Origin of the sequence: Actinomyces sp. zg-332 (assembly GCF_011751945.2) — a bacterium.
Lineage (GTDB): Bacteria > Actinomycetota > Actinomycetes > Actinomycetales > Actinomycetaceae > ZJ293.
The window spans coordinates 1-57,671 of sequence record NZ_CP064951.1; the positions used below are offsets into that span (position 1 = coordinate 1).

The following is a 57,671-nucleotide window of genomic DNA, read 5'->3' on the forward strand; positions in this document are numbered from 1 at the left end:
TCCACAGGAATTACAAAAATGTAGTTTTTTGAAATATCAATGTTTCCGAAATTATCCTTGAAATTACAGCAATGAAAGTATTTATCCACACCTGTTAATAAACTTGTGTATAACTTTTTTTCCAACTAATATTTGTTAGACGATAAAAACAATATGGTAGAAATTAGGAGAAGTTATGTCAGAACTGTCTTTATCTGAAATCTGGGATGAATACATTAAAATACAATCTCCTACTATCGGCCTAAAAGAAACAGGATTCCTTAACCTTTGTCGTCTAATAGGTGATATAGCCACAGAAAGCATCGTCTTACTCACACCTAATGACTATATTAAAGAACATATTGAAAAAAACTATAAAGAATCAATAATTATATTTATAACCTCAAGAATAAACTCTCAAATTTCTGTATTTTCAATACTTGTAGATAAAGCAATATCGTCTATTCCTTCTGTTCAGCCAGACTCTGAATTACATTTAGATACGCTAGACTTTGAACCAAAAGAAGAATCAAAAATATTGGAAGAAATAGATAATAATCTTGAGAATTCTCAAAGTAGTGAAGTTATTTACTATGATAAGGACTCACATTTAAATCTTAAATATACTTTTGACCATTTTATTATTGGAAATTCAAACAGATTTGCTCAAGCAGCCGCAATTGCTGTTTCGGAAGAACCAGGTAGTGCTTATAATCCCCTATTCATTTATGGAGGAAGTGGATTAGGAAAAACTCACTTATTGCATTCAATTGGAAACTCAGCACAAGCCTTGCAAGAAAGCTACGTAATTAGATATGTCAGTAGCGAAGAGTTCACAAACGAATTAATAAACTGCACAAGAGAAAAAAGAATGCACGAGTTTAAAGAAAAATATAGAAAAGTGGATATTCTTTTAATTGATGATATACAGTTTTTGAAAAATAAAGTTGAAACAATGGAAGAGTTTTTCCATACATTCAATACCTTATACAACGATCAAAAACAAGTTGTATTAACTTCTGACGTACATCCTAAAAAATTAGAAGGCATTGAAGAACGTTTACGCACACGATTTGAATGGGGATTAATCTGTGATATCCAATCTCCAGAGTTAGAAACTAGATGTGCAATTCTAAAACATAAATCACGTGTAGATAATATTGATGTTCCTGACGATGTTATAAACTTTATAGCCTCACTAATAACAAGAAACATACGTGAGCTCGAGGGCGCTTTAACACGTGTAGTTGCTTTTGCAAGTCTAACTAAACAAAATATTACTGTTGATTTAGCAAGAAATGTTCTAAAAGAATTATCGGATAATATAACAAATGAACCATTATCTTTAGAAGCTATTATTGAATTAACAGCCACATACTTTAACATCACTTTAGATGATATACATTCAAACAGTAGATCTAAAAATATTTGTTATCCGAGACAAATAGCTATGTATTTGTGTAGAACATTCACAGATTATTCTTTACCTAAAATAGGAAAAGCATTTAATAAAGATCATACAACAGTAATGCATTCTTTTGAAAAAATAGAAAAATCAGTAAAAACTGATCCAGAAATATATAACCATATACATGATTTATCTAAACAAATTAATAGACATAAAATTTAATGCATTTTAATGTGGAAAATAATAATTTTTTTGTTATTTAACTTGTGGATAACTTTCTACTATCTGTTTATAAGTTTTATACTAAATTTATAAACATTTTTATCCAAAGAATATGTAGCTTTTATAAACAAGTAAAAGTGTTTATATTTCAATGAAAAAATAAGTTATCCACAATATCAACAACCTCTACTATTACTTTTAAATTAAAAAGAGAAAATAATTTTATAAATAATCTGCAGTGGCTTTTGTCAAAAACTAAAAAAATCTTGAAAAAAATAGATAAAGTAAATAATCTTAGTTATAGAAAAATATCATCGGAGGAATAGCGTGAAATTTACAGTAGATCGTGACATATTGGCAAATTCAGTATCGTGGACTTCACATACATTACAGTCAAAAAGTACATCGCCGGTAAGAATGGGTGTGCTATTAAATGCTAAAAATGAGACATTAACCTTACAAGCAGTAGGAGATGACTCTTCCTCTAAGAGTGTAATCGAAGCAAAAGTTGATGAAGAAGGAACAATACTTGTTTCTGGAAAATTATTAGCAGATATATGTAAAGCTCTTCCTAATAAACCAGTACATGTAAGTCTTGAGGATAAAAAAGTACTTATAAAATGTGGATCATCTCGTTTCACACTAATAACAATGAATATTGATGAGTATCCTGAAATAAATCAGATGCCTCAAACATTCGGTACCGTTGATTCCCAAGAATTTTATAATGTTATAAATCAAATTAAAATAGCTGCGTCCAAAGATGATATGATTCCAGTTTTGTCTAGTATAAAAATGGATTTTATTGGTAAAAAAATCTACTTGACAGCTACAGATAGGTTCCGTTTAGCAAAAGGTGAATTAGATTGGACACCAGAGGACGAAAATATAAATGTATCTGTTTTAATCAAATCTAAGAATTTATATGATATAGCTAGATCATTAAACCACGGTGGAACTATAAGTTTAGGTTTAAATAGTACAGAAAATAGTACTTTAATCGGATTTGAATGTGTTGGATATCAAGTGACATCTTCACTAAGAGAAGGCGATTATCCAAAAGTTGATGGAATTTTCCCACAAGAAACTCCAATAACTGCTCTTGTTGAAACTAAAGAATTAATTGAGTCAATTAAACGTGTAGGCCTAGTTTTGAATCCAAATGAACCAATAAGGTTTAATTTTGATGAAGAAGGTTTGACCCTAGAAGCAGGAAAAGGAAACGACTCTCAAGCAACAGAAAGCTTATCAGCAAACCTTAACGGTGAAGATATAGTAGTTGCATTCAATCAAACTTTCTTAATTGAAGGACTAAGTGTTTTAGAAACAAAATATGTAAAGTTCTTCTTTAATCACCCAACAAAAGCTATCTTACTAAAAGGTTGGGATGATAAAAATAATGATGTAGTTGAAGAATTCAAATATCTACTAATGCCAGTAAGAGTATAAAAGTGTATATATCTGATCTTGCCCTGAATGATTATAGATCTTATAAAGAACTAGTCATATCTTTTACTAAAGGAATAAATATTTTAGTGGGAGAAAATGGGCAAGGTAAAACAAATTTAGTGGAAGCAATTGGCTATTTATCAACGTTTACTTCACATCGAGTAAAAAATGATAACACTTTAATTCGATATATTTTAGAAGAAAAACATTCAGCTCCGGGTGCAATAATAAGGGCTAGAAATATAAATAAAAATCACAATATTCTAATAGAATTAGAATTAATACAAGGTAAACCAAACAGGGCTAGAATAAATAAAAATAATGTAAAGAATAAAGAAATATTAGGACATATAAAAACAGTTATATTTGCTCCAGAAGATTTACAAATAATAAGATCAGAACCTAACATTCGAAGAAATTTCCTTGATGAGTTAATAACCCAAATTTATCCAACATATATGGGTATAAGAAATGAAATTGAAAAAGTTTTAAAACAAAGAGCAGCAGTTTTAAAACTAATGCAAATAAATATGAAAAAAGGCATTAAAACAGATCAAACAATGGTTCAGATTTGGGATGAAAAACTAGCTGAATTGTGTGCAAAAAGCTTAAAAGAACGAATTAAAATAATTAACCGTTTGTCAGAGCCACTAAAAAAATCATATAACAAAGTAACCAATGAAAATAAAACACTTACAATTGCTTATAAAAACTGTTTAGAAAAATATAATATTGAAATAAAAGATCCAGAAGATATTTCTCTTACAAAAAAACAGTATTTACAAGCATTTGAAGAAAATAAACAAATTGAAATTGAAAGAGGAATAAACCTAATAGGAGTTCATAGAGATGATATCGAGTTTTTCCTAAATGACATACCAGTAAAAGGCTATGCAAGTCATGGAGAAACTTGGTCTGTTGTCTTATCTTTAAAAGTTGCCAGCTATGAAATAATAAAGGAAATTTTTGAAGAAGATCCAATCCTAATATTAGATGATGTATTTGCTGAATTAGATACAAATAGAAGAAATAGTTTAATAAAATTAATAAAAAATACAGAACAAGTGTTTATAACAGCTGCAGTAAATGAAGATGTCCCAGAAGAGTTAGAAGCTAAAAAATATTATGTTAAAAATATTGATGGTATAACTAAAATATTTGATAATCCACATATAGAAAGTGAAGAAAATGAGTAAAAATGTGGATATAAATGATGAAGAAAATGTAGAAAAAAGATTAGTAAAAGTAATAGAAGAAACATTTACACGCTTAAAATTAGATGAAAACTTATACAAGTTAAAAGAAAAATATAAAACTAAAAAGAAAAAAGAAAATTCAAAAACTAATGATAACAGCGTATTTGCTAAAGGATATAAAGATCCTGTGTCATTTGGTGAATGTATGAACCAAGTATTAAATGATAATGATTGGGATGAAAAATTACTTTATGGAAAAATTATTTCTAATTGGGAAAATTTAGCTGGAATAAACAATGCTAAGCACGCAAAAATTGAAAAAATTGAAGATAAAACACTATATTTGAGAGTAAGCTCTACTAATTGGGCTACAACATTGAGAATGTTGCAAGATAAAATTCAAAGAAACATAGATATTGAAATAGGGCACGGTATTATAAAAAAGATAGTTATTATACCTCCATCAAAACCAAGTTGGAAAAAAGGAAAATATCATATAAATGGAAGAGGTCCCAGAGATACGTATGGATAAAACCAATAAAATAAAAAAATATACGAAAATAAGGGTTAATGTGCTTATAAATAGGGACTCACAGCAGAGCATGTTAAAATCGTTATAAAGCAAATATATGCATAATTACAGTAAATTATATGAAAAAAAGTGTTTTAAATGTAAAATAGTGTATAGTCTATGTATTTTCAGTAGAGAACGGGAGACTCACACGTGACAGAACATGACGAGAATGTAAATGCTGAAAAAAATGATTATGGTGCAGCCAACATTACAGTCTTAGAAGGACTGGAAGCTGTACGCCAAAGACCAGGTATGTATATTGGTTCTACAGGTGAACGAGGATTACACCACTTAGTTTATGAAGTGGTAGATAACTCAGTTGACGAAGCACTCGCAGGTTATTGTACAGAAATTGAAGTTTCCTTACTTAAAGACGGTGGAGTTAGAGTAGTAGACAACGGTAGAGGTATTCCTGTAGAAGAACATCCTACCGAGAAAAAACCAGCTGTTGAAGTTGTATTAACGATTCTACACGCAGGTGGTAAATTCGGTGGCGGCGGATATGCCGTATCAGGTGGTTTACACGGTGTAGGTGTATCAGTAGTAAATGCATTAAGTAAAAAACTTGCTGTTGAAGTATGCCGTGACGGATACAAATGGGAAATGGACTTCGTAAACGGTGTACCAACTGGACCACTACGTCAAATTGAAAAAACAGATAAAACTGGTACTACAGTCACATTCTGGGCAAATGAAGATATTTTTGAAACCACAACATACTCATACGAAACATTAAGGACAAGATTCCAGCAAATGGCTTTCCTTAACAAAGGATTGAGAATTACTTTAACAGATGAACGTCATGACTCAAATGTTGGTGACGAAATTGTTGGAGAAAAAGAGACTGAAAGTAATTTAAATAAGGTTTCATACTGCTATGAAGGCGGTTTGAGGGACTACGTAAACTTTATAAATACGACTAAAAAATCTGAAGTTGTAAACTCTGATATTATAAATTTTGAAGCTGCAAATGAAGATAATACTTTGAGTCTAGAAATAGCTATGCAGTGGACAACCGCATATTCTGAATCATTATACACTTATGCTAATACTATCAATACCACAGAAGGTGGTACTCACGAAGAAGGCTTTAGAACAGCTTTGACAAGTATTACTAATAAATATGGTCGTGAGAAAAATATTATTAAAGAAAAAGATGATAACCTCACGGGTGATGATATTCGAGAAGGATTGACAGCTGTTATATCAGTTAAGCTGACAAATCCACAGTTTGAAGGTCAAACAAAAACAAAGCTAGGTAATACAGAAGCTAGAACTTTTGTTCAACAACAACTATATGCTTATTTAACTGACTGGTTTGATTCTCACCCTGCTGACGCTAAAAATATTATTTCAAAAGCACAATCTGCTGCTGCTGCTAGGGTTGCTGCTCGTAAAGCACGTGAAGCAACTAGGCGTAAGGGTGTGTTAGAGTCAGCATCAATGCCTGGTAAACTACGTGACTGCTCAAGTAGAAAACCTGAACACTGTGAAATATTCATCGTTGAGGGTGACTCTGCTGGTGGTAGTGCTGTTGGTGGACGAGACCCAGAACATCAAGCAATTATGCCAATTCGCGGTAAAATTTTGAACGTCGAAAAAGCTAGACTAGATAAAGCATTGTCCAACAACGAAATTGGTGCTTTGATAACAGCTTTTGGAACCGGTATTGGTGAAGAATTTGATGTGAATAAACTCCGCTATCATAAGATTGTTCTTATGGCTGATGCCGATGTTGATGGACAGCACATTGCGACACTGCTATTAACATTCTTATTCAGATACGCAAAACCATTAATTGAAAATGGTTACGTATACTTAGCAACACCACCTTTGTACAGAATAAAATGGATGAATTCTTCTCATGAATTTGTTTACTCTGATAAAGAAAAAGATGATTTTGTTGAAAAAGGTTTAGCTAGTGGTAAAAGACTACCAAAAGAAAGTGGTATTCAAAGATACAAAGGTCTTGGTGAAATGAATGCTAATGAACTTTGGGAAACCACAATGAACCCACAAACACGTATTCTAAAACAAGTGACATTAACTGATGCTGCTTCAGCTGACGAAATATTCACAACACTAATGGGTGAAGATGTTGAATCAAGACGCGGGTTCATACAAAGAAATGCTACAGACGTACGATTCTTGGATATCTAATTAGAATAAAAGACGGGGAAAAAAGTGACAGAAAAACCACCTAGCGTGACAGACGACGAAAAAGAAGAATACAACCACGGATATATTGAACAGGTTGATTTAGAAGCAGAAATGCAAAGGTCATATCTTGACTATGCCATGAGTGTTATTGTTGGTCGTGCATTACCAGAGGTACGAGATGGCTTAAAACCAGTGCACCGTCGTGTTATATATGGTATGTATGATGGTGGATTTAGACCAACCTCAGGTTTTTCAAAGTGTGCACGTGTTGTTGGTGACGTTATGGCTAACTATCATCCGCATGGTGACGCAGCAATTTATGATGCCCTAGTTCGTTTAGCTCAACACTGGTCTATGCGCGCCCCACTTGTTGCTGGGCAGGGAAACTTTGGATCTCCAGGTAACTTAGGTGCTGCTGCATCGAGGTACACTGAATGTAAAATGGCTCCATTAGCAATGGAAATGGTCAGAGATATTGATGAAGACGCTGTTGACTTTATTGATAACTATGATGGTAGAAACCAAGAACCAACAGTTTTACCATCACGTTTCCCTAACTTATTAGTAAACGGTAGTGAAGGTATTGCTGTCGGTATGGCGACACGTATACCACCACATAATTTACGTGAAGTAGCTGAAGGCGTTCAATGGTATTTGGAAAACCCTGAAGCAACACGTGAAGAACTACTAGAAGCACTAATTAAAAGAGTTAAAGGTCCTGATTTCCCAACCGGTGCAACTATTTTAGGTTATAGAGGAATTGAACAAGCATACCGTACAGGTAAAGGCTCGATTGTTCAGCGAGCAATTGTTAATGTTGAAGAAATTCAAGGTAGACAATGTTTAGTTGTTACCGAACTTCCATATCAAGTAAATCCTGATAATCTTGCATCAAAAATTGCTCAACTAGTAAAAGATGGACAAATCCAAGGTATTGCTGACATTCGTGACGAATCATCTGAACGTGGTGGACAGCGACTAGTTATTGTTCTAAAACGTGACGCTATACCAAAAGTTGTACTGAACAACTTGTACAAGCGAACACAGCTACAAGACTCGTTCCCAGCGAACATGCTAGCCATAGTCGACGGTGTGCCACGCACACTTTCCTTAGACGGCTTCATACACTACTGGGTACGACATCAAGTAGATGTCATTGTACGTCGCACAAACTTCCGTCTAAGGAAAGCTGAAGAACGCCTACATATATTGCGAGGCTACTTGAAGGCTTTGGATGCTTTGGACGAAGTTATTGCACTCATTAGGCGTTCTCCAACCGTCGACGACGCACGCTCTGGACTCATGGATCTTCTTGACGTTGACCAAGTCCAAGCCGACGCAATTTTGGCTATGCAGTTACGTCGTCTTGCTGCATTGGAACGTCAGAAGATCATCACAGAGTACGATGAGCTAGAAGCAAAAGCTCGAGGTTATCGCGAGTTACTTGCTAGTGAAAAGTTGCAGTATGAAACAATTTCTAAAGAATTGAAGGAAATTGTTGATAAATATGGAGATGAGCGTAAAACAACTATTCTTCCTTATGAGCAAGAAATGTCTATGGAAGATTTGATTCCTGAAGAAGAGTGTGTTGTTACAATTACACGTTCAGGATATGTAAAGCGTACAACAGCCGATATTTATCGTTCACAACATCGTGGTGGTAAGGGTATAAAGGGTGCTTCTTTGCGTGAAGATGACATTGTAGAGCATTTCTTTGTTACTTCAAGCCATAGCTATTTGTTGTTCTTCACTAACTTCGGTAAAGTTTATCGTATTAAATGTTACGAACTCCCTGAAGGTAGCCGTAATTCAAAGGGACAGCATGTTGCTAATGTGTTAGCTTTCCAGCCTGATGAAACTATCGCACAAGTTTTGGCAATTGAAGGATTTGAAGAAGAAAAGTCTTTGATTTTAGCTACAGCCAGAGGTTTAGTAAAGAAAACTCCTTTGGTAGCATATGGTTCAAATCGTGCTGCTAGTGGTATTATCGCCATTACTTTGCGTGAAGATGAAAATGGTTTACCTGATAAGCTAGTTGCTGCCGCATTAGCTGAAAATGAAGATGATTTGATATTTATCACTAAGAACGGTCAGTCTTTGCGTGTATCAGCTAGTGAAGACGCATTACCATCTCGTGGACGTACAACTCAAGGTGTACGTGGTATTCGTTTGAAGGAAGACGACGAATTATTAACTATGCAAGTTGTTGATAACTCTTGTGATCTTTTAACTGTTACTGAAGGTGGTTTTGCGAAACGTACTCAAATTGGTGAGTATAGGAGACAAAATCGTGCTGGTTCTGGTGTGAAAGTAGCTAACTTTGTTGACGAAATTGGTTGCTTAGCTGGTGCTGTGAGTGTAAACCAAGATGACGAAGTTATGCTTATCATGGAAAGTGGCAATATTGTACGTGTAGCTGTCAGTGAGGTTAACAGGACTGGTCGTGTCACTAAAGGTGTCATTTTCGTGAAACTATTTGAAGGTGATAGAGTCATTGGTGTTACTAAATACCTAGAAATTGATAATGGTGACGCTGACGAAACAGCTCCTTCAGAGGAAAATACTGGTGAATCTGTTTCAGATGAAAGTTCTTCAGAAGAGTAATTAACGTTTAGGAAAAAATATGCAAAGAAATCTTTCCCATAATGACGAGGAAATCCTTGAATCACAGATTTGTGTTTCAAAAGTAAATATTTTATCTGTGATGAAATTTAGTTTCCTTGTCTCTGTTGGATTAGGGATTGCTTTTGTTGTAATGGTGTGTTTGTCGTGGTTTGTTTTAGACTCCATGCACGTTTTTTCATCTTTCCAAGAATTTGCTGGGGATATTGGTACTGGCCGTGTTACTGGATTTGTCCAGTACCTTTATTTCTCAAGAGTTTTAGCGATAAGTATTATGTTAGCAATATTAGGAACTGTTGTTTTAACAGCAATTTCTGTTTTGTACGCATATATTTATAACGTTGTTGCTCATTTAGTTGGTGGTATTAAAATCACTATTACTAATGAGTAATTTCTCGTGAATTTTATCCATTTGTAAAAAGTGTTGCTTTTTTACTAAATACCATGTAAAATTTTTCGAGTGTTCATATTGAACAGTTGGGACTATAGCTCAGTCGGTTAGAGCACTACACTGATAATGTAGGGGTCGCTGGTTCGAGTCCAGCTAGTCCCACGTCATAAAAATAATTATAAATAGTTTTCAAAAACTTATTGATTAATGATATTTTATGATGTATCCTTGAATACGTTGTTCGCTAGGGGATATGGCGCAATTGGTAGCGCACCTGCTTTGCAAGCAGGGGGTTACGGGTTCGAGTCCCGTTATCTCCACCAAAATTACTCTCCAGTTTGGAGAGTTTATTTTTTTAATTTTTTTGTTATTAATCAACTCTAAAAACTATATTTTCAATTATTTGGAATTTTATTTTCAAATCTATATTCTTTTATATAAATAACGATTAAAATCACTTATAGTCTAAATTTTAGTGTATGTTTATCCGTGCAATTGATATTATTGTACGTGTAAATAAATATTTCTTTTTTGAGTAACAACAAGGGAGTTGTTGTGATAAAATACGCAGATTTTGTTGAAAGATATACTTTTCCTGAAGGCATAAATCTTTCCGATGACATTAAAGAGGAAATTCTTTCCTCTTCCTGGGAATATCTCATTACTTTGCCTAATATTGAAGACATAATTTGCTGTATTCAAGACTTACTTGAAGATAGTGAGTACTCAATTTCTGAAGAAAATATTGAAATCATAGCTAAATCAATAATTGAATGTAGACGTAAACAAATTGCTGATTATAAAAATTCACCCGAGTATAAACCATCACGTTTAACAGCTGCTTTTAAAGAACTTAGGGAAAATAATGTTTTAGCACTTGAAAACTTTAGTTGTTGTGGAACTTGTGCATCCAGCGAAGCTTACGACTTGATGTATGAGGAAGAAGAGTGGTTTGCTTACATATATTTTCACCAGCAAGATACTGAAATATTAGTTGAAGATGGAAGAACTTATTTAGGTTACGAGTGCAAATGGACAAAAATTTGCTCTGAAGAAGACTATGATGCTATGGCAGAGGAAGAGCGTCATGGAGTTTATTTGAATGAATGTAAAAAATTAGCTGACGAGATCTTGAAACCTACCTTTAATAAACATGGAATTGAATTTACATGGAATTATGATTTGGGTACTAGAATGCATATCAGTAACGCTGATTTTTTCGCAGATATTGAAGACGAATAGTTTTCCTATTTTATATAAAGCTCAAGGTTATATGTCTTGGGCTTTTCTTTATAAGTGCTGCTGTTTTTAGATTTGACACCCTTAGGGAAAACCTGTGTAAAACTTTTAAAATATTTATATAAATTAGGTTTACCTTAGTTATAAAGTGTAAATTTTTTCTCTATAAACTTTTTCTCCCCATGCTTATCCACAAAAACTGTGGATAAAATGTGTATAAGTTAATGTAATCTTAAATACCAAGTTGAAAGTTAATCCACAAATTACATATTTGTAATATGTGAATAAGTATCCACAGGTTTTTCCACAGGATGTGAATAAAAAATAAATTACATTTTTGTACTTTTCCACAAAGTTATTAACAGTGTGTGAAAAAGTCCTATTTTTCAGTTTTTCTAAAGATAAAAATTTTTATTTTACGTAAATATACTTTTTCACAAGAGAATTTTTGTTTTGTGGATTAACTTTCAAGTTATTAACAGATTTATTTGAGTTGTGGATAAAACTGTGTATAAATTCTCTTAATAATCGTAATGTTGTGTGAAAACCTGTGTAAAAGTGCTTAATTATCCACAAGCTATGTGATTTAAATCAACTATTTAATAATGAGCGAAGATAATTTATATCTATATTTAGTTGCAGTACACATTATTTATGATTCTTGTTGGATAAAGTTTTTGTAAGACATATATTCAAACTAAAATATTAGAAACAGTGTAAAGGTATGCACTTGTTAGTTACGATAGCTAAAACACGTAAAGCTTTCATCAACGAGACACTGGAACATAGCATATAAATTAAAATTTCAAAGTTACTTGTAACCGTAAATGCAATAAGTGTTGTTTTCTACTTCATAATTTATATTGTATTTATTTAGTATTTCTTGCAATTTTTTACTAGCATCAACTAGTTCACTTTCAACCAAAGTACCTATATGTTTTAGATACCTAGGTCTAATCTTTATCCATTCAATAGATATAGTGCCGTTAGGGAAACAACAGCAATCACAACGATACCAAGTCCCAAAATTACTATCATCATCTTCAAGTTTAGGAACAGAATTCTCATCTTCAAATAAGTACTTAACAACATAAGGTGGAGGAAAAGGCATTTCTTCTAGCATGGCTTGTGATAATTCGTTCCACTTCGTGTTATTCATATAACTACATAAGTTTCTTTCAGATATTATCGCTAAAACTTTTTCTCTTTCAGATTTCATAGTAGGTACTTTCTGTAAGTGAAGTATAACAATCATATTAAAATATTCTTAAAGAAAAAGCACCTCTAATGAGGTGCTAGTTCAAAACATAAAAAGTTAGATTTTATCAGTAAAATCCAAAACATAAAAGTAGTTCAACTATAATCACAGGTAAAGCACTGAGTATAGTTGCTGAGGTTGATTTGTAAACCTTAGGACGGCTCAAAATATAAGTCATAGCTGTTCCAAATACTAAACCACCAATATGTCCCATTACTGCTATGTCAGGTATAATGAACGTCATTGCAAGGTTTAGCCCTATCAAAGTAAGCATAGGTGTTGTTGAAATCCCTTGTCGTTTTTGTAGCACGTAAATTGCTCCAAATATACCGAATATGCCTCCAGAAGCTCCTAAAGTAAAAGCATTTGCCCCTATGGAAGTGAGCATATAGTAGGCTGCGGTTAAAGCTGAACCACCTATTATAGAAACGATATACACTATCCCAGTTCTTAGAGAACCTAACATTTTTTCAAGCTCGCCACCTATGTAATACAAGGTGATCATATTGAATAATATGTGTAGAAAACCTATGTGTATAAACCCAGAAGTTAAAACTGTCCAAGGATTGAACATGGTCCAAAATGGATGGTAAGCAAGTTTGAAACTGATATGAGGGATAAATAACTGTAAAATGTAAAGAAATACACAAATTGCAACTATTGCTTTAGTAAAAGGGGTGTGACTTTTCTTAAGTCTAATAACTGAATGTGAAATATTGTAATTTTTATTGCCCAGCGAAAATTTTTTCACATTATTAGATTGTTGGTAAGAATTTTTATTCCATTCATGCTTATAGGCATCAAAATCATTAATTGGTGATATGTCTGACATACTTAATTCCTTGTTTTAAAGAAATAATATTGGTAAACACTAGAATTTACCAATATTATTTCCAATGTTTCACGTGAAACAATTAATCTTCGATGATTTCGATTGACTTTATTACAACGTCGTCTAGTGGACGGTCACGCATATCTGTAGGAACAGTAGCAATCTTATCAACAACAGCTTTTGACTGGTCATTAGTAACTTTACCAAAAACAGTGTGCTTGCCATGTAGCCATTCAGTAGGTACAACAGTTATGAAGAACTGTGAACCGTTAGTTCCGTGACCATCACGTTTTCCAGCGTTAGCCATAGCTAAGACATAAGGGTCGTTAAAGTTATATTCAAGATCAATTTCATCGTCAAAGGTGTAACCTGGACCGCCCATACCAGTACCGGTTGGGTCACCACCTTGAATCATAAAACCATCTATAATTCTATGGAAAATTACGCCGTCATATAGAGGTGTATCTACCATAGTTTTACCAGTATTAGGATCAACCCATTCGCGTTCACCCTTTGCTAGTTCAACAAAGTTTTTTACGGTAACGGGTGCGACATGAGGAAAAAGTTCTATGCGAATGTCGCCTTCGCTTGTATGCATAATAGCTTCCATAGTATTAATTCTTACATAATGATATAAACTAAACAAATAGATAATAATAACTTTCACTAATAGCCAAATAAGAAAAGAAATATTAATATTAAGTAAATAAGGAAATAGCAGATGTTTTATGGGTGCTAATGCATTAAAATAGAAAGAAGTACAAATAAAACTAGAGCTAATTCTTTAGAGTAACTATCATAGGAGACCAAAATGACTTGTTGCCGCAAACGTATAGATAAAGAAAAACTTAAGACAAATGTAGCTAACGCAAAACAGTTAGCACAAATTCATGGTCAAGCATACAAAGAATATGCACAGGACCTATTCGCAAATGGCAAAGAATGGGCAACTCCTCGTGCAGAAAAGGCTTGGAAAGAAACAGTTAAATTCACAGCCCCACGCTTATCTTTAGCTGCTAATAAAGTAGCTCCAGTGCTAGAAAATGCACACACAAAACTAGTTCAAGACTATATTCCACGAATCGATTCACTAACAAAGGAAGAAACAATGTCAAATAAAACTCATAAAGTACGTAATATCGTACTAATTTTCACAGGGCTTGTCACAGCTGTCGTTGCTGGCGTTTTGGTATGGCGTCGTCTACAGCCTGTTGATGACCCATGGGCAGAAGAATACTGGGAAGACTTTGAAGAGGAATGTGGCGAAGACTGTGATTGCGCTGCAGTAGCTGATGAAGTAGTTGAATCTGAGAAGTAATTTTTATCAGAAGAGGGTGTGGATAACCTCCACACCCTCTTTTATTTAAAACGCTATCGCCTAGAAATAAGCTTAAGGATAAGCTGTTTGGTTTTATAAGCTACAGAAAATAAAAAATATAATCTCGAGTTACAAACAATATCACGGCTTGGTGCAACATCAACTATTTCTTTAGAAAATTTAGTTTTAAACTCGTTCAATCCTAGTAATTTTGGTGAAAAATCTGATCCTATTGCCATTAAATCAAAATTTGCAATACCCATGTCGCGTAAATAACAACAACAGAAATATATTAACTGGTCATAACAATTTTTTGAACGTGCTATTTTACTAGTAGCCGCATAGTATTGGACTGCTAATCCATCATGGATAGTTGTTATACTCCAACAAACTGCTTGACCATCTATTCTTCCAACGAATACCTTACATTTTTCACCAAGAGTTGAAATCATATTTTTATAAAAATCTGCGTCATTAGGTACGAAATTATCACGATTTGCTGTTTCAACCATTATTTCGTAAAGTTCGTCAAAGTTACCTAAGATAGTTTTAGATTCTTCAAAACATTCCATCCCCGATACCCGTAGACCTTTACGTACATCACGACGTCCACGTGGTTTCATTCTAGATAGAATATCTTCATCACTACCCTGAATATTTAAAATCACAGTTTTATCATAAGGAATTATACGTACGACTGGACGTGTAAAAGTAAAGTTTTCAGTAATGTTTAAACGCAAAAAGATAACTTTTGAATCATGTTTACGGACAAAATCGCGCAAAGCTAGACAAACTTCTTTTTCATAACTCTTTGAATTATCAGAAAATACAGGAGAATTTCTTGCCCATAAATATTTAAAGCCACCAGCATGATATTCATATAAACTAGTTACAGCAATAGGAAAACTATCATTTGTTATAACTAAACGTTTCCATAAGCTGTGTCCACGGGATAAAGAAAAGCTTTCCCACTCAACGCTTTGTTCAATGGGAAGGCTTATGTTATTTTCTTTACAAAAATTAATATAAGATTTTTCATCTACTTCTATGATGGATAAAGAAGACATGACTTTAATAAAACTTGGGGCTTATCGCCATCTAAGTGCCATCATAAAACCAGAAAAAGAAATAAGCGTACCTATGCCTAAGTTCCAGTTACCAATACCAGGAATAGGATAAGAACCGCTAGAAATGTAGTAGACAACGATCCAGAATAGCCCTGTTAACATTAGTGTAACCATTACTGGTGCCCACCAAGATGGACTCATCTTAACGTTGTCAACCCAAGATGGACGGATATCAGTATCAGAATGAACAGACTGTCCATTACTCTTACGCCTCTTTGATTCTGGCATAAAAACTCCTCGTAAAATAGATAGACGTACTAATTCTAACGAAAATGTGGAACTAAAACAAAATACATTCACAATGTGAAATAAAATTTTAATTAATATAGACTAACTACGCTAATAAGCCACAATAAATTATCAAACTTCAAAGACTATGAAATAAGAAAGTTATTAAAAACTTTATCAATATTATAAATTCATAATGAAAAATAACTCAAAAACTACTATAACCATCTAATTAGATAGTAAAATATACGAAGTGTACTTTAAATAAATATGTAAACAATCTAGGAATGTAGAAAAGAATGGGCGAAGTAAAAAGCGAAAAAAATATGAGACATCGCAGACATAAAAAACCATTTAGTATATACACTTTAATAAATATTATTGGTGAGTTATGTATAACTTTGTCTGTAATATTAGGTTTATTCATAGTTTGGCAAGTTTATTACACAACTTGGGAAGTTGAAGATCAGAAGAGAATAGCAGTTGAACAATTCCACAAAGATGCTCCAATCTTGTCAGAAAAAATTGCTAAAGACTTACATTATGATCAACCACCAACAATAGAACGTCCAAATGTAGGTGAAGTATTTGCCGCTTTATATGTACCTACTTGGAAGAAAGATCCAATGCCAATAGGTGAAGGTGAATACCCAGCAGTCATAGACAGAGGATATGCTGGGCACTATAGAGAAACAGCCTTACCAGGAACAATTGGTAACTTCTCACTAGCTGGACATAGATTGACTTATGGAAATAACTTTGACCAACTTCCAGAACTTAAAGATGGGGATCCTGTTATAGTTGAAACTAAAGATACATGGATTGTTTATAAAGTTACAGGTCACCAAATAGTTTTACCAGAAAGAGTTGATGTTATTGCACCAGTACCGAATAAGCCTGGTGAAGCACCAACTGAACGAGTCATGACTATGACAACTTGCTCAACTTCAACTGGTGGAAGATGGGGAAATAGTCACAGATGGATAACTCACGCTAAATTCCACCACTGGGTAAAGAAATCCGATGGTATACCAGCAGAACTAGCAAGCACATATAAAAAATAACTTCAGAAGTAAGAGACTTTATAAATAAGCGAGGTCAAGAAAATGTACTCAGCTCTTTGGAAAATTCTTCCAGGGCCTAAATGGTTGAAGGCAATAGAAGCTTTAATCTTATTTGGCTTAGTCGTAATGTTCCTATTTGAATGGGGATTTCCATTTATGGTGAACTATCTAGGACTATTCAAAGCAACAGTATAGTTCTATTACTGTCAATATTTTTGCAGAACAAAAGGACTTTAGCTGTAAATTTCACTTCTTGCATTTTAACAGCTAAAGTCCTTATCGTGCTTAAAAACCACAACAACTATGAAAACTTAAATTTCAATTCCCATGAAATCCAATATTTCTTGCTTAGAAAAAGGCTCCACAACTATATTATTAGCGTCTATGAAACTATATTTTTCCTTAGGTAGTTTTTCTATAAAATCTGTATAAGGATACTGAGTATTACCAACCTCATCAGTAAAATAAAAATAAATATTCCACTCTACTTGTTTATCTTTACAAGCAACATAATTCTCAAAAGATAAGACAGGTTTAAAAGGTAAAACTGTTCTCACATCCTCACTTAAAACATAAATACCTACTACTTCAGTTTTTTCATCAATATCACTACCTTTATCATCTTTTGATGAAAATAACATTTGCTGAGCAAAATACGCATCTATATTTTGTACTTCAACTAGAAAATCACTAAAACTTTTAACGCTGTCTTCTGAAGTATAAATTTTTTTAAAAAGCTCTTTATTAATAGTGCAATCATGGTTCACACCTTGTAATACTAAATCAGTTAGTTCCTCTGAATTAATATGCTTATGAATATTTTTCAAACCAGCCAGAATATCAGCATTATAATCAAAAATATCTATGGTTTCTGCAGAGTAAACCTCGCCATTTTCACAAATTATATTGCTATTAAACTTATAAGATAAAGCTTTTATTACTTCAATCGCAGTTTGCCAATCATAACTAGTTGCAGGAGTATTAACTCTTACAACATAAGAATTTATGTCATTTTCGTAAGAAAGCTCAAATCCACGTCCACTTTTACCACGAATACCTAAAAGTAAACAGTCAAAATTTTTTATTGAAGAAGCATAAAACTTTTCAATATCAATGTTTTCATCAGTTTCATTAAAGTTAAACTGCTCAAGACTATCAAGTAATTCAAGACAATCTTGCACAGATATAGGCTTTGCATAACCTAATAGTTTCTTTTTATTCTGAATGGAAAAACTAACACTCATTACTTCACAATCTCATTTGAGTAACATGTACATCTTAAATTGTAACACAGTTCTTATAAATGTATGAGAATATACAAATAAAATGAAACCTATTTGCATGATATACAAAAAATAACTTATAAATTTTTAAAGACACTTTTATAAAATATTGAAAATATTTGGCAATGATAAAAATAACTCATACAATAATCCAATAAAGAATGTAACGTTTAGGTAAAGGTAAGATGCAAGCTGCTGAGAAAATTCAAGAATGTCACCAACTAGGTGTACATGACATGTTTAGGATTGGCATAGGTCCATCTTCTTCCCACACAGTTGGGCCAATGAGAGCAACGAATGCTTTTATACAAGAATTACAAACTATAAACAATTTTGTTTTAAAAGAACTAAACGTAGAACTATATGGTTCATTAGCAGCAACAGGAAAAGGCCACTACACTGATAAAGCTTCAGTATTAGGTTTATGTGGTCACGACCCTAAGACGGTACCAACTAGCGAACTCGAAACTATATTAGAAAAAATTCAAGAAAGTGGTGTCATAGTTACACCTGCTGGGACAGTAGAATTTAGCTTAGAAAAAAATGTTAAATTTATGTCACACATAGTTCCAGATTTTCATGTAAATGGGATGAAAGTTACAGCTTTAAATAGCGATGGCAAAATAATTTTAACTAATACTTATTACTCAGTCGGTGGTGGGTTTGTCATGGTAGAACCTACCTCAGGTGAAATTTATTCACTAGATGAAAGTAACTTGAGAGATAGAAAAAAACCAATACCTTACCCATTTACTACAGGTGGAGAGCTTTTAAAACAGTGCGAAACATCAGGGTTGTCAATCAGTAAAATTGTTTACGAAAACGAACTAAGTATGTATGATGAGCAAGAGATTGATAGCTACCTAGATGAAGTATTAGAAGCTATGAATGATTGCATTAAGACAGGCTGCAAAACAAAAGGTATACTACCCGGGGGGCTGAATGTTAAGCGCAGGGCTAGGCAACTTTTCGAACAACTCTGCGACCGCAAACACAATGCTGAAAAATGCGATCTGCATGAAAGCACCGAACAGTATGCTTGGGCTGGAACAAATATAGATCCGCTTAGAGCTATGGATTGGGTGAATTTATTCGCGCTCGCTGTGAACGAGGAAAATGCTGCTGGGCACAGAATAGTGACAGCCCCTACAAACGGCGCAGCTGGTATTATTCCAGCAGTTCTAGGCTACTATAAGGTATTTGTGCCAAATGCTAGTTTGCAGGGCTGTAAGGACTTCTTACTGACAGCAACAGCGATAGGCTCGATAATTAAAACCAACGCTTCAATTGCTGGAGCTGAAGTGGGCTGTCAGGGTGAAGTCGGCTCAGCAGCAGCGATGGCAGCAGCTGGTCTTGCTCAAGTCTTCGGGGGAAACCCGCAGCAAGTAGAATACGCTGCTGAAATAGCGATGGAACACAACCTTGGGCTAACTTGCGATCCTGTAGCTGGTTTAGTCCAGATACCATGTATTGAACGAAATGCTATAGCTGCAGTCAAAGCAATTAATGCTGCTCGTATGGCTTTATGGTCTGATGGAAACCATAATGTAAGTCTTGATGTAGTTATTGAAACTATGCGACAAACAGGTAAAGATATGCTTTCAAAGTATAAAGAGACTTCAGAGGGTGGTCTTGCCGTAAACGTTGTAGAGTGTTAACTTGCTTGCATAGTCTCGCAGATAGTTGATATTTCAATGGTTTTACGTTTTAAGTATTTTAACTGATTTAGGTTTATTGATTAGAGAAGTTTTTGGCTACTTGAAATATTTAGTCTAACTTTGTTCAAATTAGAAAAATTACAAGAAATATGCGTAAAATAGTGAATTTTCATTGATGTATTAAAAACAAAGTGAGTGCGATACTTTTACGACAGAGTTTTCCACAATTTTAATATCCGCTTCTTGTAAGCCGAATATTATTGCTACACTATAAATCAGAGCAGGTACTAAAATGTTTAATATAACTGTGTAAAATCACTGTTATGCAAGTAGTGGAGAAGTAATGAGTGCAGAGACAAATAAATATAAAGCCCTTGTTAGTGTAGCTATGAAACAAGAAGCTCAGCCTTTCTTGGATTTAGCTGATGTAAAGCGTGAGTTCAAAATTAATAATGTTGCTACTGGTTGGGAACTAGAACACGAAGGTGTTAGGTTTATTTTAGTACAAAGCTGTGTGGGGCTGGTCAATGCAACTGTTGCTGTTTCTAGTGTCTTGGCTCAATATGACGTTGAGTACGTTTTTTCTGCTGGTTCAGCTGGTGGTATGGGTGCTGATATACGTGTAGGTGACATAGTTTGTGGTACTGATTACACTTACAACGGTGCTGATGCACGTATTTTCGGTTACGAATTAGGTCAGCTACCACATATGCCTGTGAAATACTTTGGTGATGAAAAACTTTTAGATGTTGCTAAGTCTATTCTAAATGAAGACCGTATTTTTTATGGTCAAATAATTTCTGGGGATAGCTTTGTTACAGAGGCTAATATTGGTACTAAACGTGAAGATTACCCTGAATGTTTGGCTACAGACATGGAAACAACAGCTATAGCTCAAGTTTGTTATGTAAATGATATTTCTTTCTTATCAGTTAGGTGTATTTCAGATTTATGTGGTCCTAGTGCTGATAAAGATTTTTACATGGATCTTGATCGTGTAGTTTTGCGTAGCGCTAAGACTGTTTTAAATATTTTGTCTGCTTTATAAAGTGATTATTGGGAGTAAAAATTATTCCTACTTAGTTTTTCTCACTTTCATTTACAGAGTTTGTAGTTTGCAATAAGCAGTAAGCAGATATGTGATGATGTGAGAAAAACTTAGCTTTATCTTAGAGTTTTGTTCAAAACAGTTATGGCAGTAGTAACGCTATTGTTGCTATTGTTATTACTTCAACTTTGCCCTCGCATTGGGGTAAATGAGTGAGTGTTTGCCAATAGTGTTAGTAGTGTCTATGAGCTTTGTTTAACTTGCGTTTTGAGTTTATAGCTTACTATGTGAGTCATTTATTTTGTATTTACAGAATAACTTTCAAGGAAACAGGCAAATGTGTTTTTGGCTAATGATAGAACTAAGCTAGTTATATCATCTGTTAGATGTATTTGGTTGTCTTTTTATTTTTGATATAGGTTATAGTAAAACTACTTGTCACTTGGCTGTGACAACAATACGCTTATTTACTAGTTATTGTATCTACGAATCTAGCATTCTTGTCTTTATAAATTTATTTCACAGATTATCAGGTAAGTACTACTTTTACGCTATAAGTTTTATTTTTTAGAAACTGTTTTGTGGTGGTATTTAATCTTTATATAAGCTATGCTTTACAATTTTGAATTATTACGTGGCTACTTAGTTTAAAATTAGAGCTCTGATTCCTTTACAAATAAAGTTGCTGAATTAGTTACCATGTCTTTTGGGGAAATTATTGAGCATTAGTTATAAAAACTCTATTTCTGTCAAAAATTTATTTACATCGTTATATATGTGTAGGTGAGCAATAAAATCACATTCAGGTACTTGAAAATGCAGGAAAGTAAGTATATTGAGGATTGGATAATTATTAATCTATTTTATAAATGAGTATGCGACTTATATTAACCAAGCAAACCATTAATATAAGTCGCGATACTCTTTATTGTGCCACTGTTTCCAGCAAGTTTATTTAGTAGTGTCCACCGTAATGGATGTATATTTTTGTCTGCTCTACATCACTTATGACTTTGTCCATAGCTTTTCTGTCAACATCACTTGTCATTGTGTCACGTTTTTTCTACAAATAGTTTCGTAGGCTATATCTCATTGGAACTAAGCATAGTGTAGCGATTATTCCACCAGTTAAGTACGCTGTCCAATCCATAATTCCTCCTGAGTTATATTAATTGTATGTATGGGGTTATATAGATTAGGTCTACATAAACCTGCCCATAAGCCACATACATATTTTTTCCAAAGAGGAATTTGAGGTTGTGTAAATATTCCTATACACGTGTTTCTATTTGGAAACCAATCCCTATATGGTGCTCCAGTTATTGGTTTTCCTTCATAAACACATAATTTTCTATTCCGTTGACTGAATCTATGAATTAGTATTCGTGTAGGATAGAAAGTAGCAAGAATAAAATTACTTACAACCTATAATTAAATTATAAATTAAATTAATGGAATTATTCAAGATTAATGATGTGGATATTATTTCTTTATAAAAATGATATTTAATAAATCTTAAGACAAGATATTGTGGTTCGACACGCCAAAGAGAATAAATCTAAAAAAGTTTTCCACATTTTTCTGAATATTTTTTCAGAGGTTTTACACAGCTTATTTACCTGAAAACTCGCATAAATACTAACGAAAAATATTTATAGATTTTTTAAAACAAAAGTTATCTACATACTTTCCACAAATTTTCCACGAAATATACACATTATATGGTAGACACAATATATAGTGGTTATAGACATATTTGAATACAACAGCTAGTATTATCTAGTAACAAAAAAAGAATTACATAAATGAAATTAACACGGTAGTAACCGTTAGGGAAATAAGAGGGAAAAGATGAGCATCACAGTCTACACAAAACCAAGATGCGTACAGTGTGACGCCACAAAACGTGCTTTAGATAAAAAAGGAATTAATTACGAAACAGTAGATATTGCTGAAGATATTCAAGCACTAGAGTACGTAAAATCCCTAGGCTATCAGCAAGCACCAGTTGTAGTTACAGACAACGATCATTGGGCAGGTTTTAGGCCAGATAAAATTTCAATGATAACTGAAGCTGCATTAGCTGTCGCAAACGCATAAGCTTTCGTAAACGATGGCAACACTTTTCTATATAGTGTTGCCATTAATTTATGTGTTAATAAATTATTTAGGAGTGATAAACGTGGGAAATATAGTTTATTTCTCATCAGCCTCTGAGAACACAGCTCGGTTCGTAGAAAAACTCGGGTTGCCGGCTCGTCGTATACCGCTACTTCCAAAAGATCCTTTTTTGGAAGTTGATGAAGAGTATGTTTTGATAGTTCCGACATATGGTGGCGGAAATATAAAGGGAGCAGTACCTAAACAAGTAATTAAATTCCTAAATAATGAACACAATCGTTCGCTATGTAAGGGAGTAATAGCTTCTGGTAATACAAATTTTTCAGAAGCATATTGTATAGCGGGCGATATTATTGCACAAAAACTTGGTGTACCTTTCCTATATAAATACGAATTACTAGGTACTCCACAAGATGTCGAAAAAGTACGTGAAGGATTGGAAAAGTTTTGGCAGAAACACTAACCGACACAGGTTTAGAAGAAACAAACGAACAAACTGACTATCATGCATTAAACGCAAAGCTAAACTTGTATGATGCTCAAGGCAAGATTCAGTTTGATGCTGACAGACAAGCAGCTCGTCAATATTTCTTGCAGCACGTTAATCAAAATACAGTGTTCTTTCACAATTTACGTGAAAAAATAGATTACTTGCTAGAACATAAATACTATGAAAAAGAACTGTTTGACAAATACTCATTCGAGTTCATAAAGTCACTATTCAAGAAAGTCTATGCTAAAAAATTCCGTTTCCCTACTTTCTTAGGTGCTTTCAAATATTACACATCTTATACCCTAAAAACTTTCGATGGAAAACGTTACTTGGAAAGATTTGAAGACCGAGTAGCGATGGTTTCACTATACCTAGCTGATGGTAACGAAAAACTAGCTGAACAGATTATGGAAGAAATAATCTCGGGTCGCTTACAACCAGCAACACCAACTTTCTTGAACGCTGGAAAAGCTCAGCGCGGTGAACTAGTTTCATGTTTCCTCCTTCGCATAGAAGATAACATGGAATCAATTGCTCGTGCTGTAAACTCATCACTACAGTTATCAAAACGTGGCGGAGGCGTTGCTTTATGCTTAACAAACTTGCGTGAAGCTGGAGCTCCTATCAAGAAGATTGAAAACCAGTCATCAGGTGTAGTTCCAGTAATGAAAATGCTCGAGGACTCCTTCAGCTATGCTAACCAGTTAGGTGCAAGGCAAGGTGCTGGAGCTGTTTATATTAATGCACACCATCCGGATGTTATGGAATTCCTTGATACAAAGCGTGAAAATGCTGATGAAAAAATCCGCATTAAAACACTATCATTAGGCTTAGTTATACCAGACATAACATTTGAAATCGCTAAGAAAAACGAAGATATGTACTTGTTCTCACCATACGATGTTGAGCGAGTATATGGAAAACCAATGTCAGATATCTCAATTACTGAAAAATATTATGAGATGGTAAATGATGGTCGTATCCGTAAAAAGAAAGTAAATGCTCGTCGTTTCTTCCAGACTATCGCTGAAATTCAATTTGAATCAGGCTATCCATATATTGTATTTGAGGATACAGTAAACCGTGCAAATCCAATTGATGGTCGTATTTCGATGTCAAACTTGTGTAGCGAAATTTTGCAGGTATCTGAGCCAAGTGAATATGAGCCAAACTTAAACTACAAAGTTATAGGTAAAGATATTTCATGTAACTTGGGTTCAATGAATATAGCTAAAACAATGGAATCGCCTGACTTTGGTAAAACAGTTGAAGTAGCTATACGTTCCCTAACAGCTGTTTCTGATAAATCAGACATTGAATGTGTGCCATCTATTGAACGTGGTAACAAGATGAGTCATGCTGTTGGTCTAGGACAGATGAACTTGCATGGATATTTAGCTAAAGAAAAAATCCATTACGGAAGTGAAGAAGCTCTAGATTTTACAAACATATATTTCTATTGCGTAAACTATTATGCAATCTTAGCTTCAAGCAAAATTGCTGAAGAAAGAAATGAAACTTTTGCAGGTTTTGAAAAGTCTAAGTATGCTAGTGGCGAATACTTTGAAAAATACATTAGCAAAGAGTGGAAACCAGAAACTGAACGAGTTCAAGGACTATTCGAGCAAGCAGGTATTGAAATCCCAACAGTTGAGGACTGGAAAATACTTGCCGAAAGAGTTGCTAAATATGGAATGTATAACCAGAACTTACAAGCAATTCCACCAACAGGTTCGATTAGCTACATAAATAACTCGACATCTTCAATACACCCTATAGTTTCACGCATTGAAATTCGTAAAGAGGGCAAAATTGGACGTGTATACTATCCAGCTCCATACATGGATAACGATAACCTAGAATATTACAAAGATGCTTACGAAATTGGTCCTGAAGCAATAATTGATACGTATGCGGTAGCAACACAGCACGTTGATCAGGGATTGAGTTTGACTTTGTTTTTCCCAGATACAGTTACAACTCGTGACTTGAATAAAGCACAAATTTACGCATGGAGAAAAGGTATAAAGACTTTGTATTACATTCGTTTGCGTCAATTAGCTTTAGAGGGAACGCAAGTTGAAGGTTGTGTATCTTGTATGCTTTAGAGCAACTTTAGTTGTATGCTTGAAGTATAACTAGTTATAAGTAATAAGCTGTAAATATAGAAATAAGGAAAAGTATGAGCGAGATTAAGCTTGTAAATAAAGTTCAAGCGATTAACTGGAATAAGATTGAAGACGATAAAGACTTAGAAGTATGGGATCGTTTGACTGGTAACTTTTGGTTGCCTGAAAAAATTCCATTGTCTAACGATATTCAGTCATGGAAAACTTTGAAACCACACGAGCAACTTATGACTACACGTGTTTTCACAGGTTTGACAATGCTAGACACTGTGCAAGGTACAGTTGGTGCTGTTAGTTTGATTCCTGACGCAATTACCCCACATGAAGAGGCTGTTTATACAAATATTGCTTTCATGGAATCAGTACACGCTAAGTCATACTCTTCAATTTTCTCAACTCTAATTTCAACTGCTGAAATTGACGAAGCTTTCCGCTGGAGTGAAGAGAACGAAAACCTACAGAAAAAGGGTGAAATTATACTTAGCTACTATCATGGTGATGATGCTGAAAAACGTAAAGTAGCTTCCACTATGCTAGAGTCTTTCCTTTTCTACTCAGGATTTTATGCTCCAATGTACTGGTCATCACACGCTAAGTTGACAAATACAGCAGATCTTATCCGTCTAATTATTCGTGATGAAGCTGTTCATGGCTACTATATCGGTTACAAGTATCAGAAAGCCCTAGAAAAGGCTTCAGATGCTCGTCGTGAAGAACTGAAAGACTATACTTTCTCCTTGTTGTATGAACTATACGAAAACGAAGAACAATACACAGAAGATTTGTATGACCCAATGGGGCTTACAGAAGATGTCAAAAAATTCTTACGTTATAACGCTAATAAGGCTTTGATGAACTTAGGATATGAAGCATTGTTCCCACCAGAAGCTACTGATGTGAACCCTGCAATTTTGGCGTCACTTTCACCAAATGCTGATGAAAATCACGATTTCTTCTCAGGATCTGGTTCATCATATGTCATCGGTACAGCTGAAGCTACTGAAGATGACGACTGGGATTTCTAAAGATTGCGAATAAAATTTATAAATTCCTATATTTATAGCTAGATTTATTAGGGTGTGAGCAATGTTTCACACCCTAATAATTTTTTAAAAACAAATAATGTTTCACGTGAAACAACAGCATTTTATAAATTTCTTTCGTCATATGTTGCAAAGATGTGAAATTTTATAGCTTTGTATACTTGGCGATAGATTTTCAAAATTAATTTTTCAAGGCAAATATTCGCTTATTTTACTTGTTTTTTGGCTCAAAAGTTTAGGGCTACAATATTTAGAAATTGTAGCCCTATATTGAATGCTGAAAGTAATTAGGTTGATTATTTAAACCTTAAATCATTCCTAAAATGTTTCCATCATCGTCAATATCGATATCTAAAGCTGCTGGTAGTTTTGGAAGTCCAGGCATTGTCATAATATTACCCACTTCTAAGACGACCATTCCAGCTCCGGCTGATAAACGAACCTTACTGACAGTTATTGTAAATCCTGAAGGAGCTCCTAAGAGCTTGGCATTATCTGAGAAAGAGTAAGGAGTTTTAGCGACACAAATAGGTAAGTTACCGCACCCCATTTTCTCTATTTCTACCATGCTTTTACGAGCAGCACTTGAAAATTCCACATTGCTAGCTCCGTAGAACTTTGAGGATAACTTTGAGATTTTTGTCTCAACAGTATCTTCTAAATCGTAAGGATAGAAATTAAGTTGCTCTTTACCTTCTGATAAATCTTCACCAGAAGTAATTTTTACGACAGTTTCAGCTAAATCAACAGTACCTTCACCGCCTGCACTAAAACCATCACAAATATCACAAGGAACTTCAAGCTTCTTACATAAATCTTTTAGTAGCTCTACTTCTTTATCTGTGTCACTAGAGAAACGGTTTATTGCTACACATACAGGCTTGCCGAATGATTTCATGTTTTTTACATGGCGTTCTAGGTTTACGAAACCAGTTTCAAGAGCCTGCAAGTTTTCTTCAGTCAACTCTGTCTTGTCGACTCCTCCGTTGAATTTCAAAGCTCTAATGGTTGCTACTATTACCACAGCGTCAGGGTATAGCCCACTAGTTCTACATTTGATATCGAAGAATTTTTCAGCCCCAAGATCTGCCCCAAATCCAGCTTCTGTTATAGCATATTCGCCAATTGATAGAGCCGTGCGAGTTGCTAGAACACTATTGCAACCATGAGCAATATTAGCAAAAGGACCACCGTGGACTACAGCTAAATTACCTTCGGTTGTTTGAATGATATTAGGTTTGAAAGCTTCAACGAGCAAAGCCATCAATGAGCCGACTATTCCTAAATCTTCAACTCGTACAGGTTTATTATCAAAGGTATAAGCAACGATTATATTATTTAGACGTTTACGCAAGTCATTTAAATCAGTTGCTAAACAAAATACTGCCATAATTTCAGATGCAACACTAATCATAAAGCCATCTTCGCGAGTTAGCCCATTTGTATGCGGACCTAAACCTATTACGATATCGCGCAAAGGACGATCATTCATGTCTAAAACACGTTTCCACAATATACGCTTAGGGTTTATATTCAGAGAATTACCTTGATGAAGAGTATTATCTAAAACAGCTGCTATTAGGTTATTTGCTGAAGTTATTGCATGAAAATCACCTGTAAAATGTAGATTTAAGTCATTTTCAGGTATCAAGCAAGACTTTCCGCCACCGCTAGCTCCGCCTTTCATTCCAAAACATGGACCTAGAGAAGGTTCACGCAAAGCAGCAACTGCTTTTTTGCCTATTTTGTTTAACCCTTGAGTTAAAGATATGGTAACTGTTGTTTTACCCTCTCCTGCAGGTGTTGGGTTAATTGCAGTTACAAGGATTAATTTGCCTTTTTTCTTGTCTTTATAAGTATTTTCTTTTATGAACTTGTAAGACAACTTTGCTTTATATTTGCCATATAGTTCTAAATAATCGTCTTTGATCCCAAAACTATTGGCAACTTCACTGATATGTTTCATTTTTTAGCCTTTTCGTAGAGGTGGTTAAAAGTGTAACATTCAGCGCCTATTATCTGTATAAACAACTCATATTTATTTTAAAAATATTTATTTTATTTGTGTGGTATTCGGGTGAAATTTTACTTTTGATTACTTAGTTATTCAGTTATATTTTGAGTCGTTGCTTTTAGGATTTTAGGAAATATACTTTTAGCCAGTCTGGCTGGGTAATTTTGTGCGTCCTCTGTGAGAATTACATTGTGCATTGTTATGTTTATAGTTGCCATTATTGTGTCGATTATGTTACTCATGCTTATTGTTGGTCTTAGATTCATTTTATCTAAGTACTCAATTAATGTCTGTGAGAAAGCATTTTTAGTGTAACGCATTGCATCTTTATATGGTTGTATACATTCAGGTGTGCGTATTGCGTACAAGTAAAATTCGGTTCTAATTATGTGGAAATCTAGGTCTAGGGGTACTTTGGTAAGGATTAGCTCTATTACTTGTTCTGGGTCAAGGCGTTCAGTGTTTTCTTTAGTGGTTTCGAACAAGTTTTGTGAGTACGCTTTTACTAAGTTGGCAAATTCTTCATGCATTAGTATTTGTATTAATTCGTCTTTTGATTCAAAAGTTGAGTAAAAAGCTCCACGTGTGTAACCAGCGTTCTTTGTTATATTTTCGATAGTAGTACTAGCAATACCGTGTTTTATAAAAAGTTCTTTAGCTGATGACAGCAAATTTATTTTTGTATTTTCTTTGTTTCTTTTACTCATTTGTTTGTTTGTCATATATATCCCTTTTTCCTTTAATATATTCTTGCATATTTAAACTTTAAAAGGTATCTTAAGTGTATATAAGATACGTAAATGTATTTTATATACATACATTTAGTTCAACTACGTATTTAAATGCTGTGTCGAACTAGTTGAAGTGTTTGGAGGTTGTTTTCGTGAGATTCATAACCTCTAGATATTTTCTCACACTTCAAAGGAGTAATCACTGATGCTATGAGGTGCGAGTTTTCGTACCTCATGGTTGTTATATTTGTCATGTTAGCATGTTTGAAAATTTTGAATAAAATCGAGTGTATTTTTTGCTGTATTTGAAAAATGATGTATTCTTTACTTGTAATTAGATACATGTTCGTATCTAAAATAGATTAATTAGATACGCAACCGTATTAAGGATGTTTTATGACTGTAAGCGATATAACTAAGTCAAAACTTAAATTAGTGACAATCATAGTAACACTAATAGCGATTCCATTAATGTATGTATATTTAGGAACGCTACTTTTAAATGGTTCAGATCCAGCTGAAAAATTAAAGAATATAAATGCAAGTATTGTTAACCTAGATCAAGGTATTACTCAAGATGCCGAAAAGGTTAATATAGGTGAAAAAATTGAAAAAACCCTTTTAGAAAGTGATAAAGGGTTTAATTGGATAAAAGAAGATAACTTAGCCAAGGCGAAAACAAATTTAGAAAATGGTAATCACAAAGTAGTTCTAACAATACCAAAAGACTTCACAAAAAATATATCTAATTTACCAAAAAATGCTTCTACAGAACCAAAAATGGAACACATAACACTACAAACTAATGATGCAATTAACTACAACACTGGAACAATTGCAGATACAGTTAGTAAAGTAATCCAGGCAGAAGTTAGAGCAGATATTACTAAAAAGATGAGCAGTAAAATGCTTAGCTCTATAACAAAAATCAAAGAGTCATTAGTAAAAGCTACAGATGGTACTGGACAATTATCAGAAGCTACTGAAAAACTAAATGGCGGTATAAACAAACTAAAAGCAGGAACAGATCAGCTAGTAAATAAAATTCCAGACCTAACTAAAGGAACAAGCCAACTAAACGATGGTGCAAATAGACTATCACTAGGCTCAGAAAAACTAGAAAGAGGTCTACAAGAACTAAGTGCTAAAGCTCCTCTTATTCCAGAAAACATAGGAAAAATCAACACAAATCTAAAATCTTTAGCAAATAACACTCAAGCATTATCAGGAAGCATAGCACAACTAGCCCAAGGCATAAGCTCTGTAAAATACGGATTAAATTCAGTTAACTCATCACCTAATGGAAATGTAAATGTGCTAAAAGACAGTATCGGAGCATATACGCAAGGTGTAGACAGCATAATTGCAAACAAAGAAGGACTAAAACAAGCAGGACAAGGTTTGCAAAATATAACTCGTCTATTGGATGGCACAAATCAGAAAATTACACAAACACAACAAATAATTGAAGAAATGTGTCAGACAGCACCAATGGCAGGAAGCCAAACTTGTACACGTTTGCAAGCAACAAAGCTACAGCCTCAAGAACTAGGTGCGTTACAAACATCAAGCCGTCAAACAGAAAAAATAGCACAAAGCCTACTACAAATATCAGAAGGATTTGCAAAACTAGAAGGCAAATCAGCTCCGCTAAACCAAGGTATTACAAAGATAGCTGGTGCAGTAAAACAATTAAACGATGCATCAGTAAAGCTTGAAAATGGTGCAACTAAACTAAATCAGAGCGCACCAAAGCTAAACGAAGGCACAAATAAGTTATCACAAGGAGCAAACGAACTATACTTAAGCTCACAAAAACTACCATTGGGTATTGCTAGTGCGTATCAAGGTTCAGCTCAGCTAAACGCTGGTCTACACACGTTGAATAACGGCACAAGCAAACTAAACCAAGGTGTAAGTTTATTGAGTGGTAAAGTGCCTCAGCTCACAGATGGTGTAAATAAACTAGCAGATGGTAGTGGCAAAATAAACGATGGAGCACACAAACTAGATGAAAGTTTGACTGAAGGTGCTGAAAAGATTCCATCTTATGACGAGGCTACTTCTCAAGCAATAGGTACACATATAGCTAAGCCTATAGAGGCTAAAATTGAGCGTATACACCCAGTTATGCATAGTGGTATCGGAACTTTGCCATACTACCTATCACTAGGTTTGTGGTTACTACCATTGCTAGTGTTCTCATTAATCCCAGCACTATCACGTAACGAAAATAACCAGATTAATCTAGCTAAATCTCTAGGATTAGCAGGTGTGGTTGGCATAGTAGAAGGTTTATTCGTCGGGATAATAACAAATACATTGTTTGGACTATCACTGGCAAACCTAGGTGGATTTATTCTAGTAATCACTTTATCAACCCTAGCATTTACACTCGTAAATCAAGCATTAATTGCTTTGTTCTCAAGAAAAGGTAAAGCGATTTCCATTTTGCTTCTAGTTTTACAGATGGTAGCAACAGGATTAACTTATCCAATGGATATAATGCCAAGCTTCATACAGACAATAAGCTCATGGCTACCACTAACCTACACAACTGAAGCAATCAGAATATACACTTCAAATGCTGGACAGAGCTTAGCAGTTCACATGACTGTACTAGCAATAACAGCATTTGTAGGAATACTAGGAACGATTTTGGCGACAAAGTATGCTTCTGAGAAAAATAAAGCATAAGCTGAAGTCTTTATAGTATTTGTTCACACCCCTAATAAAATAACACAAAAATTATGAGAGCTATGTAAAACCGTGGCTCTCATAAATTTTTAAACGAATACTGGCAATTGGAGTACAATTTCTAAATTATTAGCCAATTTAAGAAACCTTATAAGTAAAATCCAACCTAAAATCAGCAAATAAACGTTTTAACAATTAACTTTTTTCAGAACTCTAATAAAACTTCATTTGATCTAGCTTGTACACTTTTGAAAAATATGACACTTTAATAATTAATGAACTTATCCGCTAACGCACATATATAAAATTCACAGTAAACAGAAAAATAAAAGAAAATACTATAAAATAGGTGTGTGCAAACTAATAAGAATCTTATAAATCCAAATACAATAACTTATCCAGATAACCTTCCTGTAACTGCACTAAAAACTGTGCTAAAAAATACTATACAAGAAAACCAAGTAACTATAATTTCTGGAAGTACAGGCTCAGGTAAAACAACACAAATACCTAAAATATGCTTAGAATTAGGTAGAGGTGTAAACGGTGTAATAGGTCATACTCAGCCCCGCAGATTAGCAGCACGCACAGTTGCATCTAGAATAGCTCAAGAATTAAGAGTAGAACTTGGTGAACAAGTTGGATACCAGATAAGATTCACAGATCACACCAATGAAAATACACAAGTAAAACTAATGACGGACGGTATTTTACTGAATGAAATTCAAACCGACCCTCTTTTGAAAAAATATGACACCTTAATAATTGACGAAGCACATGAAAGATCTCTAAATATTGACTTTATACTTGGGTATTTGTCTACTCTAAAAACAAAACGTCCAGATTTAAAAATAATAATAACTTCTGCCACAATCGACTCACAAAAATTTGCTAAACACTTTGCTACAAATGGAAAACCAGCCCCAATAATTGAAGTAAGCGGTAGAACATATCCAGTAGAAATTAGGTACAGACCACTCGTTGTAAATGTGGAAGAAAACGAAAGTAACAGAACAACTAAGCTTGAAGAACAAGTTGACCAAGTTTTTGGCATAATACAAGCCTGTGACGAACTAATACAGTGTGGCAGAGGCGATATATTAGTATTTTTAGCTGGAGAAAAAGATATACGTGACACTCAAAATGCTTTAGAAGATTACTATGGTGAAAAATGTGAGATTTTACCAGTATTTTCAAGGCAATCAACAACCCAGCAGATGAAAATTTTCAAACCAAACCACACAAAGACTCGTATAGTTTTAGCTACAAATATTGCTGAAACTTCTTTGACTGTGCCAGGAATAAGATATGTGGTTGACCCCGGTTTGGCTAGGATATCAAGATACTCTAATAGAACAAAAGTACAACGCCTACCGATTGAACCTATATCACAAGCCAGCGCTAACCAAAGATCTGGGCGTTGTGGACGAGTCCAAGACGGTATAGCGATTAGACTTTACAGTGAAGAAGACTATAAAAATAGACCAGAATACACGCAACCTGAAATACTGAGGACTTCTCTAGCTGCAGTAATTCTAAAAATGGTATCTATAGGTTTGAATAATATAGAAGACTTCCCATTTATAGATAAACCAGACATTAAAGCCTTAAAAAATGGTTTACAGCAACTGAAAGAGATCGGGGCTTTTAGAAGTGTTGATGTGAAAAATACTGGCTTAGCTACTTCTAAAACTCCCACAAACTTATCTGGTACTTATAAAATAACTAAGCTTGGAAAACAAATAGCTAAGATGCCTATTGATCCTCGCTTGGCAAGAATGCTAGTTGAAGCTGATAAAAACGGCTGCTTAAGTGAAGTTATTGTTATAGTTGCTGCCTTGTCAATGCAAGATGTCAGAGAAAGACCTTTAGAATATCAAGAGGCTAGCGACCAATGTCACAGCCGTTTTAACGCTTCCACATCAGACTTTTTGACCTACCTAACTTTGTGGAGATACTTGCGTTTACAGTCAAATAACCTCTCCGGCTCAGCTTTTCGTAAAATGTGTAAGAATGAGTTTTTCCACTATTTACGTATTAGAGAGTGGATTGACATAGTTAACCAGTTAATTGAGCTTACAGAAAACTTAGGATTTAAAGCTGACTATATTTCGCTACCAGAAATTTCTAAAAAAGAACATGCGACTAAGAGTAATGACGAAATAGCTAGCTTATGTGTCAGTTATGGTAAGAGTAAAGACACTCCTGATAGCGATCAAATACATTGTTCTTTGTTAGTGGGGTTATTGTCAAACATTGGATATTATGACTCTAAACATGGTGAATATAGTGGTACGAGAGGGTCGAAATTCATTATATGGCCTGGATCTAGCTTATATGGGGTGAAACACGAATGGGTTATGTGCGCTGAAATAGTTGAAACTTCAAGAGTTTTTGCTCGTACAGTGGCTAAAATAAACCCTGAGTGGATAGAAAAATATGCTCGATTTTTAGTGAAATATAATTACTCTGATCCAATTTGGTCGAAAAAATCTGGAGCTACTTTAGTTAAAGAAAAAGTACTGCTATACGGTTTGCCAATTATTAGTGATAGAACAGTTCTTTTGGGAAGATTAGACATAGAATTTGATGGAGTTCAAGCTCGTGAGTACGCTAGGGAATCATTTATTAGAAATGCTTTAGTTGAAGGTGAATGGTTTACACACCATAAATTCTATAAAGCTAATGAATCTCGTCTAGGCAGAGCTATTGATTTACAAAATCGTCAGCGAGATTTTGGTTTAGTTGTGGACGATCAAGATATATTTGACTTCTACGATGAAAAGCTACCTGACAATATTATTTCAGCGAAACATTTTGATTTTTGGTGGAAAAAACAAAAAGATAAAAGTATTTTGGACTTTGATAATAAGTTTTTGTTCAAAGGTCAAGTTTTCAACTCTGATTATCCTAAAACGTTAGAAGTTGACGGACATAAACTAGACTTAAAATACGTTTTTAATCCTCAAAGTGAACGTGATGGCATTACTGTAAAAGTTCCTGTTGCCGTAGCTAAAAATTTGAGTTCAGAGCGTTTCGAATGGTTAGTAGAAGGTTTGCTTGAGGAGTTAATATATAATTTGCTCAAGAATTTGCCGAAAAACATTAGAAAGTTTTTAGTGCCTATACCTGATTTGACAGGTAAACTTTTGGAATTTTTCCATACTCCAGCTGAACAATACAATGTTGAAACTGTTGATAGTACACAAGTAATTGATACTGAAGAAATAGTTGATGTGACTTCTAAACTCAAAAACTTTAGTGGAAAGTTTGATGATTTTAAAGATTTACATAGGCAACTTTTAAATGAAGCTGTAATGAAAGAAAAACTTAGTGAAAAGAAAAAGCAGTCTGTAAAAACTACAAATCAGAGAGCTGGTGAAAATACTAAAGTAGGTAAGAGTCAAGATAATCCAGCTATTTCAGAGACTTCTAGTAAAAATACTACTACTTTAAAAAATGATAAGAAAAACTATTACCTAAATCAGCCAATGTTTGAGGCTTTCAGAAAAGGTGTTTTGCTGCTGAAAAACATAGATGTGACCTTTGAAAACTGGCAGGAAGCTACCTCAAAGTTACCTAAGCATCTGCTGATGAATTTCAAAGTAGTGAATGAAAAAGGTTTGACTATATGTGAAGGACGTAATCTTCAGGCTTTGCAAAATTCTTTACTTGAACGCGAAAGTAAAATACAAGCTACTCAGAAAAATCTGGACAGTGGAACTGAAACTCCTCAAGATAACTACTCTTTGGGAATAGTTGAAGAAATAAAGTCTATGCGTAAGAAATATGAAGAGTACGGTAAAGACTTTTACGAATATCCTAATAACTTTGATACAACTCCTGTGAAATATAAAGATTTGTTGTTGTATCCGGCTTTAACTTTGTCTTCAAAACATAAACTTCCTTTAGTTGATTTATCTACTACCTTTGCCTCAAAAAATCACTATGGCAAGCAAAACTTAAAACAGCTACTCAACAATTTGTTTAAGCACAATCCTTTTATGAGTTTTTCTACGCCTTTCATGAAAGAAAATGATAATAAGAATAAACTAGAGGATTTTTCTGAAGATGAGCTACTTCAAGAAGACTTCAACGTAAATGTAACTTTAGTTGCTGACCCTAAGTTACAAAAATGGTTACACAAAAATGCAACTATGCATTTGCTTACTAAAAAATTGTCTTTGTCTACAAAGAGAATAACGACAAGATGGACAGGAAAAGAAGCAACTATTTTGGCTTTAAATCCGTATAAAGATATTGATAGTTTTGTTTCAGATGCACAGTATTTAGCTGTGAGAACATTATTTGACTCTCATGAAGAAAATGTTTTTGACAGCACTTGTGAAACTTGCGAAAAGCTATACCCATCTACCAAAGATGAATATGACACTTTAGAAAAATACATTTATAACAATTTAGAGGATAAAGTTTATGAGATTTTAAAGATTTGTGTTGAAATCTTTGAAACAGCAAAGTCCCTAAATGATGAAATGAAGACAAGTAATAATATCGCCATTTTGCATACAATAACTGATATTAAACAAGAATTAGACATCTTAATATATGACGGATTTTTACGTAATAATGATTTATCGGGGCTAAGTCGTTTCCATAAGTATATTCAAAGCAATATTTACAGACTAATGAAAGCAAAGCAGAATCCGTCACAAGACCAGACTTTAGTTTGGAAATTTAACAGTGTGAAAGATAGAACAGCTACTTTCTTGAAAGCAAATTCTACTGCTTTAGCTGATAAGCAAGAAAACTACTCGAATTTATATCAAATACTACAAAATATAAGATATTTAATATACGAATACCATATATCTTTGTTTGCTCAGCATTTAGGGACTACAGTAAAAGTTTCAGATAAACGAATAACAAAATATTTGGAGGAACTTATCTAAAATTAACTAAAGAATATATAAATATAAGCATTACAAAAAATTTAATGATAATGTTTCCAAATATATTCCAAAATTTTACTTATATAGAGCATATGTGAGTTTTATGTGCGCTGAAGTCCTAAAACTAATTAAACATTTAGAATTTAGAAGTTTCGTTTATATATCTATTGTTTAGGGTTTTAAAAGTGCTTACGAAGAGGTAGAAATTGATTAAAAATGCTGAAAAATTAAAAAAGACATGACTAATAGTAGCAAAAACGCCGTAAATACGTTAATTTGAAGAAATAAAATGTAAAATACGTATTATGTATAACTATTTTAAAATACGATTATATTAGAGTAGGGGATAAGCTTGGGATACCTAAAGAAGATTGAAAAAGGCTTGGAAAGAGCGATAAAAACCCCATTTAATAAGCATTTTAAGACAGAAGTAAAAGCTGTTGACATAGTTAGTGCAATAAAACAAGAAATGGACGATAAAGTAGCAGACGTATCTAAAACAAGAACTATTGCACCAAATGATTTTATTATTTCCTTATCGAGTAGTGACATGGAACAGCTCGAACAATGGGGAATCGACACTATGGCTGAAGAAGCCGTACAGTCAGCTACAAACCACGCTATGAATCAGCGTTATTCCTTTGTAGGTCCAGTGAACGTTAACTTTACAGTCGATGACGTGTTGCCAACAGGAACATTGCAAGTAGTTTCAACAACTAGGCGTGGTGCAATAGCTCCAGCAACAACGAGTTCTTCAGCACAGCATCCTATACTTGAAATAGATGGAACACGCTATTTACTAACAGGTGCAGTAACAGTGTTAGGTAGGGGTAGTGACTGTGACATTGTTATAAATGACACAGGTATTTCTCGTAGGCATTTGCAAATTCAAATCACTCCAGAGCGTGTTGTCGCAAAAGATCTTGGCTCAACTAACGGAACGTATATAGAAGGTCACAGAACAGACATCGCTACACTTGTAGATGGTAACCAAATTACAATTGGACGTACTCGAATATTGTTTTGGGCATCACCTGATGACGAGAATTATCAGTAAGTATTTATATAGTTTCACGTGAAACAAAACAGGTAACAGGCAGACAGGAAATAATCCTATGGACAGTGAATTAACAATAACGCTAATCAGACTTGGTTATCTAGCGTTACTGTGGATCATGGTTTTAGCTTGCGTCATAGTAATCAAAAGTGACCTTTATGGAAAAGTTTTCAGCAAGAAAACACCCAAAGGTGTTCAAGAACAATATGACAGTGACACTAATAGAAGCCTTGTGATAACTGAAGGATCTATGGTTGGTATGACCATTCAGCTATTACCTGGAAATACTGTTACTATCGGGCGTTCCCCTACCTGCACAATTGTAATTAACGATACTTATGCTTCTAGTTTACATGCCAAAGTTTTCAATGATGGTAATAAATGGGTAGTTGAAGATTTAGGATCCACAAACGGTACTTTCCTAGGTCAAGAAAAGGTTAAATCACCGATGATATTACGCCTCGGTGATACTATAAGAATCGGACAAACAGTTATGGAACTGCGAAAGTAAGGTACTGAAAGCATGAGTAAAACCAAGTTACGTTTCGCTGCTCGTTCAGACATAGGCATGATAAGGAAACAGAACCAAGATTCTGGCTATGCTGGCGAGAACCTATGTGTGCTTGCTGACGGTATGGGAGGACCAGCTGGAGGTGACATCGCTTCTAGTGTAGCTATTTCACACTTGAAGGAGCTGGATGCCCCGGATATTGCTGTAGAAGAAATGATACCTCTCATACGCGAAAAGGTGGCTGCTGCTCATGAAGAGCTGATTGAACGTTCGTCTAATAACTCTGAACTCGTGGGACTAGGTACTACCTGTATTGCTGTTTTGAAATCTGGTGACAAGTTAGCAATGGCGCATATTGGAGATTCCAGAGCATACATTTTACGTGATGGAGTAATTCAGCAAATAACAGTTGACCATTCTTTTGTTCAGTATCTAGTTCAGACAGGACAGCTTACACCTAAGGAAGCTGAAAATCACCCTCGTAGATCAATGTTGTTACGAGTGCTAGGTGACTCGATAACAGATGTAACCTTAGATGAATCAATGCGAGAAGCAGTAATTGGAGATAGATATCTATTATGCTCAGATGGGTTATCAGGTGTAGTCAGTAGTCAAACAATGCAAGATGTGATGAATACTGTGAAAGACCCTGATGAGTGCTGTGAAAAGCTTATTTCCTTAGCATTGCGTGGTGGCGGACCTGATAATATTACTTGTGTTATTTTCGATGTCATCAGCGCTGATGAGCAAGACGAAAGTCAAACACGCATTGTAGGAGCTGCTTCTACTGATCGTCTAGAAAAAATCAGAAGAGAACAGACACCGGCAGCAATGGCTGCTGAACATTTCGATAAGACTAGTGAAAAACTAAACGAAAAGAAAAAGAAAACCCCTACAGTTACTAAACCTAAAAAGAGCCACAAAAAAGGTATAATTGCGACTTTAGTAACTTTGTTTATACTGTGTGGAATTTCTACTGGATTATTTTTTGCTTATAGTTGGACACAAGGCAAATATTTTATTACCCAAAACAATAAAGGACAAGTTGTTCTCTATAAAGGAATACCTCAGACAGTAGTTGGTTTCGATTTATTTGAACCGCAATATATTACTGACATTGATACTCATGACTTACCTCATGCTTATCAGCAAACCTTGAAAGATAACATTTCTTTCGATAACTTGTCAGAGGCTAAAAAATATATAAACCGTTTAGATAATATACAAAAAGAATATATAGAGAAGAAATCCTCTGATAACAAAGATTCTAAAGAATGAACACAGGTTAAATACTTGAGAACTCTAATTGTAAATAAAATTCAGGTGCAAAAATGAAAAACGAAGACTTAGTTGGATCAAAACGAGGACTTGAATTCGTTCTACTAATTATAGCTTTAGCTATAGGTATTGGTGGGTACGTAATTGTTGCTCTAAATAGGACTGGACAACTTCCATCAAAGTTATTTTTGCATGCATCAATTCTGATTTTAGTAACCTTTGGTGTTCACTTCATAATTCGCCGTTTTGCTTCTTATGCTGATCCTATTATTCTACCTATAGGTGTAGCTTTAAATGGGCTTGGTTTGGCAATGATTTATAGGCTTGATTACTCATATAAAGCATTGGGACAAACTGGGTTTATTGTTGATAGTAGACAGTTAGTTTGGTCGTTAATTGGTATTAGCGCTTGTGTTTTTGTTTTCATAGTAATACGTGATCATCGTGATTTACGTAACTTTACTTATACAGCTGGTTTGCTTTCAATTATCTTACTATTATTACCGATGATTCCAGGTTTAGGTTTAAATATTTATGGTGCTAGAATTTGGATTCATCTAGGATCTTTCTCTTTCCAACCTGGAGAAATAGCTAAGCTTTGTCTTGTATTATTCTTTGCTGGATATTTTATGCAGACTAGAGAAAAGTTAGCTTTAGGTGGACGTAAAATTTTAGGTATACGCCTACCTAGGATAAGAGATTGTGCTCCTTTGATTATCGCTTGGATAGCCTCCATTGGTGTACTTGTATTACAACGTGATCTAGGAACTTCATTACTAATTTTTGGTTTATTCGTAGCAATGCTATATCTAGCTACTGACAGAGTTTCTTGGATAATCATGGGACTAGTAATGTTTGCCCCAGGTGCGGTCGTAGCTGCAAAGATTTTCCCTCACGTTGGTGCTAGGTTTAATATTTGGTGGAACGCTTTTGATAACCAGATTTACAACCAAGATCCTGGTGGTTCAGGACAGCTAGTTTCAGGGCTTTTCGGTATGGCAAATGGTGGTTTGACTGGTACTGGCTGGGGTAAAGGATTCCCACAACTTGTACCTTTTGCAAACTCTGACTTTATAATTGCTTCAATTGGTGAAGAACTTGGTTTGACTGGTTTTATGGCAGTTATCTGTTTGTATGCTATTTTCGTGCAACGTGGCTTGAAAGCAGCTCAAATGCTGCGTGATGATTTTGGTAAACTATTCACAGCCGGTTTGTCATTCATTGTTGCCTTGCAAGTATTTGTAATAGTTGGAGGTGTTACTCGTCTAATTCCTCTAACAGGTTTAACTACCCCATTCTTAGCATCTGGTGGTTCTTCGCTGGTTTCTAACTGGATAATATTAGGCCTGTTGATTAGGTTGACCGACAGTGCTAGACGTAATTGTATTTTTGAAAAAGAAATTGTTTTGATGGAATATGAACCAGTGCGAGAAGTAGTAACAGTTGCTGGTACAGGTTCTATTGGAGATGACGATTTAGTGGAGAGAACAGATAAGCCTAAATGGTTGAGAAAAATAGATGTATCTAGTAATGATTTGGAGGAAAAGTAATGAATCGCCAAATCAGACGTTTAAGTATTATTGTAGTTTTGATGTTTATTGCTCTCATGGTTTCTGCTACATATATTCAAGTAATAGCTGAACCGTCACTAAGTGCTGATAGCAGGAATGTGAGAAGCATATATAACTCATTCAATAAACAGCGTGGGCCGATTATTGTTGATGGAGCTGAAATTGCTGCCTCTGATCCAGCTGATGATACCTTTAAATGGCAACGCAAATACAATGATTCGAACTTGTATTCCCACATAACAGGTTATTTATCAGTAGTCTCTGATGCTTCTACTGGACTAGAAAAAGCTTACAATGAAGTGTTAAATGGCCGTTCACATTCGCAGACTTTGGCTCAAATCAATAGCATTATTACAGGTGAGAAACCTAAGGGCGGGGCTATTGAACTTACACTAAATCCTGCAATGCAACGTGCAGCTGCTGATGGGCTAGGAAAACTGCGTGGTTCTGTTGTAGCTCTTGACCCTAAAACAGGGGCAGTTTTGGCAATGTACTCTACACCAAACTATGATGCCAATAGCATTGCTTCACATGATAGAAAAACTTCATTGTCAGCTTTTGATACGCTCAACAAAGATAAGCATCAGCCTCTAGTTCCTAAAGCTACAGCTGATAATTTCCCTCCAGGCTCCACTTTCAAAATCATTACAGCTGCTGCAATGCTATCTAATGGTATAACTCCTGAAACTATTTTAGATGCACCACAATTCTTAGCATTGCCAGATTCTGATAAAAAACTGCCTAACTATGCTAATAGACCATGTGGTAGTGGTCGTGTTCCTCTAAGATATGCTTTTGGTATGTCGTGTAACACACCTTTTGCTAAATCAGCGATGGAGCTGGGGGCTGACCAGATTCGTAAGTTTGCAAAAGACTTCGGATTCAATGAAACTACTGATTTATCTCGTTTGAATGTAGCTAAAAGTAATTTCCCAAATAAACTATACTTACCACAGTTAGCTTATTCAGCAATTGGACAGTATGAAGTTCGTGCTACTCCTCTACAAATGGCTGTAGTCGCAGCAACTATTGCTAATGATGGTGTGCGTATGAAACCTTATGTTGTAGGTGCAGAACTTGATTCAAATCTAAAACCTGTTTCACAAACTACTCCTGAAATAGCAGCCAATGTTTTGACTCCGCAAGTGGCTAAAGATTTGAAAGGTATGATGGAATACGTGGTAACTTCACGTTTTACGACTAATGTTCATTTGAAAGATGTGAAAATTGCTGCGAAAACAGGTACAGCTCAAACAGGTATAGATGGTCAGGATCCTCATGCGTGGCTAGTTGGTTATGCTCCAGCTGATAATCCTCAAATTGCTTTTGCTGTGTTGATTGAAGGTGTAGATCAAGGTCATCACGACGAAAATGCTAATAGGGCTGCTCGTATAGCTGAGTCGTTGATAACTGCTGGTTTGTCATCTAGGAAGGCTGGTTAATGAAAATTGAAGCTGGTCTTGTCCTTGCAGACCGTTACCGTTTACTCTCACGCATAGCCATTGGAGGTATGGGTGAAGTTTGGCGTGCCAGAGATACTCACTTGAACATTATTGTTGCTGTCAAAATTTTGCGTGATGAACTTGTTGGACAAGAACAGTTTTTGAACCGACTACGTGTGGAAGCTGAGAATGCTAAAAAAGTAATGCACCCTAACTTGGCTCGTGTATTAGATCATGACGAGACTAATGGACGTGGCTGGATAGCTATGGAATTTGTGCAGGGGCAGCCGTTATCTAAGCGACTAGTTTCAGGCTCTACTATACGTGTGCGTGAGCTGTTGCCTATACTTATACAGATTTCTAACGCACTATTTGCTTTGCATTCAGTTGGTGTTGTACATAGAGATGTGAAACCAGCTAATATTCTGGTTACTGATGAGGGCGTTGTTAAACTAACTGATTTTGGCATTTCAAAGTCAGATTCTCAGCCTAATATGACCGCTGTAGGTATGGTAATGGGGACTGCTCAATATTTAGCACCTGAGCAAGTTTTAGGTGAAGCAGCTTCTCCTCGTGGTGATATTTATGCTTTGGGTATTATTGCTTATGAAGCAGTTGTGGGCAATAGACCTTATACCGGTAAAACTCAAGTAGATATTGCTTTTGCGCATGTTAATGAGACTTTGCCTCCTTTACCAGCGTTTATTCCACCAGCTTTGTCTACTGTTATAGAGAAAATGCTAGCCAAATCTCCTGAGGATCGTTTTGAAAACGCTGATGTTTTAGCTAAGCAACTACATAAAGTAATGTTACAGATATGCCCTGATGTGGTTGTGCCGAATGCTGAAATTACAACTTTTGAGCGTCCTTTGACTCGTCGTGAAACACTTAAAGTTCCAAAGATTTCAGCTGATCCTGATACTGCTTTGCAACAAATCAGTGAGTCGTCAAGCTTTGCTGAGCATGAAAGTCCAGCTGAAAATGTTTCACAGCTTTCAGATATGTATCAAAACATTACAAACACTTCTAGCTCTTCAGAGTTAGGCCATCAGCCTAATGATTCAGAAAATATTGATGTTTTATCTTCTAATCCTGTTGAGGTAGATGAACAGCCTACTCAAAATGATGAGCGTATTTCTGAAAAAGTTGTAAAAAAGACTAAAAAAATGAAAGTTTATCGCCGTGGTGGGCTAAATCACAACTTGAAAACAATTCAAAAACAAAGCGGTAAAGATAGCTCAGATAAATCTGAAATTAATCTTTCATCTAAACTTAATCAAAAGTCTTCTTCTTTGAGTAATATGTATCCGAACTTAAACACTACATCAATTAAGAAAATTAAAAATGTTAAAAAATATTTTTCTCGAGATAAATTTCTCGGAAAAACTTTTGATGAAATTATTCGTGGTGAGTCGGATGAAAATAGTAAACAAAAGATTTCGAATACTACTTTACTAGCTTTGTGTATTGGAATATTGCTATTTTTTGCTCTATTTTTCTATTTTGTTTTCACAGGTTTTTCTTCACTTTTAAATGCTCACTCGCATGATTTTATGAATAAAGATTTGTATGTAGAACATTTTGGAAATATTTTTTCATCCAATTACTTAAAAGATTTTGAAATGTTATTTGTTTTAACTGTTGTGCCTAGTCAAGGTACAATGTATAAAGACAAGATTTCTCTATCTAATCGTATGAATTTTGTTTCTACTATTTCATGTCGTAGTGTGTATAGTAGAAAAAATTTGTTTATGGGGATAATGGAAAAACTATTTTGTTTTTTCAAACAAAAAGTTAGTCATGGACTAAGAAGGAAATGATATGGTAGATAAGATGCCACGCTTGTTAGCTAACAGATATGAGGTACGTGAACTTATCGGTCGTGGAGGAATGGCTGAAGTTTACATTGGTTTTGACAAGAGATTATCCAGAACTGTTGCTATTAAGATGTTACGTGTTGAATTAGCTCGTGACGCTATTTTTCAAACCCGTTTTCACCGTGAAGCTCAGTCTGCTGCATCTTTAAATCATCCAACTATTGTTGCTGTATATGATACTGGTGAAGAGCCAGCAATTACTGGTGATGGTAAGGAAATACTTGTTCCTTACATTGTGATGGAATACGTTGATGGTCATACAGTTAAAGATTTGTTGGCTGATGGTCAGCCTGTCCCTATAAATGAAGCTGTTGAAATTGTTGTTGGCGTTTTGAATGCTTTGGAGTATTCGCATAAAGCTGGTTTGGTTCACCGTGATATTAAACCAGGTAATGTCATGCTTACTCGCGCTGGAAAAATTAAGGTCATGGACTTTGGTATTGCTCGTGCTATGACTGACTCTCAAATAACTATGACTCAAACTGACGCAGTTGTAGGTACTGCACAGTATTTATCTCCGGAGCAAGCTAAAGGTGAAACTGTTGATGCTCGTAGCGACTTGTATTCTACGGGTTGTTTGTTGTTTGAGCTTTTGACTGCTCGCCCACCTTTTAAGGGTGATACTGCTGTTTCTGTTGCCTATCAGCATGTTTCACAGTTACCACCTTTGCCATCATCTATAAAAGCTGATATACCATCTGCTTTAGATAGAGTTGTTTTGAAAGCTTTGAGTAAGAGTCGTGAAGAGCGCTACTTGAATGCTGCTGAAATGCGTAATGACATACTAGCAGCTGTGGGTGGGCATAAAGTTTCTGCTCCTCCAGTTGGTGATGCAACACAGATGATTACAGCAGTAGATAGTGATGCTACTAGCGTGATGAGTGCTACTAAAGTTACTCCTAATTGGCGTGATACAGGGGTAAGCTCTTTTGAACCTAAGCACTCTGAAGAAGAACCTAAATCTAACAAAATGAAATGGATTTGGGCTAGCATAATTGCTTTAATTGTTATTTTGGGTGGTGTTACAACTTATTTGGTCCTAGGTAATCAGGCTCCTAGCCAAATTGAAGAACAAGTGACCGTGCCTAAGAATCTTGAAGGTTTGAAAGAAGATCAGGTTGCTGAAGCTTTGAAGGCTGCTGGTTTGATAATGAAGGTTGGAAAACCTGTAGAGTCTGCTACTGCACCGAAAGATACTTTTGTTTCTTCCAGCCCAGCCGCTGGAACTAAGGTGAAAAAAGGTACTGTTGTTACTGTTCGTTTCTCAGCAGGTCCAAATGAAAAGATTATGCCAGATGTCTCAAATATGTCGCAATCTGATGCTATAGCTCGTTTGAAGAGTCTGGGATTAGAACTTGATAGTGTGGTTACTCAAGATAGTGGAAAAGTTGAAGAAGGTAAGGTAATTAATACTGATCCAGCTCCTGGTTCTAAAGTGACTAAAGGCATGAAATTCCGCTTGTATGTATCTTCAGGACGTGTAGCTGTTCCTGCTGATTTAGTTGGTAAATCAAAGGATGAAGTTACTAAATTCCTATCAGACAATGGACTAAATTTTGAGGTTGTCTCTGTTGCAACTAATCAAGAAGCACCTAACACAGTATTGTCTATATCTCCTTCAGGTGTTGTTTCTAGAGGAACTGTTATAAAGGTAGTTGTAGCTACTGATCCTGGTCCTGCTGCACCTAATAGTGGTAATGGTAATAGCAATGGAAACGGAAACGGTAATGGCAACAATAATAACAACAATAATGGTGGGAATACTGGAGGTAGTTCTTCTACTTCTCCCAACTAACTAATTATTTGATATCTTAGAATTTATCCCCTTTGTCTTTATAGATAGAGGGGATTTTTATGGATATTTTATTTCGTTTTTTATTTATCTTCTGATTTTACTTTGCTTATAAATTTATTTTTATTGTTGGTTATGTTTCACGTGAAACATAACCAATGAAAGTAAATAAGCAAGATTTATGTTCTTTATATCATGTGTTATATGTATTTTTATTACTAAAAACTATAATGTTTAATATAAATACTTATTTGTGTTTAGAGCGAATAATCAATATTTCTGATTATTTATGTTACAGAAGCCTTTAAAAATTTTGTTTTTACTCAGTTAAAGATGTAGATTTTAAAATATGATTAATATAAAAAATTTGCAAGTATCTTACGGTAAAAATATTGTTTTAAATATTGGTACTGAGGTCAAGATTGATGACTCAGACATAGTGGGTGTTATTGGTTCCAATGGTGCTGGAAAAACAACACTTATAAATGCTTGCTTAGGATTGGTTCCTTATAAAGGTAAAATTGATTTTTCTGTTCCTCGTAGTGATATTGCAGTACATTTACAAGAAAATCATTACATGGGAACTGTTAATGTGAAAAACGTTCTCAAAGGTTTGTTAGGTGTTACTCCAGGCAAAGATGCAAAATTGGACGAACTAGTAGATTATTTTGATTTCAAAACTTGTCTTTCTAAAAAATATAGCGAACTATCTGGTGGACAGCAACAACGTTTAACGCTAATAATGGTTCTTTATAAAGATGCTCCAATTACTTTTTTCGATGAAGTTACAACCGGTTTAGACTTTGAAACTCGTCAACAATTAATGGAAAAAATTAGTAATTGGTACGCTAATAAAGATGCTAGTGTTTTGATGGTTACACATTACTATGATGAAATTGAACGTTTGGCTAATAAGCTTTTAATTTTAGATAAAGGTCGTTTAGTTAAATACGGTAAAATTGACGATTTATTTGCTGAATATATAGGTTATAGTGCTGTAATTGTTTCAGGATTAAAAGACTCAGACTTTAAAGATTTCAATGTCATAGTTGCTCCGGAGAATAAGGTTGCTGTGCGTTGTGATAGTCCAGAAGATGAAAAGCGCATTTACGATTACTTACTTCAAAAACAAGCTAACTTTGAACGTACAAATCGCGATATTGAACTGATTTATTTGAATGTATTAGCATCTGAAAAGGCTGGAGTATAGATATGAAGTTTAACTATCTAGTGCTAGAAATTAAAAACGTTTTAGGAAATTTTATTGGTTTATTCTTCAGCTATATTTTCCCTATAATGCTTGCTAACATAATAATTTTCTCTAGAAAAGGAGAGATTCCAGCCCAAGCAGTACCAGAGTTCAAAACTAGTGTGTTCCTTTTGCTAATATCTGTTATTCCTATATCGTTAGCTTTAGTCGGTTTTCCAGCTTTATTTTCACAGGAAACTGATAAAGGCGTGACTAAACGTATGATTTTATTTGGCTATACGATTGAAAAGCAACTTATAAATAAACTGATTGCTAATGTATTAGTTATATTCTCAGCAGTTGGAGTTTATTTTCTATGTGTTGGTTGGGTAAACGAGATTAATAAGCCATCAGCTTTTAGCATTATATTCTTATTATTTGGTATATTATTCATTAGTATAGATTTTTTCCTTATTACTTTTACTCTAACGCTTTGGTTGAGAAAGTTTAGTCGAGTTTATGGTGTAACAATGACGTTGTATTTCCTAGTTATGATTTTGACAGGAATGTTTGGTGTATCACCAGATAAGTTCGGAAAAATAATAGAAACTATTGCGAACTGTATACCTATAACTTTGTTGACTAAACTAACTACTGAACACTGGGGAGAAAGCTTTTACAGTTTAGGTAACTATCCTTACGTTTTGATAGGATTTACTGCTTTTAGCATCGTTTGTTATTTCCTAGGAACTCGTAGTTTTAAGAAACAATAGTCTTTTAATATTTACGGATTTATAGTTAGATTTAGGTTACCAAAATTGCTCTGAATGTAGCTTGGTGAAGTTTTGTTGTAAATATTAAAGTAGGTTTGTAAATCTTAAATCAGCTTATATGTATGTAACGATTCCTGCTTGACACGAGTGTGTGCTGTTTATTAATGAGAACGTTATGTATTAGAAATAAATTCTACCCATAGCTTAAAGGTATATACTTTGAAAAGTTATTGACAGATTATTTACCCATGAAGATTAAAATAAAAAACAAAGGTATAATAAAATAGTATAAGTCTAATTTAGTTATACTATTAGGTATTTAATGTTAAGAAAAGCTTATAAAAACTAGTGATTTTTCGCGTAATACTAGAATAAAAGACACAAATAATAGACAATACTTATGTACAAATTTTATTTTAATCATTCTTAAAAGAAAGAATAAACTATGCCAGCAATAATTGTAGTAGGAACGCAATGGGGCGACGAGGGAAAAGGTAAAGCTACAGACCATTTAGGTCAGAACGTTGATTATGTTGTAAAGTTCAACGGCGGCAATAATGCTGGACATACCGTTGTTATAAATGGTGAAAAGTATGCTTTGCATCTACTACCTTCCGGTATATTAACTAAAGGTGTGACACCAGTAATTGGCAATGGAGTTGTAATTGACTTAGATGTTTTATTTGAAGAAATTGACACTATTTCAGCTAGAGGGATAGATACTTCAAAGTTATTAGTATCAGCTAACGCGCATATTATTCCTAGCTACAACAAAATAATGGATGCTGTGAATGAAAAATTCATGGGAGAACGTCAAATAGGTACTACTGGGCGAGGAATAGGTCCAACTTATGCTGATAAGATGAACAGAGTTGGCATTAGGATACAAGACATATTTGATGAGTCTATTCTGCGCCAAAAATTAGAAGGTGTTCTTTTAAGAACAAACCCTATGCTCACACAGGTTTTTGGGCGTGAGGAAATTTTAGTTGAAACTATAATGGAAGAACTCTTGAAGCACGCTGATAGATTGAAACCTATGGTTGCTGATACTTCGCTAATTTTAAATAAAGCTTTAGATGAAGGAAAGACTGTTTTGTTTGAAGCAGGACAAGCAACAATGCTCGATATTGACCATGGAACATATCCATTTGTAACTTCTTCTTCTTGTGTTACAGCCGGTGCTTGTACAGGTAGCGGTATTGGGCCTACTCGAATTGATAGATGTGTTGGAGTCATCAAGGCTTATACTACTCGTGTTGGTGAAGGTCCATTCCCAACAGAACTACTTTGTGAAGATGGGGAAAAACTGCGTCAAGATGGCGGTGAGTTTGGAGTTACTACTGGACGCCCACGTCGTACAGGTTGGTATGACTGTGTAGTTGCACGTTATGCTTCTAGAGTTAACGGCTTGACTGATCTAGTTATGACAAAGCTAGACGTGTTGACTGGTTGGGAAAAAATTCCTGTATGTGTAGCATATGATGTTGACGGTGTAAGATTTGAAGATATGCCAGTAAGCCAAAGTGACTTCCACCATGCTAAGCCAATTTTTGAGTATTTTGATGGTTGGACAGAAGACATTACAAAAGTTCGCAAATTTGAAGATTTACCAGAAAATACACAGAAATATGTATTAGCTTTGGAAAAAATGTCAGACTGCAGAATCTCAATAATAGGCGTTGGTGCTGGTCGAGATGATGTAATCGTACGCCATAACTTAATATAATCATTTAGCTTCGCTTTATATGAGCGAGGCTAAAAAATTATTAAAGTTGATTATGGTTGTTTGTGCGAGCTGTAATAATAAATTTAGTTATATGAGTTTTATTTAGATTTCCAGCTAAGAACAGACATTGTAATCAATAAGAATGTAATTGATAAAAATAAACTGATTAATGAAGAGCAAAATAAAAGTAGACTAGAAATACTATAAATAAGGAAAATATATGTTGCATTGGAGTGAACTAGATAAGAAAGCTGTTGATACAGCTCGAGTATTAGCTGCAGATGCAGTGGAAAAAGTTGGTAATGGTCATCCAGGTACTGCTATATCAGTTGCACCATTAGCTTATATGCTTTATCAAAAAGTCATGAAAATTGATCCTCAGGATGACAGGTGGCTTGGTAGAGATAAGTTTATCTTGTCAATTGGTCACTCTTCACTAACACAGTATACTCAAATGTTTTTAGCTGGTCTGGGATTAGAACTAGATGATTTGAAATCTTTGCGTACATGGGGTGCTTTGACTCCAGGCCATCCAGAATACGGTCACACTCAATTCGTTGAGACAACGACAGGTCCTTTGGGTGCTGGTGTTGCTAATGCTGTTGGTATGGCTATGGCAGCACGCCGTATACACGGTATGTTTGACCCTAACACTCCAGTTGGTGAAAGCTTGTTCGACCATAACGTTTACGTTATTTTGGGCGATGGCTGTATGCAAGAAGGTGTTGCTGCTGAGGCTGTGAGTTTGGCTGGAACACAAAAGCTTGGTAACTTGATAATGTTTTATGATGACAACCATATTTCTATTGAAGGTGACACTAAGATTGCTTTCAATGAGGATATTAATAAGCGTTTTGAAGCCTATGGTTGGCACACACAAACTGTTGACTGGACTAATGGTGGTACTGGCTACGCTGAGGACATCGACGCTATATACGAAGCTGTTTTGAATGCTCAGAAAGTAACTGATAAGCCTTCTCTTATTCGTGTTCGCACTTTAATGGCTTGGCCTTGTCCAACCATGCAAGGTAAACACAACTTACATGGTAATAAACTAGGAGCTGAAGAATTAGCTGGTTTGAAAGAAGCTGTTGGTTTTGATCCTGATAAGAGTTTCGATGTTGATGAAGCTGTTTTGAGTTATTGCCGTAAAAATGTTGCTGAACGTGGTGCAAGTTTCCGTAAAGAGTGGGAAGAAAAGTTCGCTACTTGGAAGCAAGAAAACCCTAAAGAGTTTGCTTTGTACGAGCGTTTGGTCGCTGGTGAATTACCAGAAAGCTTGAATGATGCTTTGCCTGTGTTTGATGGTGAGAAGATGTCAACACGTAAAGCTTCTGGCGAAGTTCTATCAGCGTTAGCTGATGTTATGCCTGAGCTTTGGGGTGGGTCTGCTGACTTAGCAGGTTCTAACTGTACTACTATGAAAGGTCAGCCTTCTTTCATTCCTGAAGAGTTGTCCAGCGATGATTTCCAAGGACATCAATTTGGTCGTACGCTACACTTTGGTATTCGTGAACACGCAATGGGTGGTGTCATGAATGGTATGGCTCTTACTGGTTTGACACGTCCTTATGGTGGTACTTTCTTAGTATTCTCTGACTATATGCGTCCAGCTGTCCGTTTAGCTGCTTTGATGGGAATACCTAGCGTTTTCGTCTGGTCACACGATTCTATTGGTGTAGGTGAAGATGGTCCTACTCATCAGCCTATTGAACATCTTGCTTCTTTGCGCGCTATTCCTAACCTAGATGTGGTACGTCCAGCTGATGCTAACGAAACTTCAGTTGTGTGGGGAGAAATTTTGCGCCATCAGACCCACCCATCAGCTTTGATTCTATCTCGTCAAGATTTGCCTATACTAGATCGCTCTAGCTTAGCAGGTGCTGAAAATGCTATATACGGTGGATACGTATTAGCAGACTCTGACCGTAAAGCTGATGTTATTTTAGTTGCTACAGGTTCTGAGATTGCTTTAGCTTTGAAATCTAAGGAATCTTTAGAGTCTGAGGGTATTGCTACCCGAGTTGTGTCCATGCCTTGTATCGAATGGTTTAAAGCTCAATCTCAAGAGTACCGTGATAGCGTATTACCAACTGATATTCCAAAGGTTAGCGTAGAAGCCGGTATATCTATGGGCTGGAAAGACTTGCTCGGTGCAGAATCTGGTCATGTTTCGATTGAACATTTTGGAGCTTCAGCTGCTGCGAATGTGTTATTTGAGAAATTTGGCTTCACAGCTGAAAACGTTGTGAAAATTGTCAAAGATACTATTGAATAATTTAGTTGATTAGGGGTGGGACTTTTATGCTCACCCCTTTTATTTACTTTTTAAAAAATCATTTTTGTGAGTGTTCGTTGTAAAATCACGCATTTTCAGTTCTAGCTGTGGTTTGTACTGTATAAGTTACGTGCATATATTAAATCGGCAGGAGTAGTTATTTTGAAAGCTAATTCATCTCCGATTATGTGATATATTTTCCCATTTGAATTTTCTATCATAGAACTATCGTCTGTGAAAGCTGTCTTTTCGTTTTCTCCATTTTTTTCGTACTTTTCATGTAGATTTATCATGTTTTTTAGATTAAAAATTTGTGGAGTTTGTACTCTATAGTATTTGCTTCGATTCACAGTTTTAGATGTCTGATTTCCTATAGTGTTGAAATTAGTAATTTCTTTTAGAGTGTCTACTACGGGTAGAACAGGTATTACTCCGTAATTTTCGTTTGTACTTAGATTTAGGTAGAAGGTTTTTATTAGATTTGTTACGAGAGTGTTTGGTGTAAAACATCTGGCAGCATCATGTATTAAAACTGCGAAATCTGAATATTTTTTATTCTCTGTATTGCTATTTAATTTTGTATAAGAGGTTTCACTATAGCTTATATCTCGTGTTAGATTATTTTTAATGAACTGCAAAGCTTTATGTATAGAGTTTTGTCGCGAATTTCCGCCAATTACTAAATGAATTTTTTGTAAGTTACTAACATTTAGAGTTTTGTTGGATTTTATTATATTTTCAAATTGCTCCTTATTTTTTTCTGGAATTGTAACTACTATATGTCCTATTTCTTTTATAGATAAAAGCGATTCTAACGCGTATTCAAGTATTGTTATTTTTGGTTTATTCGTGTGTTTATTTAGGTTATTTTCTAAATTTGTACCTCCATTATTTGTGGCTTTTAGTAAGTTTATTTTCTCTTGTAAAAGGGTATCAATTTTATCATTAATGATATCTATAATTTTTTCTTTATTTGCTTCTAATTTAGGTATTTCATTGTATATGCTTTGAATATTTACATGGGTATCAAAAAAGGTATCATTAATATGTGTTTTTTCTATAGAATTTGTGTTATAGACAGTTGTAGTAATCTTATCTATATTAGTTTGTTTATTTGTACTATAAAAAACGTTTGGGTCTGTAAGCGGTATTAACGCTTTAGGTAAATTTTCTCCCAAACGTTTTCCTGAACCCGCAGCAGTTAATATAGCTACAACTGTCTTTTCCACAAAATCTCCTATTTACCTTGGTTAGCTACTGCTTCCATAGCAATTTTTGCAGTTTCGGGATCTAGGTATTTCCCACCTTTTGTTATTGGCTTGAAGTTTTCATCCAACTCATACAATAAAGGTATACCCGTTGGAACATTTACGCCTGCAATATCGTCATCACTAATGTTGTCCAAATGTTTTATTATGGCTCTTAGAGAATTACCGTGTGCTGCAACCATAACTGTTTTATTGGTAGCTAAGTCTTTGCAAATTTCGTTTTCCCAGTAAGGCATTAAACGCTCTAGTACATCTTTTAGGCATTCAGAGCTAGGGATAGGTTCGCCAGCGTAACGAATATCATTACCTTGTGAGTAAGGGTCGTCATCCTCGATTGCTGGTGGAGGTACATCGTAGGAGCGACGCCATAACATAAACTGTTCATCACCATATTCGTCGCGTATAGCTTTTTTGTCTTTACCCTGCAAAGCGCCATAGTGGCGTTCATTCAGTCTCCAAGAACGCTTGACTTCAATCCAGTGTCGATCAGCGTTATCTAGTGCTAGATTTGCTGTCATAATTGCCCTACGTAGCATTGAAGTATGTAATATATCAGGTAGGATGTTTTCTTTTTTCAATAGTTTTCCAGCATTTTTTGCTTCTTCAATTCCTTTATCAGATAGGGCTACATCGACCCAACCTGTAAATAAATTTTTTGCATTCCATTCACTCTGACCATGACGAACTAGTATTAGCTTGTATACCATGACCCACCGCCTTAATAAGATTCTAAATAGTTTAGATATGTTTTTAACGATACTTAAATAATAAACGTAAAATAGTGGAATACACTAAAAGTTTTGTAATTGTGGATAACTTATCTAAAAAAGGAGTTATCCACAATTTTTAAAATTATAAAAATCCTATCTTGCAATTTATATAAACTATTTTTGATGGATTTGATAGAAAGCAGTTTTTTCTTTTACAAGCATAGGAGGTAGTATGTGTATTTATATTTGAAATTGTTGCTTTGTTATTGTCTAAGCTAATCTTGGTAATGTATGTTTAGAATTTGAAAATAGTTAATTTTGAATAAAAGTAAAGTTATATATTTAAAAATATAGAGAAAATATTGTAAATTTATTGAGTTATTTTTAATTAAATTTTAAATTGGATATAGAATATTAAATGTGTCAGCAATGAATCATTAAGAGAATGTAATTATTTATTTGTTGTATATATTTGGACTTTGCCTGTAGTGGTTGAAAAGTAATTGTTGAGCACAATCTGGGCTATTTGTGATGATTGTTAGAAAGAGCCTGCAAAGATTTTATTAACAAAATATTACAGGAAGGGGCAGTTATGACTGTCACAGAAAGCGCTATACGGGAAGTTGCACCGTCTAACGTTCCAGAAGATGTCATTAAATGGGTAAGTAAGATTGCTGAATTAACTAAGCCTAATAATGTTTATTTTGCAAATGGCACAGAAGTTGAATGGAAAAATTTGACTGATGAAATGGTTAATTCAGGAACATTAATTCGCCTAAATGAAAATAAACGCCCTAATTCGTTTTTAGCACGTTCTTTGCCATCTGACGTTGCCCGTGTTGAGTCTCGTACGTTTATTTGTTCAGAAAAAGAAGAAGATGCAGGACCAACTAATAACTGGGCAGATCCTAAAGAGATGAAAAATACTTTAAATTCAGTATTTGATGGTTGTATGCGTGGACGCACAATGTATGTAGTTCCGTTTTCAATGGGACCTTTGGGTGGACATATTTCTAGACTAGGTATTGAGATTACTGACTCTCCATATGTTGTATGTAATATGCGAATTATGACGCGTATGGGCGAAAAAGCTATGGATCTTATTAATGAGGGGCAGTATTGGGTTCCTGCTGTGCATTCAGTTGGGTATCCTCTTGTAGATGCTGAAGGTAATGAACGTCCAGATGTATCGTGGCCATGTAGTGAAGAAAAATATATTACTCACTTTCCGGAGACACGAGAAATTTGGTCTTACGGTTCAGGATACGGTGGTAACGCACTTCTGGGTAAGAAATGCTATGCTTTGCGTATAGCTTCAGTTCTAGGTCGTGATGAAGGCTGGATGGCTGAGCATATGCTGATTCTACGTCTCATTAACGAAAAAACGGGTAAGAAATATCACGTCACAGCTGCATTTCCATCAGCGTGTGGTAAGACAAATCTAGCTATGCTACAGCCTACAATCCCAGGGTGGCGCGTTGAAACCATAGGTGATGATATTGCTTGGATGCGTCCAGGTCCAGATGGTAGATTGTATGCTATTAACTCTGAAGCTGGTTTCTTTGGTGTAGCTCCGGGTACGGGTCTTGGAACTAACCCAATTGCTGTTAATACGTTGAATGAAAATGTTTTGTTTACAAATGTTGCTTTGACAGATGATGGAGATGTATGGTGGGAAGGATTAACAGATGAAAAGCCATCTCATCTAATCGACTGGTTAGGAAATGATTGGACTCCAGAGAGTGAGACACCGTCTTCCCATCCAAATAGTCGTTTTACAGCGCCTGCTTCACAGTGTCCAATTGTTTGTCCAGATTGGGAAGATCCTATGGGTGTTCCAGTTGATGCCATTTTATTCGGTGGACGTAGAGCTACAAACGTTCCTCTTGTTGCTGAATCTTATGATTGGGAACATGGTGTATTCATTGGTGCTACTGTTTCTTCTGAACAAACTGCAGCAGCTGAAGGTTCTGTGGGTTCATTACGCCGTGACCCATTTGCTATGCTACCTTTCTGTGGCTATAACATGGCTTCTTATTGGCAGCATTGGCTAGACATGGGTGAAAAACTTGGTGACAAAGCTCCGCGTATTTATCAGGTTAACTGGTTCCGTAAAGATGATGAAGGTAATTTCTTATGGCCAGGATTTGGGGATAACTCGCGCGTAATTGATTGGATTCTACGTCGTATTGAAGGTGAAGTTGAAGCTATTGATGGCGTAACTGGACGTTATCCTAAGAAAGAAGATATGAACTTTGACGGCTTAGATATTACTGATTATCAATTTGAGCAGTTATTTAAAGTTGAACCAGATCGTTGGGCAGTTGAAGCTGATATGACAGAGGAATATTTCGCTCAATTCGGAGATAAAGTTCCATCTGAATTAAACCAACAATTAGCTAAACTACGTGAACGTGTAAGTAATAGCTAAGTTTTAGCTGTTGACTACTACTTTGTTGCTTACACTTTATTTCTAATATTTTGTAGGCAAAGGTGGTTGCTCAATTTTCTGTATCTATTGAAGTGGCTAAATTGTGTAATATTACATATTAAAATTTATATTACCGTATAGAGTTTAGCCACTTCTGAACAATTTTTTATATATACTTCACTGAGTATTTTTATAGTTTAACGTATGTGTATGCACATCACGTGTTTGTTATATTCGATAGTTTATTAGTGGATTGTTTATAATGGTGAATTCTATATTCCATATTAATCATCTATTTTTTGCTTGATATTGTAATTTGCGGAATATTATTACCAGTTACTTTTATTTTCTAGCCTGATTGCGAAGTTCAATTTTATGTTTAGCTTAAATCTTAGAATATGCTTACTGTAAGTTGTGGCTGATAAATATTGAATGTGTGTTTATAAAATAACAAGTGGAGGTAAAAATTGATAGTACGGTAATTAAAATACTTTATTCTATAGTGCTTAAAATATTACTCAATATACTTGTTGGGGTTATATTTATGTAGGTCTCGAGGAAATTATTTTGA

The 57,671-nt window shown here is 34.9% G+C and carries 41 protein-coding genes and 2 tRNA genes; 33 read left to right on the forward strand and 10 right to left on the reverse strand.

Features of this window, described 5'->3' with window-relative positions:
• Positions 1–175: 175 nt before the first annotated feature.
• The 10 genes from dnaA to HCQ94_RS00050 all read left to right on the forward strand — a co-directional run bounded on the left by dnaA (position 176) and on the right by HCQ94_RS00050 (position 11,243).
• Entirely contained in the window at positions 176–1,609 is a 1,434-nt protein-coding gene (gene dnaA / locus HCQ94_RS00005) for a chromosomal replication initiator protein DnaA (RefSeq protein ID WP_166982675.1), read from the forward strand.
• Positions 1,610–1,936: 327 nt separating this feature from the next.
• Complete coding sequence (dnaN, locus tag HCQ94_RS00010) at positions 1,937–3,058, forward strand: DNA polymerase III subunit beta (protein ID WP_166978198.1); 1,122 nt, start codon at positions 1,937–1,939, stop codon at positions 3,056–3,058.
• Between the two features lie 2 nt (positions 3,059–3,060).
• Positions 3,061–4,254: a DNA replication/repair protein RecF gene (gene recF, locus HCQ94_RS00015; RefSeq protein ID WP_166982677.1), complete on the forward strand. Its 1,194-nt coding sequence runs from the start codon at positions 3,061–3,063 to the stop codon at positions 4,252–4,254.
• Complete coding sequence (locus tag HCQ94_RS00020; RefSeq protein WP_166978193.1) at positions 4,247–4,786, forward strand: DciA family protein; 540 nt, start codon at positions 4,247–4,249, stop codon at positions 4,784–4,786. Before recF ends, HCQ94_RS00020 begins: the two co-directional genes overlap by 8 nt.
• Before the next feature lie 192 nt (positions 4,787–4,978).
• On the forward strand, positions 4,979–6,988 hold the full coding sequence (gene gyrB, locus HCQ94_RS00025) for a DNA topoisomerase (ATP-hydrolyzing) subunit B (protein ID WP_166978191.1): 2,010 nt from the start codon (positions 4,979–4,981) through the stop codon (positions 6,986–6,988).
• A 45-nt stretch (positions 6,989–7,033) separates the two neighbouring features.
• Positions 7,034–9,592, forward strand: coding sequence for a DNA gyrase subunit A (gyrA, locus tag HCQ94_RS00030; RefSeq protein ID WP_232525764.1), 2,559 nt, complete (start codon positions 7,034–7,036; stop codon positions 9,590–9,592).
• A gap of 19 nt (positions 9,593–9,611) precedes the next feature.
• Positions 9,612–10,001 (forward strand): DUF3566 domain-containing protein, encoded by a 390-nt coding sequence (locus HCQ94_RS00035; protein ID WP_166978189.1) that lies wholly within the window; start codon positions 9,612–9,614, stop codon positions 9,999–10,001.
• 88 nt (positions 10,002–10,089) lie between these two features.
• Positions 10,090–10,163, forward strand: a tRNA-Ile gene (locus HCQ94_RS00040).
• A gap of 85 nt (positions 10,164–10,248) precedes the next feature.
• Positions 10,249–10,324: transfer RNA gene (locus HCQ94_RS00045), tRNA-Ala, on the forward strand.
• A gap of 232 nt (positions 10,325–10,556) precedes the next feature.
• On the forward strand, positions 10,557–11,243 hold the full coding sequence (locus HCQ94_RS00050) for a DUF6891 domain-containing protein (protein WP_166982681.1): 687 nt from the start codon (positions 10,557–10,559) through the stop codon (positions 11,241–11,243).
• A gap of 808 nt (positions 11,244–12,051) precedes the next feature.
• Here the strand turns inward: HCQ94_RS00050 and HCQ94_RS00055 are convergent.
• The 3 genes from HCQ94_RS00055 to HCQ94_RS00065 form a co-directional block, all read right to left on the reverse strand.
• Entirely contained in the window at positions 12,052–12,459 is a 408-nt protein-coding gene (locus HCQ94_RS00055; protein ID WP_196373608.1) for a DUF6678 family protein, read from the reverse strand.
• A gap of 106 nt (positions 12,460–12,565) precedes the next feature.
• A complete protein-coding gene (locus HCQ94_RS00060) occupies positions 12,566–13,330 on the reverse strand; it encodes a rhomboid family intramembrane serine protease (protein ID WP_166982685.1) in 765 nt (254 codons plus the stop codon).
• Between the two features lie 82 nt (positions 13,331–13,412).
• Complete coding sequence (locus tag HCQ94_RS00065; protein WP_166978181.1) at positions 13,413–13,940, reverse strand: peptidylprolyl isomerase; 528 nt, start codon at positions 13,938–13,940, stop codon at positions 13,413–13,415.
• A 201-nt stretch (positions 13,941–14,141) separates the two neighbouring features.
• On the opposite strand from HCQ94_RS00065, the gene HCQ94_RS00070 reads away from it, so the two are divergent.
• Positions 14,142–14,648, forward strand: a complete 507-nt coding sequence (locus tag HCQ94_RS00070) for a hypothetical protein (RefSeq protein WP_166978179.1) — start codon at positions 14,142–14,144, stop codon at positions 14,646–14,648.
• 53 nt (positions 14,649–14,701) lie between these two features.
• Here HCQ94_RS00070 and HCQ94_RS00075 read toward each other — a convergent pair whose 3' ends face one another.
• Both HCQ94_RS00075 and HCQ94_RS00080 read right to left on the reverse strand, forming a co-directional pair.
• Positions 14,702–15,715, reverse strand: a complete 1,014-nt coding sequence (locus HCQ94_RS00075; RefSeq protein ID WP_166982687.1) for a lipid II:glycine glycyltransferase FemX — start codon at positions 15,713–15,715, stop codon at positions 14,702–14,704.
• A 21-nt stretch (positions 15,716–15,736) separates the two neighbouring features.
• Positions 15,737–16,003 (reverse strand): cell division protein CrgA, encoded by a 267-nt coding sequence (locus tag HCQ94_RS00080; RefSeq protein WP_166978175.1) that lies wholly within the window; start codon positions 16,001–16,003, stop codon positions 15,737–15,739.
• Between the two features lie 299 nt (positions 16,004–16,302).
• Here HCQ94_RS00080 and HCQ94_RS00085 point away from each other — a divergent pair, with 299 nt between their 5' ends.
• Together HCQ94_RS00085 and HCQ94_RS00090 are read left to right on the forward strand one after the other, a co-directional pair.
• Positions 16,303–17,067, forward strand: a complete 765-nt coding sequence (locus HCQ94_RS00085; RefSeq protein ID WP_232525726.1) for a class E sortase — start codon at positions 16,303–16,305, stop codon at positions 17,065–17,067.
• A 42-nt stretch (positions 17,068–17,109) separates the two neighbouring features.
• Positions 17,110–17,262, forward strand: a complete 153-nt coding sequence (locus HCQ94_RS00090; protein ID WP_166978173.1) for a hypothetical protein — start codon at positions 17,110–17,112, stop codon at positions 17,260–17,262.
• 116 nt (positions 17,263–17,378) lie between these two features.
• On the opposite strand, the gene HCQ94_RS00095 is transcribed toward HCQ94_RS00090, so the two are convergent.
• Positions 17,379–18,311: a DUF4299 family protein gene (locus HCQ94_RS00095; protein ID WP_166978171.1), complete on the reverse strand. Its 933-nt coding sequence runs from the start codon at positions 18,309–18,311 to the stop codon at positions 17,379–17,381.
• A gap of 224 nt (positions 18,312–18,535) precedes the next feature.
• Between HCQ94_RS00095 and HCQ94_RS00100 the strand changes: the two genes are divergently transcribed.
• The 6 genes from HCQ94_RS00100 (at position 18,536) to nrdF (ending at position 26,824) form a co-directional block, all read left to right on the forward strand.
• Positions 18,536–20,008, forward strand: coding sequence for an L-serine ammonia-lyase (locus tag HCQ94_RS00100; protein WP_166982689.1), 1,473 nt, complete (start codon positions 18,536–18,538; stop codon positions 20,006–20,008).
• Between the two features lie 343 nt (positions 20,009–20,351).
• The gene (gene mtnN, locus HCQ94_RS00105) at positions 20,352–21,056 is read left to right on the forward strand and encodes a 5'-methylthioadenosine/S-adenosylhomocysteine nucleosidase (protein ID WP_166982691.1); all 705 of its coding nucleotides are present in this window, start codon (positions 20,352–20,354) and stop codon (positions 21,054–21,056) included.
• Between the two features lie 1,851 nt (positions 21,057–22,907).
• A complete protein-coding gene (gene nrdH, locus HCQ94_RS00110; RefSeq protein ID WP_166978165.1) occupies positions 22,908–23,156 on the forward strand; it encodes a glutaredoxin-like protein NrdH in 249 nt (82 codons plus the stop codon).
• 82 nt (positions 23,157–23,238) lie between these two features.
• Positions 23,239–23,640 (forward strand): class Ib ribonucleoside-diphosphate reductase assembly flavoprotein NrdI, encoded by a 402-nt coding sequence (gene nrdI / locus HCQ94_RS00115; protein ID WP_166982693.1) that lies wholly within the window; start codon positions 23,239–23,241, stop codon positions 23,638–23,640.
• Complete coding sequence (nrdE, locus tag HCQ94_RS00120; protein WP_166982695.1) at positions 23,625–25,778, forward strand: class 1b ribonucleoside-diphosphate reductase subunit alpha; 2,154 nt, start codon at positions 23,625–23,627, stop codon at positions 25,776–25,778. Before nrdI ends, nrdE begins: the two co-directional genes overlap by 16 nt.
• A 74-nt stretch (positions 25,779–25,852) precedes the next feature.
• Positions 25,853–26,824, forward strand: a complete 972-nt coding sequence (gene nrdF, locus HCQ94_RS00125) for a class 1b ribonucleoside-diphosphate reductase subunit beta (RefSeq protein WP_166978159.1) — start codon at positions 25,853–25,855, stop codon at positions 26,822–26,824.
• Between the two features lie 325 nt (positions 26,825–27,149).
• On the opposite strand, the gene HCQ94_RS00130 is transcribed toward nrdF, so the two are convergent.
• Positions 27,150–28,808 (reverse strand): formate--tetrahydrofolate ligase, encoded by a 1,659-nt coding sequence (locus tag HCQ94_RS00130; RefSeq protein WP_166982697.1) that lies wholly within the window; start codon positions 28,806–28,808, stop codon positions 27,150–27,152.
• Positions 28,809–28,945: 137 nt separating this feature from the next.
• Complete coding sequence (locus HCQ94_RS00135; RefSeq protein WP_166978155.1) at positions 28,946–29,578, reverse strand: TetR/AcrR family transcriptional regulator; 633 nt, start codon at positions 29,576–29,578, stop codon at positions 28,946–28,948.
• Between the two features lie 405 nt (positions 29,579–29,983).
• Between HCQ94_RS00135 and HCQ94_RS00140 the strand changes: the two genes are divergently transcribed.
• The 13 genes from HCQ94_RS00140 to tkt all read left to right on the forward strand — a co-directional run bounded on the left by HCQ94_RS00140 (position 29,984) and on the right by tkt (position 52,691).
• Positions 29,984–32,284 (forward strand): YhgE/Pip domain-containing protein, encoded by a 2,301-nt coding sequence (locus tag HCQ94_RS00140; protein WP_166982699.1) that lies wholly within the window; start codon positions 29,984–29,986, stop codon positions 32,282–32,284.
• Between the two features lie 353 nt (positions 32,285–32,637).
• Positions 32,638–37,194, forward strand: a complete 4,557-nt coding sequence (hrpA, locus tag HCQ94_RS00145; RefSeq protein WP_166982701.1) for an ATP-dependent RNA helicase HrpA — start codon at positions 32,638–32,640, stop codon at positions 37,192–37,194.
• Between the two features lie 352 nt (positions 37,195–37,546).
• A complete protein-coding gene (locus tag HCQ94_RS00150) occupies positions 37,547–38,251 on the forward strand; it encodes an FHA domain-containing protein (RefSeq protein WP_166978149.1) in 705 nt (234 codons plus the stop codon).
• A 58-nt stretch (positions 38,252–38,309) separates the two neighbouring features.
• Positions 38,310–38,762, forward strand: a complete 453-nt coding sequence (locus HCQ94_RS00155) for an FHA domain-containing protein FhaB/FipA (protein WP_166978147.1) — start codon at positions 38,310–38,312, stop codon at positions 38,760–38,762.
• Positions 38,763–38,774: 12 nt separating this feature from the next.
• Complete coding sequence (locus HCQ94_RS00160) at positions 38,775–40,040, forward strand: PP2C family protein-serine/threonine phosphatase (protein ID WP_166978145.1); 1,266 nt, start codon at positions 38,775–38,777, stop codon at positions 40,038–40,040.
• Positions 40,041–40,093: 53 nt separating this feature from the next.
• Positions 40,094–41,590, forward strand: coding sequence for an FtsW/RodA/SpoVE family cell cycle protein (locus tag HCQ94_RS00165; RefSeq protein ID WP_166978143.1), 1,497 nt, complete (start codon positions 40,094–40,096; stop codon positions 41,588–41,590).
• A complete protein-coding gene (locus tag HCQ94_RS00170; RefSeq protein ID WP_166982703.1) occupies positions 41,590–43,053 on the forward strand; it encodes a peptidoglycan D,D-transpeptidase FtsI family protein in 1,464 nt (487 codons plus the stop codon). Before HCQ94_RS00165 ends, HCQ94_RS00170 begins: the two co-directional genes overlap by 1 nt.
• The gene (locus HCQ94_RS00175) at positions 43,053–44,873 is read left to right on the forward strand and encodes a serine/threonine protein kinase (RefSeq protein ID WP_166982705.1); all 1,821 of its coding nucleotides are present in this window, start codon (positions 43,053–43,055) and stop codon (positions 44,871–44,873) included. Before HCQ94_RS00170 ends, HCQ94_RS00175 begins: the two co-directional genes overlap by 1 nt.
• A 1-nt stretch (position 44,874) precedes the next feature.
• Positions 44,875–46,725, forward strand: a complete 1,851-nt coding sequence (gene pknB, locus HCQ94_RS00180; RefSeq protein ID WP_166982707.1) for a Stk1 family PASTA domain-containing Ser/Thr kinase — start codon at positions 44,875–44,877, stop codon at positions 46,723–46,725.
• A gap of 346 nt (positions 46,726–47,071) precedes the next feature.
• Positions 47,072–47,932 (forward strand): ATP-binding cassette domain-containing protein, encoded by an 861-nt coding sequence (locus tag HCQ94_RS00185; RefSeq protein WP_166982709.1) that lies wholly within the window; start codon positions 47,072–47,074, stop codon positions 47,930–47,932.
• A gap of 2 nt (positions 47,933–47,934) precedes the next feature.
• Positions 47,935–48,684: an ABC transporter permease gene (locus HCQ94_RS00190; protein WP_166978133.1), complete on the forward strand. Its 750-nt coding sequence runs from the start codon at positions 47,935–47,937 to the stop codon at positions 48,682–48,684.
• A gap of 445 nt (positions 48,685–49,129) precedes the next feature.
• Entirely contained in the window at positions 49,130–50,413 is a 1,284-nt protein-coding gene (locus HCQ94_RS00195; protein ID WP_166982711.1) for an adenylosuccinate synthase, read from the forward strand.
• 220 nt (positions 50,414–50,633) lie between these two features.
• Positions 50,634–52,691, forward strand: coding sequence for a transketolase (tkt, locus tag HCQ94_RS00200; RefSeq protein WP_166982713.1), 2,058 nt, complete (start codon positions 50,634–50,636; stop codon positions 52,689–52,691).
• 101 nt (positions 52,692–52,792) lie between these two features.
• Here tkt and HCQ94_RS00205 read toward each other — a convergent pair whose 3' ends face one another.
• Entirely contained in the window at positions 52,793–53,920 is a 1,128-nt protein-coding gene (locus tag HCQ94_RS00205) for an IspD/TarI family cytidylyltransferase (protein WP_166982715.1), read from the reverse strand.
• A gap of 8 nt (positions 53,921–53,928) precedes the next feature.
• A complete protein-coding gene (locus HCQ94_RS00210) occupies positions 53,929–54,666 on the reverse strand; it encodes a phosphoglyceromutase (protein WP_166982717.1) in 738 nt (245 codons plus the stop codon).
• 595 nt (positions 54,667–55,261) lie between these two features.
• On the opposite strand from HCQ94_RS00210, the gene HCQ94_RS00215 reads away from it, so the two are divergent.
• On the forward strand, positions 55,262–57,100 hold the full coding sequence (locus HCQ94_RS00215) for a phosphoenolpyruvate carboxykinase (GTP) (protein WP_166978123.1): 1,839 nt from the start codon (positions 55,262–55,264) through the stop codon (positions 57,098–57,100).
• Positions 57,101–57,671: the final 571 nt, after the last annotated feature.

Excerpts from the sequence above, each read along its gene's own strand:
- HCQ94_RS00140 (WP_166982699.1), top strand. The coding sequence starts at position 29,984 with ATGACTGTAAGCGATATAACTAAGTCAAAACTTAAATTAGTGACAATC.
- HCQ94_RS00155 (WP_166978147.1), top strand. The coding sequence starts at position 38,310 with ATGGACAGTGAATTAACAATAACGCTAATCAGACTTGGTTATCTAGCG.
- pknB (WP_166982707.1), top strand. The coding sequence starts at position 44,875 with ATGGTAGATAAGATGCCACGCTTGTTAGCTAACAGATATGAGGTACGT.
- HCQ94_RS00210 (WP_166982717.1), bottom strand. The coding sequence starts at position 54,666 with ATGGTATACAAGCTAATACTAGTTCGTCATGGTCAGAGTGAATGGAAT.
- nrdF (WP_166978159.1), top strand. The coding sequence starts at position 25,853 with ATGAGCGAGATTAAGCTTGTAAATAAAGTTCAAGCGATTAACTGGAAT.
- HCQ94_RS00165 (WP_166978143.1), top strand. The coding sequence starts at position 40,094 with ATGAAAAACGAAGACTTAGTTGGATCAAAACGAGGACTTGAATTCGTT.
- HCQ94_RS00185 (WP_166982709.1), top strand. The coding sequence starts at position 47,072 with ATGATTAATATAAAAAATTTGCAAGTATCTTACGGTAAAAATATTGTT.
- HCQ94_RS00130 (WP_166982697.1), bottom strand. The coding sequence starts at position 28,808 with ATGAAACATATCAGTGAAGTTGCCAATAGTTTTGGGATCAAAGACGAT.
- HCQ94_RS00170 (WP_166982703.1), top strand. The coding sequence starts at position 41,590 with ATGAATCGCCAAATCAGACGTTTAAGTATTATTGTAGTTTTGATGTTT.
- HCQ94_RS00190 (WP_166978133.1), top strand. The coding sequence starts at position 47,935 with ATGAAGTTTAACTATCTAGTGCTAGAAATTAAAAACGTTTTAGGAAAT.
- HCQ94_RS00135 (WP_166978155.1), bottom strand. The coding sequence starts at position 29,578 with ATGACAAACAAACAAATGAGTAAAAGAAACAAAGAAAATACAAAAATA.
- HCQ94_RS00215 (WP_166978123.1), top strand. The coding sequence starts at position 55,262 with ATGACTGTCACAGAAAGCGCTATACGGGAAGTTGCACCGTCTAACGTT.
- HCQ94_RS00035 (WP_166978189.1), top strand. The coding sequence starts at position 9,612 with ATGCAAAGAAATCTTTCCCATAATGACGAGGAAATCCTTGAATCACAG.
- HCQ94_RS00065 (WP_166978181.1), bottom strand. The coding sequence starts at position 13,940 with ATGGAAGCTATTATGCATACAAGCGAAGGCGACATTCGCATAGAACTT.
- HCQ94_RS00060 (WP_166982685.1), bottom strand. The coding sequence starts at position 13,330 with ATGTCAGACATATCACCAATTAATGATTTTGATGCCTATAAGCATGAA.
- tkt (WP_166982713.1), top strand. The coding sequence starts at position 50,634 with ATGTTGCATTGGAGTGAACTAGATAAGAAAGCTGTTGATACAGCTCGA.
- HCQ94_RS00095 (WP_166978171.1), bottom strand. The coding sequence starts at position 18,311 with ATGAGTGTTAGTTTTTCCATTCAGAATAAAAAGAAACTATTAGGTTAT.
- mtnN (WP_166982691.1), top strand. The coding sequence starts at position 20,352 with ATGAGTGCAGAGACAAATAAATATAAAGCCCTTGTTAGTGTAGCTATG.
- HCQ94_RS00020 (WP_166978193.1), top strand. The coding sequence starts at position 4,247 with ATGAGTAAAAATGTGGATATAAATGATGAAGAAAATGTAGAAAAAAGA.
- HCQ94_RS00070 (WP_166978179.1), top strand. The coding sequence starts at position 14,142 with ATGACTTGTTGCCGCAAACGTATAGATAAAGAAAAACTTAAGACAAAT.
- nrdH (WP_166978165.1), top strand. The coding sequence starts at position 22,908 with ATGAGCATCACAGTCTACACAAAACCAAGATGCGTACAGTGTGACGCC.
- HCQ94_RS00055 (WP_196373608.1), bottom strand. The coding sequence starts at position 12,459 with ATGAAATCTGAAAGAGAAAAAGTTTTAGCGATAATATCTGAAAGAAAC.
- HCQ94_RS00100 (WP_166982689.1), top strand. The coding sequence starts at position 18,536 with ATGCAAGCTGCTGAGAAAATTCAAGAATGTCACCAACTAGGTGTACAT.
- HCQ94_RS00080 (WP_166978175.1), bottom strand. The coding sequence starts at position 16,003 with ATGCCAGAATCAAAGAGGCGTAAGAGTAATGGACAGTCTGTTCATTCT.
- HCQ94_RS00075 (WP_166982687.1), bottom strand. The coding sequence starts at position 15,715 with ATGTCTTCTTTATCCATCATAGAAGTAGATGAAAAATCTTATATTAAT.
- HCQ94_RS00090 (WP_166978173.1), top strand. The coding sequence starts at position 17,110 with ATGTACTCAGCTCTTTGGAAAATTCTTCCAGGGCCTAAATGGTTGAAG.
- HCQ94_RS00160 (WP_166978145.1), top strand. The coding sequence starts at position 38,775 with ATGAGTAAAACCAAGTTACGTTTCGCTGCTCGTTCAGACATAGGCATG.
- dnaA (WP_166982675.1), top strand. The coding sequence starts at position 176 with ATGTCAGAACTGTCTTTATCTGAAATCTGGGATGAATACATTAAAATA.
- HCQ94_RS00175 (WP_166982705.1), top strand. The coding sequence starts at position 43,053 with ATGAAAATTGAAGCTGGTCTTGTCCTTGCAGACCGTTACCGTTTACTC.
- HCQ94_RS00085 (WP_232525726.1), top strand. The coding sequence starts at position 16,303 with ATGGGCGAAGTAAAAAGCGAAAAAAATATGAGACATCGCAGACATAAA.
- HCQ94_RS00195 (WP_166982711.1), top strand. The coding sequence starts at position 49,130 with ATGCCAGCAATAATTGTAGTAGGAACGCAATGGGGCGACGAGGGAAAA.